The organism is Sphingomonas sp. (assembly GCF_036387595.1).
Taxonomy (GTDB): domain Bacteria; phylum Pseudomonadota; class Alphaproteobacteria; order Sphingomonadales; family Sphingomonadaceae; genus Sphingomonas.
The window spans coordinates 1-44,673 of record NZ_DASVTL010000115.1 but is presented as its reverse complement, the minus strand read 5'-3'; the positions used below and the strand labels follow the sequence as shown (position 1 = coordinate 44,673).

Annotated in this window: 37 protein-coding genes, 1 other RNA gene and 1 pseudogene; 11 read left to right on the top strand and 28 right to left on the bottom strand. The window is 66.5% G+C overall.

All coding sequences use genetic code 11. From position 1 onward, the window contains the following. Positions 1-124, top strand: a pseudogene (locus VF643_RS13700) (IS630 family transposase); the annotation flags it as partial. A 133-nt stretch (positions 125-257) separates the two neighbouring features. Here VF643_RS13700 and VF643_RS13695 read toward each other — a convergent pair. After that, on the bottom strand, positions 258-2,744 hold the full coding sequence (locus VF643_RS13695) for an ABC transporter permease (RefSeq protein WP_331043940.1): 2,487 nt from the start codon (positions 2,742-2,744) through the stop codon (positions 258-260). Continuing rightward, positions 2,741-3,427 (bottom strand): ABC transporter ATP-binding protein, encoded by a 687-nt coding sequence (locus VF643_RS13690; RefSeq protein WP_331043939.1) that lies wholly within the window; start codon positions 3,425-3,427, stop codon positions 2,741-2,743. Before VF643_RS13690 ends, VF643_RS13695 begins: the two co-directional genes overlap by 4 nt. 20 nt (positions 3,428-3,447) lie before the next feature. On the opposite strand from VF643_RS13690, the gene VF643_RS13685 reads away from it, so the two are divergent. Next, complete coding sequence (locus VF643_RS13685) at positions 3,448-4,098, top strand: arylesterase (protein ID WP_331043944.1); 651 nt, start codon at positions 3,448-3,450, stop codon at positions 4,096-4,098. A gap of 25 nt (positions 4,099-4,123) precedes the next feature. On the opposite strand, the gene VF643_RS13680 is transcribed toward VF643_RS13685, so the two are convergent. The 8 genes from VF643_RS13680 to VF643_RS13645 all read right to left on the bottom strand — a co-directional run bounded on the left by VF643_RS13680 (position 4,124) and on the right by VF643_RS13645 (position 12,595). Continuing rightward, entirely contained in the window at positions 4,124-6,940 is a 2,817-nt protein-coding gene (locus VF643_RS13680; RefSeq protein ID WP_331043938.1) for a TonB-dependent receptor, read from the bottom strand. Between the two features lie 88 nt (positions 6,941-7,028). Beyond that, positions 7,029-7,403, bottom strand: coding sequence for a Rieske (2Fe-2S) protein (locus tag VF643_RS13675; RefSeq protein WP_331043937.1), 375 nt, complete (start codon positions 7,401-7,403; stop codon positions 7,029-7,031). Continuing rightward, positions 7,400-8,680, bottom strand: a complete 1,281-nt coding sequence (gene hmgA / locus VF643_RS13670) for a homogentisate 1,2-dioxygenase (RefSeq protein ID WP_331043936.1) — start codon at positions 8,678-8,680, stop codon at positions 7,400-7,402. Before hmgA ends, VF643_RS13675 begins: the two co-directional genes overlap by 4 nt. Before the next feature lie 139 nt (positions 8,681-8,819). Continuing rightward, positions 8,820-9,890, bottom strand: coding sequence for a 4-hydroxyphenylpyruvate dioxygenase (gene hppD, locus VF643_RS13665; RefSeq protein ID WP_331043935.1), 1,071 nt, complete (start codon positions 9,888-9,890; stop codon positions 8,820-8,822). Positions 9,891-9,955: 65 nt separating this feature from the next. After that, positions 9,956-10,480 (bottom strand): NUDIX hydrolase, encoded by a 525-nt coding sequence (locus VF643_RS13660; protein ID WP_331043934.1) that lies wholly within the window; start codon positions 10,478-10,480, stop codon positions 9,956-9,958. After that, a complete protein-coding gene (locus VF643_RS13655) occupies positions 10,477-11,148 on the bottom strand; it encodes a TPM domain-containing protein (protein WP_331043933.1) in 672 nt (223 codons plus the stop codon). The genes VF643_RS13660 and VF643_RS13655 overlap by 4 nt, the downstream gene beginning before the upstream one ends. Continuing rightward, entirely contained in the window at positions 11,148-12,008 is an 861-nt protein-coding gene (locus VF643_RS13650; RefSeq protein WP_331043932.1) for a TPM domain-containing protein, read from the bottom strand. Before VF643_RS13650 ends, VF643_RS13655 begins: the two co-directional genes overlap by 1 nt. Positions 12,009-12,013: 5 nt before the next feature. Further along, a complete protein-coding gene (locus tag VF643_RS13645) occupies positions 12,014-12,595 on the bottom strand; it encodes a LemA family protein (protein ID WP_331043931.1) in 582 nt (193 codons plus the stop codon). A 105-nt stretch (positions 12,596-12,700) separates the two neighbouring features. On the opposite strand from VF643_RS13645, the gene mscL reads away from it, so the two are divergent. Beyond that, complete coding sequence (mscL, locus tag VF643_RS13640; RefSeq protein ID WP_331043943.1) at positions 12,701-13,219, top strand: large conductance mechanosensitive channel protein MscL; 519 nt, start codon at positions 12,701-12,703, stop codon at positions 13,217-13,219. A 103-nt stretch (positions 13,220-13,322) separates the two neighbouring features. On the opposite strand, the gene VF643_RS13635 is transcribed toward mscL, so the two are convergent. Continuing rightward, positions 13,323-13,754 (bottom strand): Rrf2 family transcriptional regulator, encoded by a 432-nt coding sequence (locus VF643_RS13635; RefSeq protein ID WP_331043930.1) that lies wholly within the window; start codon positions 13,752-13,754, stop codon positions 13,323-13,325. A gap of 42 nt (positions 13,755-13,796) precedes the next feature. Between VF643_RS13635 and ssrA the strand changes: the two genes are divergently transcribed. After that, positions 13,797-14,137, top strand: a transfer-messenger RNA (tmRNA) gene (gene ssrA / locus VF643_RS13630). 516 nt (positions 14,138-14,653) lie between these two features. On the opposite strand, the gene VF643_RS13625 is transcribed toward ssrA, so the two are convergent. Further along, positions 14,654-16,714 carry a transglycosylase domain-containing protein gene (locus VF643_RS13625; protein ID WP_414713869.1) on the bottom strand — a complete coding sequence of 687 codons (2,061 nt, stop codon included), beginning with the start codon at positions 16,712-16,714 and terminating at the stop codon, positions 14,654-14,656. Between the two features lie 89 nt (positions 16,715-16,803). Here VF643_RS13625 and VF643_RS13620 point away from each other — a divergent pair, with 89 nt between their 5' ends. After that, positions 16,804-17,796 (top strand): LacI family DNA-binding transcriptional regulator, encoded by a 993-nt coding sequence (locus VF643_RS13620; RefSeq protein ID WP_331043929.1) that lies wholly within the window; start codon positions 16,804-16,806, stop codon positions 17,794-17,796. 20 nt (positions 17,797-17,816) lie between these two features. On the opposite strand, the gene VF643_RS13615 is transcribed toward VF643_RS13620, so the two are convergent. Next, positions 17,817-18,863, bottom strand: a complete 1,047-nt coding sequence (locus VF643_RS13615) for a YeiH family protein (protein WP_414713868.1) — start codon at positions 18,861-18,863, stop codon at positions 17,817-17,819. 84 nt (positions 18,864-18,947) lie between these two features. Here VF643_RS13615 and VF643_RS13610 point away from each other — a divergent pair, with 84 nt between their 5' ends. Then, positions 18,948-20,180 carry an MFS transporter gene (locus tag VF643_RS13610; protein WP_331043928.1) on the top strand — a complete coding sequence of 411 codons (1,233 nt, stop codon included), beginning with the start codon at positions 18,948-18,950 and terminating at the stop codon, positions 20,178-20,180. A gap of 38 nt (positions 20,181-20,218) precedes the next feature. Here the strand turns inward: VF643_RS13610 and VF643_RS13605 are convergent, their stop codons facing one another. Beyond that, complete coding sequence (locus VF643_RS13605) at positions 20,219-22,555, bottom strand: TonB-dependent receptor (protein ID WP_331043927.1); 2,337 nt, start codon at positions 22,553-22,555, stop codon at positions 20,219-20,221. Between the two features lie 99 nt (positions 22,556-22,654). Further along, entirely contained in the window at positions 22,655-23,785 is a 1,131-nt protein-coding gene (locus VF643_RS13600; RefSeq protein ID WP_331043926.1) for a Gfo/Idh/MocA family oxidoreductase, read from the bottom strand. Between VF643_RS13600 and VF643_RS13595 the strand changes: the two genes are divergently transcribed. Both VF643_RS13595 and VF643_RS13590 read left to right on the top strand, forming a co-directional pair. Next, positions 23,772-24,680, top strand: a complete 909-nt coding sequence (locus tag VF643_RS13595; RefSeq protein WP_331043925.1) for an aldo/keto reductase — start codon at positions 23,772-23,774, stop codon at positions 24,678-24,680. The two genes, VF643_RS13600 and VF643_RS13595, sit on opposite strands and share 14 nt — an antisense overlap. Further along, positions 24,677-25,759 (top strand): LLM class flavin-dependent oxidoreductase, encoded by a 1,083-nt coding sequence (locus VF643_RS13590; protein WP_331043924.1) that lies wholly within the window; start codon positions 24,677-24,679, stop codon positions 25,757-25,759. The genes VF643_RS13595 and VF643_RS13590 overlap by 4 nt, the downstream gene beginning before the upstream one ends. Positions 25,760-25,835: 76 nt before the next feature. Here the strand turns inward: VF643_RS13590 and VF643_RS13585 are convergent, their stop codons facing one another. Further along, on the bottom strand, positions 25,836-27,140 hold the full coding sequence (locus tag VF643_RS13585; RefSeq protein WP_331043923.1) for a cytochrome b/b6 domain-containing protein: 1,305 nt from the start codon (positions 27,138-27,140) through the stop codon (positions 25,836-25,838). Between the two features lie 190 nt (positions 27,141-27,330). Here VF643_RS13585 and VF643_RS13580 point away from each other — a divergent pair, with 190 nt between their 5' ends. Next, entirely contained in the window at positions 27,331-29,820 is a 2,490-nt protein-coding gene (locus VF643_RS13580; RefSeq protein WP_331043922.1) for an MGH1-like glycoside hydrolase domain-containing protein, read from the top strand. An 8-nt stretch (positions 29,821-29,828) separates the two neighbouring features. Here the strand turns inward: VF643_RS13580 and phaR are convergent, their stop codons facing one another. Continuing rightward, complete coding sequence (gene phaR / locus VF643_RS13575; RefSeq protein ID WP_331043921.1) at positions 29,829-30,380, bottom strand: polyhydroxyalkanoate synthesis repressor PhaR; 552 nt, start codon at positions 30,378-30,380, stop codon at positions 29,829-29,831. 180 nt (positions 30,381-30,560) lie between these two features. On the opposite strand from phaR, the gene VF643_RS13570 reads away from it, so the two are divergent. Next, complete coding sequence (locus VF643_RS13570; RefSeq protein ID WP_331043920.1) at positions 30,561-31,745, top strand: acetyl-CoA C-acetyltransferase; 1,185 nt, start codon at positions 30,561-30,563, stop codon at positions 31,743-31,745. 24 nt (positions 31,746-31,769) lie between these two features. Here VF643_RS13570 and VF643_RS13565 read toward each other — a convergent pair whose 3' ends face one another. From VF643_RS13565 to VF643_RS13525, 9 genes are all read right to left on the bottom strand, one after another. Further along, positions 31,770-34,868, bottom strand: a complete 3,099-nt coding sequence (locus VF643_RS13565) for a PAS domain S-box protein (protein ID WP_331043919.1) — start codon at positions 34,866-34,868, stop codon at positions 31,770-31,772. 109 nt (positions 34,869-34,977) lie between these two features. Continuing rightward, on the bottom strand, positions 34,978-35,346 hold the full coding sequence (locus VF643_RS13560) for a hypothetical protein (protein ID WP_331043918.1): 369 nt from the start codon (positions 35,344-35,346) through the stop codon (positions 34,978-34,980). A gap of 14 nt (positions 35,347-35,360) precedes the next feature. Next, positions 35,361-36,686, bottom strand: a complete 1,326-nt coding sequence (locus VF643_RS13555; RefSeq protein WP_331043917.1) for a sorbosone dehydrogenase family protein — start codon at positions 36,684-36,686, stop codon at positions 35,361-35,363. Between the two features lie 92 nt (positions 36,687-36,778). Further along, the gene (katG, locus tag VF643_RS13550; protein ID WP_331043916.1) at positions 36,779-39,043 is read right to left on the bottom strand and encodes a catalase/peroxidase HPI; all 2,265 of its coding nucleotides are present in this window, start codon (positions 39,041-39,043) and stop codon (positions 36,779-36,781) included. 172 nt (positions 39,044-39,215) lie between these two features. Further along, positions 39,216-40,124, bottom strand: coding sequence for a hemolysin family protein (locus tag VF643_RS13545; protein ID WP_331043915.1), 909 nt, complete (start codon positions 40,122-40,124; stop codon positions 39,216-39,218). Between the two features lie 9 nt (positions 40,125-40,133). After that, a complete protein-coding gene (ybeY, locus tag VF643_RS13540; protein ID WP_331043914.1) occupies positions 40,134-40,643 on the bottom strand; it encodes an rRNA maturation RNase YbeY in 510 nt (169 codons plus the stop codon). Continuing rightward, a complete protein-coding gene (locus VF643_RS13535; protein ID WP_331043913.1) occupies positions 40,640-41,050 on the bottom strand; it encodes a type II toxin-antitoxin system VapC family toxin in 411 nt (136 codons plus the stop codon). Before VF643_RS13535 ends, ybeY begins: the two co-directional genes overlap by 4 nt. Beyond that, positions 41,047-41,337 carry a type II toxin-antitoxin system VapB family antitoxin gene (locus tag VF643_RS13530; protein ID WP_331043912.1) on the bottom strand — a complete coding sequence of 97 codons (291 nt, stop codon included), beginning with the start codon at positions 41,335-41,337 and terminating at the stop codon, positions 41,047-41,049. Before VF643_RS13530 ends, VF643_RS13535 begins: the two co-directional genes overlap by 4 nt. Position 41,338: 1 nt before the next feature. After that, the gene (locus VF643_RS13525) at positions 41,339-42,331 is read right to left on the bottom strand and encodes a PhoH family protein (RefSeq protein WP_331043911.1); all 993 of its coding nucleotides are present in this window, start codon (positions 42,329-42,331) and stop codon (positions 41,339-41,341) included. 388 nt (positions 42,332-42,719) lie between these two features. Between VF643_RS13525 and VF643_RS13520 the strand changes: the two genes are divergently transcribed. Then, entirely contained in the window at positions 42,720-43,361 is a 642-nt protein-coding gene (locus VF643_RS13520) for a helix-turn-helix domain-containing protein (RefSeq protein WP_331043910.1), read from the top strand. A gap of 95 nt (positions 43,362-43,456) precedes the next feature. On the opposite strand, the gene VF643_RS13515 is transcribed toward VF643_RS13520, so the two are convergent. Both VF643_RS13515 and VF643_RS13510 read right to left on the bottom strand, forming a co-directional pair. Next, entirely contained in the window at positions 43,457-43,993 is a 537-nt protein-coding gene (locus VF643_RS13515; protein WP_331043909.1) for a hypothetical protein, read from the bottom strand. A 19-nt stretch (positions 43,994-44,012) separates the two neighbouring features. Next, the coding region (locus tag VF643_RS13510) for an ATP-binding cassette domain-containing protein (RefSeq protein WP_331043908.1) at positions 44,013-44,673 on the bottom strand (661 nt) is incomplete at its 5' end.

Here is a 44,673-nt window from a genome sequence, read left to right as displayed (position 1 = left end):
GATGCGAAAGGCAGCCGAGCGATCCCACGAGGCGACATGGCGCCGCGTCGGCACACTCCTCGATACATTCTCCGCCTCAGAATGCCGAAAATATCTCGTCAACTCCGGATACGGGTCAGCCTGATGTCATCCGACTCTAGGATCGCGCTGCCATCTTTGCTCATCCGTCATGTCGGACTTGTTCCGGCATCCGTCGAGCAACGGACCGATGCGCTTGCGCATCATGGATGCCGGACCAAGTCCGGCATGACGAAACCCTAACCCGCGCGCAGCGCCTCGGCGGGGCGGACGCGCAGGGTGCCTATGTTGCCGAGCACGCCGACCGCGATCGTCACCGCGACCGATGCGGCGATGGTCGCGGCGATGGTGGCCCAATCGGGTGCCCAGGGCAGCGCGAACACCCGCGTCACGACATACCACGCCGCGCCCGCGCCGACGGCGAGCGCGACGCCGGTCAGGACCGCGGCGAGCAGCGCATATTCGATCGCCTGGACGCCGAGCACCTGCGCGCGGCGGGCGCCGACCAGCTTGAGGATCACCGCGTCGGCGCGGCGTTCGCGCGCGGAGGCCGCGACCGCGCCGACGAGCACCGCGATCCCCGCCGCCACCGTCACCGCGGCGGCGACGCGGACCGCGAGCGCGACCTTGCCGAGCAACTCGCCGATCTGGCCGATGACGTCGCCGACGCGGATCATCGTCACCGAGGGCAGCGCGGTCGCGACCGCGCGCGAGACCGCGCCGTCGCTGGCGGGCGGGGCATAGACCCCGGCGAGCAAGGCATGCGGCGCCTCCTCGATCAGACCGGGCGAGAAGACGATCGCGAAGTTGAGGCCGAGGCCGCTCCAGTCGATCCTGCGCAGCGCCGCGATCCGCGCGCGCACGTCGACGCCCAGCACCGCGACGGTGATCTCGTCGCCGATCTTCAGGCCCAGCGCCTGTGCCGCGCGATCCTCGATCGAGACGAGCGGGGGGCCGCGATAGTCGCGCGGCCACCAGCGGCCGGCGACGATCTCGTTGCGCGGCGGGACTGTGGCGGCCCAGGTGATCGTGCGGTCGCCGCGCAGCACCCAGGCGCCTTCGGGCAGGGTCTTCATGTCCGCGACCCGGCGGTTCCCCAGCGCTACGATCGAACCGCGCAGCGACGGCGTCGTCTCGATCCGCGCGGCCGGGGCAGCGGCGGCGACGGCGCGGCGGAAGGCGGCGGCATCGTCGGGCTGGAGGTCGATCGCGAAGAAGCGCGGCGCCTTGGCGGGGGCGGTGCCGGTCATCGCCGCGCCCAGGCTGGTGTCGATCGCGGCGAGCGCGACGAACAGCGAGAAGCCGAGGCCGAGCGCGACGACCAGCCGGTCGGTCTGCGCGCCGGGGCGGTGGAGGTTGGCGAGCGCCAGGCGCAGCAACGGGCGGCGCGGGCGCGGCAGCGCGGCGAGCGCGCGGCGGATGCCGAGGCCGATCAGCCAGAGCAGCAGCACCAGCACCGCGACCGCACCGACGAAGCCCAGCGCCAGCAGGCGGTCGGCGGCGGTCAGCACCGCGAGCGCGACGAGCGCGGCGAGCAGGGCGAGCATCGCCGCGGCGACGCGCCATGTCGGCACCCGACGCTCGGCCAAGGCGTCGCGCAGCAGCGTGGCGGCGGGGATCGCACGCGCGCGGGCGAGCGCGGGGAGCGCGAACAGCAAGGCCACGAGCAGTCCGAGCGCGGCGGCGGTGGCGAGCGGCACGGGATAGATCGCGAGGCGCGGCATCACCGGCAGCGCGCCGCCCGCGACCCCGGCGACCAGCCACGGCACCGCGACGCCGAGCGCCAGTCCGGCGGCGATCCCGGCGGCTGCGACGAGGCCGAGTTGCGCCAGGAACATCGCCGCGATCGTCGTCGAGCGGGCGCCGAGCACCTTCAGCGTGGCGATGATCCGGGTCTTGCCCGCGAGATAGCCGGCGACGCCGCTGCCGACCCCGACCCCCGCGATCGCCAGCGCGGCGAGGCCGACGAGCAGCAGGAACTGGCCGAGTTGCGCGATGCCGCGGCGCAGGCCGCCCGCGGCGCGATCGGTGGTGCGCGCCGACCAGCCGGCGCTGGGGAAGCGGCGTTCGAGGCGTTCACCGATCGCGGCGGCATCAGACCCGCCGGGCAGCGCGATGCGATAGCGCGCTGCGTAGAGGCTGCCGGGCTGGACGATCCCGGTGGCGTCCAGCCCGGCGAGATCGACGATGGCGCGCGGCCCGAGCGAAAAGCCTTCGCCGAGCGCGTCGGGTTCGTCGGCGATGACCCCCGAGACCGTCAGCCGCGCGCTGCCGACACGCAGGGCATCGCCGACGCGCAAGCCCAGGCGATCGGCGAGCGCGGGGGCGACCGCGACCTGCGCGCCGCGCGGGCGGGCGCCGCGCGCCATCGTCAGCGCGCCGACGAGCGGCCAGCGGGCGTCGACGCCCTTGAGGTCGATCAGGGCGGGGGTGCCGCCGCCGGCCGGCTCGGCCATCGCGCGCATCGTCACCGTCTCCGACACCCTGCCGGTGGCGGCGAAGGCGGCGGTTTCCTCGACGGTGGCGCGGCGTTGCGAGACCCGCATCTCCAGGTCGCCGCCGAGCATCCGGCGGCCCTGCGCATCGAGCGCGGCGATCATGCTGGCCGACAGACTGCCGATCCCGGCGAGCGCGGCGGTGCCGAGGAAGAGGCACAGAGCGAGCAGCAGCAGCCCGCGCCCGCCCCGCCGCAGATCGCGCAGCGCGAGCCGCCAGGCGAGGCTCAAGCGCTGGCCCTGTCGCTGGTTCTGTCGCTCGCGATGCGGCCGTCCGCCAGCGTCACGATGCGGGCGCAGCGTGCGGCCAGGCTGGCGTCGTGGGTGATGACGAACAGGGTGGTGCCCGCACCGGCATGGCGCGCGAAGATCAGGTCCATGATCGCATTGCCGGTGGCGGCGTCGAGATTGCCGGTGGGTTCGTCGGCGAAGATCAGCGCCGGGCGCGGCGCGAGCGCGCGGGCGATCGCCACGCGCTGCTGCTCGCCGCCCGAGAGTTGCGCGGGGTAATGGCCGGTGCGGTGCGACAGCCCGACCACATCGAGTTCGGCGCGGGCACGCGCGAAGGCGTCCGCCTCGCCCGCGAGTTCGAGGGGGACGGCGACGTTCTCCAGCGCGGTCATCGTCGGCAGGAGGTGGAAGGCCTGGAGCACGATGCCGATCCGCGATCGGCGTGCGGTGGCCAGCGCATCCTCGTCGAGCGCGGCGAAATCCAGGCCGGTGACTTCGACCGACCCTGCGCTCGGCCGTTCGAGGCCCGCGAGCACCGCCATCAGCGACGATTTGCCCGACCCCGACGGGCCGAGCAGTGCGACGCTGTCGCCGGCCGTCACGTCCAGGTCGATGCCGTGGAGGATGTCGACGCGGGCGGGCGGCTTGCCGAGCGACAGCCGCACGTTGCGCGCGGCGATCACGGGTCTATGGATTGTGGATGATGGCACGGTCGATGCGATATGGGGCGCTTGCCCTGCTTGTCCACTTGGGAATTTGGCTGGCACCGGCGGGCGCGGCGGCGCCGCCGCGTGCAAAGCTGGTCTGGGCGTTCGGCGACAGCCTGGCGGCGGGCTATGGTCTGCCGCCGGCGCAAGGGTTTAGCGCGCAGTTGCAGGCGGCGTTGCGCGCGCAGGGCGTGGCGGCGGCGGTGCGCAACGGCGGCGTGGCGGGCGACACCGCGGCGCAGGGGCGGGCGCGGCTGCTGTGGGGTCTGCGCGGGCTGGGGCGGGCGCCGGACCTGGTGATCGTGGAACTGGGCGCGAACGACATGCTGCGCGGGTTGCCGCCGGCACAGGCGCGCGCGAATCTGGACCGCATCCTCGGCGAACTGCGGCGGCGGAAGATTCCGGTGCTGCTGGCGGGGATGCGCGCGGCGCCGAACCTCGGCCCGGCCTACGCGCGCGAGTTCGAGGCGATGTACCCGGCGCTTGCCAGGCGCCACGGCGTACCGCTCTATCCGTTTTTCCTGGAGGGCGTGGCGGGCAAGCGCACGATGATCCAGCGCGACGGGCTGCATCCAAATGCGCGCGGGGTAAGGATCATCGTGCGCAACATCCTGCCGGCGGTCCGGCGTGCCCTGGGGCGGCGATAGATCGGCATCGCCGCCCCTCGCGACCTCAGAAGCGCGAGCGCAGCGTCAGGCCGTATGTTCGCGGCTCGGCCAGGAAGGTCGAGAAGATGGTGTTGGCGGTGGCGAAAGCCGGCGCTCCGAAAGCCTGGACCTGAGCCTGGCTGCCCGCGCCCTGGAACGGGGCCGAGAAACCAACCTGCTGGTAGTTGGTGTCGAGGATGTTCTGCCCCCACAGTTCAACTGCCCAGCGCTGGTCGGGGCCGCGGATGCCGATACGCGCGTTCATCAGGAAGAACCCGTCCTGGTTCTTCTCGACGAACAGATCGGACCCGGTGTTGTAGTCGCTGGTCATCCGCCCATCGACATAGAACAGGCCCGTAAGCCCCGATCCCAGATCCGGCGACCAGGTAGCCGATGAGGTGATCGTGTGGCGCGGTGCGTTGGCCATCTGGTTGCCCGAGAGCAGGAACAGCTGCGCATCGAGCGGTTCGCCCGCATCGCTACCCACCAGGTCGCGGGCATATTGGGTGTGCGCATAGGTGTAGCCCATGTTCACGTTGAAGTTGCGCGCCGGATACATGCCGGCCTCAATCTCCACGCCCTGCGTAACGACGCCGCGTTGTACCTTGCCGGTGCAGGCGCCGGTGGTCGAGGAATTGTCGCGATCGGCGCCATTCAGGCTGGTGCTGCATCCCCCGATGTTCTGCACGATGAAGTTCGCGCCGTTGAAGGTGTTCAGCTGGAAATTCGTGAATTCCGAGCGAAAGGCCGCGAGGTTGGCGGTAAATTCGCGGGAGGTGAATTTAACCCCGCCCTCGTAGGATGACACCGTCTCGGCGTCGAAGCGCAGGTTGCTGGCCGCAGCGGCGGTCGGGGTCACGAACACGGTGGTGCTGAGATCCGACCGGTCGAGGTTGAACCCGCCCGCCTTGTACCCGCGCGCGTAGGAGGCATAGAATAACAGCGCCGCGCTTGCTTTCCAGGACACGACGCCGGTGCCCGTGAACTGGCCTTCGTCGATTCCGTCCTTGATCGGCACCCCGGTGAGCGCCGACGTCGAATTGCCGGTGCAGGTCAGCGTGATGACGCCGCCCGCGAGCGCCGCCAGCGCCGGATTGGCCAGCAGCGGGCGCAGAGCTGCCTGCTGAGCGGGGCAGATGGTGTTGTTATTGTCGAACCGAGCGTCCAGTCGCTTGCGCTCGCTGGTGTAGCGCACGCCACCGGTAATGCGCAGGTTCTCTGTCAGCTTGAAGATGTTGTGGGTGAAGAAGGCGAAGTTGCGGCTGGTCTGGTCGTAGATGTCGCGCGTGCTGCCGATGTTGTTGACGGTGCCCAACCGGTCGATTCCGAGGCCCAGCAGGGTAGAATTGCCAACTGCCGCCGTCGGGGCGATGCCGGCAGCGATCTGGGCCTGGGTGAGGCCGCCGAGAACGGCCGCGCGCGCGGTGGTTCCGGGTGCGACCAGGTTCGTGCCGAGGCAACCTGGGCTGGCCGGATTCCGCAGGGCAGCGGCCGGGTTGATCGTCGCGACGATGCGGCATGAGGAGAACGCGCCATATTGGCTGCCGAACTGCAGATTGTCCGAGACCTGCAAATCCTCTTGCGCATAATAGCCGCCGACGAGCCAATCGAAGCGGCTGTCAAACAGCGATCCGCTGAGCCGGGTCTCCTGCGTGAAGGTGCGGAACCGGCGATAGGCTTTGCCGTCGTCGGGCCGGTAGCCAATATCAAGGCTACCATAGTCGATGTCGGCGGCCCCCCCCGCCTTGTATCCGCGATAGGCGGAGATCGAGATCAGCTGCATGTTGCCGATGTTCCATCCTACCCGCGCCGACACGCCATAGTCGGTGGTCAGGTTCGAATAGGCTCGCCCGAGCGTGTGGGCGGTGCGGCGGTTGTAGGGATCGCCATCGCTGGGCAGTACCCCGCCCAGGCTCTTGAAGACCGATACGACGCGGTTCTGGGCGGCGACGGCAAAGTCGCCTGCAACACCCGGCGTCGGATCGGTCTTCTCGCGCGTGTCGATATACACGGCGCCACAGCATTTCTCGTCGCGCCGCGTGTAATCGCCGAGAAACCGGATCGAGAAGTCGGCGGTCGGCTTGAACAGCAGCTGGCCCCGGACGAAATAGCGGTTGCGGTCGTTATAATCGGTATTGTTGACGACGTCGCGGTAGAAGCCGTCGCGCTTGCCGAAGACGCCGTCGATGCGGAAGGCGAGTACGTCGGTGACGATCGGCCCCGTCAGTGCGCCGGCCAGGCGAACCGCATTGTAATTGCCATAGGTCGCCTCACCATAGCCGCCGAAGGTGAAGGACGGATACTTGGTGTAGATGCTGATCGCGCCGGCTGACGAATTGCGACCCGACAGCGTGCCCTGCGGCCCGCGAAGTACCTCGATTCGTTCGACCTCGCCCAGATCGTTCAGCCCCGAGCCGGTGCGGCTGCGATAGACGCCGTCGATGAACACCGCGACCGAACTTTCCAGACCGGGATTGTCGCCCACCGTGCCGATCCCGCGGACGCGCGCGGTGGCATTGGCTTCCGACCCCGTCGAGGAGACGAGAAGCGAAGGCGCCAATTGCGTCATCTGGCGGATGTCGGTGGCGCCCGAATTCTGAAGCGTCGCCGCGCCGAATGCACTCACCGCGATCGGCACGCTGGACAGCCGCTCGGACCGGCGGGTGGCGGTGACGACGATGTCGGCGGTGTTGTTGGACGGCGGTGCCGCCGGCGACTTTGCCGTGGCGGTAGTGCTATCGGGCTTGTCGCGCGACTCTACTCCGCGCAGATCCTGACCATAAGCCGGTGACGCTGCCACGACGACAGCCGCAGCGGACAGCAGGTAATTTCTTTTACGCACGCCTTGCCCCTCAATCTTGACGAGCAAGGCTGATATGCATCAAGCTATGAGGATTGGTTAATGCGCGGGCGCTGACGCTCCTAAGTTATCAACGGGTCACGATCATGCCGTCGATGGTCGCCACCGGCCAGGCGATCAGCTTCTGCCCATGGCAGGGGCCGCCGACACACGCGCCGGTGTCGATTTCGAACAATGCGGCGTGCCAGCTACACGCGATAAGGTCGCCACGCGGGGTGAGATAGCCGTCGAGCACCTGGGCAAGTACAGGCCCCATATGCGGGCAGCGATCGACATAGCCAAATACCGCCGTGCCCCGCCGCACGACGAAACCGTGGAAGCGGCCGGCGCGCAGTTGAAGGACATATCCCCGCGCTGCGCCGTCGGCGATCGCGTCGAGCGGGCCGAGCGTCACGCCTGCGGGGGTGGCGGTCAGGCGTGTATCGCTCGCATTGGCGTCGCTCATCCAGGCAAGTTCGCCTTGGGAAAATCGGACCACACGTCGTCATAGTCGAGTTGGGCGCAGTCGAGCGCGAAGCGGGTCGGCTTGTAGGGCCAGCAACTCTCCAGCATGAACGCCATCGTGCCGTCGATCTTGTGCGGTTTCAATGCCGCGGCGGATGCGCCCTGCCAGCTGGCGAGATCGGGGCCGTGGCCCGCCATGAGGTTGTGCAGCGACAGGCCGCCGGGCTGAAACCCCTCGGCCTTTGCATCATAGGCGCCGGTGATGATGCCCATGGCTTCGGACATGACGTTGCGGTGGAACCAGGGCGGACGGAACGTGTCCTCGGCGACCATCCAGCGGGGCGGGAAGACGACGAAATCAGCGTTGGCGCGGCCGGGAACGTCGCTTGGGGACGTGAGAAGCGTGAAGATCGACGGGTCGGGGTGATCGAAGCTGATGCTGCCGATCGTGTTGAAGCGCGCAAGATCGTAGCGCCAGGGCGCCAGATTGCCGTGCCAGGCGACGACGTCGAGCGGGCTGTGGTCGAGCGTCGTCGTCCAGAGCGTGCCCATGAACTTCTGGATCACCTCGCACGGTTCGTCGCGATCCTCGAACCAGGCAATCGGGGTTTCGAAGTCGCGCGGATTGGCGAGTCCGTTCGCGCCGATAGGCCCGAGATCGGGAAGGCGGAAGAGACTGCCGTGATTCTCGCAGACATAGCCGCGCGCGGCGCCATCGGGGAGGAGGGCGCGAAAACGAATGCCGCGCGGGATCAGCGCGATTTGACCGGGTGCGATCTGGATGCGACCGAGTTCGGTCAGGAGTTCGAGGCGACCCTCCTGGGGCACGAACAGAAGTTCGCCGTCGGCGTCGAAGAACACCCGGTCGATCATGTCGCGGTTCGCCGCATAAAGGTGAAGCGCAACGCCTTCGAGATCGGCGGGATCGCGGTTTGCCAGCATCGTCGTCATGCCGTCGATCAGGTCGGTGCCCGGCGCTGTGTCGGCGATCGGATCCCAGCGCAGGCGGTTGGGGGAAAGCGGTTCGTCGATGGTGCCGGGAGCGAACCGCTTTGCCGCCTCGTAACGAACGAACGGCGGATGCTCGGCCGTAGGGCGCATACGGTAGAGCCACGAGCGGCGGTTCTCGTGTCGGGCTGCGGTAAAGGCGGTGCCGGAGAGTTGCTCGGCGTAGAGGCCGAACGGCGGGCGCTGAGGGGAATTGCGGCCGATCGGGAGGGCACCGGGGACGGCTTCGGTCGAGACGTGGTTGCCGAAGCCGGGAATGTAATGGGTCATCGTTCTCTCCTTCTTCCCTCTCCCTTCGGGAGAGGGGCAAGGCGCTTTAGCGCCGCGGGGTGAGGGCGGCCGGGGGCCGGATCACCCTCACCCTTCCGCCGCTTCGCGGCTCCCTCCCTCTCCCGGAGGGAGAGGGATTTTACGCGTCGACCGTTATCACCCCGCGCCTGATCTGATCCAGCTCGATGCTCTCGTACAGCGCCTGGAAATTGCCGTTGCCGAAGCCTTCGTTGCCCTTGCGCTGGATGATCTCGAAGAAGATCGGACCGAACATCGGCTCGGTGAAGATCTGCAGCAACAAGCCTTCGCTCTCGACGTCGCCGTCGATCAGGATCCGGTTCGCACGTAGGCGCGCGAGGTCTTCGCCGTGGTTCGGCACGCGCTTGTCGACAAGTTCGTAATAGGTCTCGATCGTGTCCTGCAGCTTGACGCCGCGCGCGCGCAGCTTCTCGACCGTGGCGTAGATGTCATCGGTGGTCAGCGCGAGGTGCTGAATGCCTTCGCCGTTATAATCGCGGATGAATTCCTCGATCTGGCTATGCTCGTCCTGGCTTTCGTTCAACGGGATGCGGATCGCCTTATCGGGGGCGATCATCGCCTGGCTGAACAGGCCGGTCGCCTTGCCCTTGATATCGAAATACTTCTGCTCCTCGAAGCCGAAGATCTGGCCGTAAAAGGCCGACCAGGTGCGCATCTGGCCGCGACGGACATTGTGGGTGAGGTGATCGAGCAGGTCGAGGCCGACATTGTTCGCGGCCTCGGCTTCGGCGGCGCCGGGCACCGGCGTCCAGTCGTCGTAGAGCGAATTGCCCTCGCCGTGACGATCGACGAGGTAGAGGAGCGAGCCGCCGATGCCTTCGAGCACATGGGCGCCGTCGCCGAGGCCGCTGGTGGCGGCATCGGCCGGCCTGGCGCCGCGGGCGAGGGCTGCGTCGAAGGCGGCGCGGGCGTCGTGGACGCGGAAGGCCATGCCGTTTGCGGACGGCCCATGTGCTGCGGCAAAGTCGGCCGCCTGGCCGCTCGTCTCGCGATTGAGCAGCAGGTTGATGCGGCCTTGCTTGTAGCGCGTGACCGCCTTCGAAGGATGAGTGGACGCAGCGACGAAGCCGAATTGCTCGAATTGCGCGGCCATGCGGTCGGGATCGGGCGAGGTGAATTCGGCAAATTCGAAGCCGTCGAGGCCCATCGGGTTGACGTCCATATGATCCATCGCGCGCATCCTCGTGAAAGTATCGTCTGATACCAGATGGCGACGGTTCAAACTGGTGTCAATCGTTACCGGTTTGTGAGCAGGGAGGGGCCGAGCAGGAGCAGCACCTTGGCATCCACCGCGATTCCGGCTTCACGCCGCCCCGCGACGAAGGCGGGAACATCGGCCAGGGGAATGCGATAAACCGTGATGTCCTCATCTTCCTCGCCACCGCCTGCGCCCGTCCTGGTCAGCCCGGTGGCACGGACGAGGTCGAACGCCTCGGACGTCATGCCGGGGGAGGAGTGGAAGGTGCCGAGCCGCTCGACATGCGCGGCGCGATAGCCGGTTTCTTCCTCCAACTCGCGGTTTGCGGCGGCTTCGATGCTTTCGTCCGCGTCGGTATCGCCGACCAGGCCGGCGGGAAGTTCCAGGCAGATGCGGCCGAGTGGCGCGCGATATTGTTCGATCAGCAGGACATGGCCCTCGTCGATCGCGACGATCACCGCCGCAGCGATGCCGTGGACGCGCTCGGCATATTCCCAGCGGCCCTGGGTGCGGATCGCCAGCCAGCGACCCTGCCAGGCGGTGGCGGGAGGCGTCCGGCTCACAGAATTATCAGCCGGTCGGGCAGTTCGTTGGTGTCGTCGTGGCTGCGCGGGAAGTGTTCGGCCAGGACCATGCCGATGCGGCTGACCGCGTCCGCCATGCCGTCCCCGGGGCGGCCGTCGCGCACCGCGACGATCAGCGCGGCCATCGCGTCACCCCACACGTCCGGTGAGACCTTCGAATGGATCGCGGCATCGGCGATGATCTCGGCGCGGTGCTCGGCCAAGCTAAGGTAGAGGAGGACGCCGGTGCTGGCGCGGGTGCGCTGTTCGGCGGCTGTACGGAACAGGGTCATCGCCTGACGACGCACCCGGCGCGCTTTCGTCGCATGCGGGGTGAGTGCCAGGCGCAAGGGGCCGAGGGCAAACAGGAGCCGGAACAGCAGGAACGCGACTGCCGCCGCGATCAGCGCGGTCGTCAGCGCGGCGCGAGCCGTGGGGGCTTCACTCCACGGGTCGGCAACGATCGCGTGAAGCGTCTCGACCAAGCCCGGCCAGGTCGCCAGCAGCGCGAGCGCCAGGAGCATGCCCAGCACCGCCCAATGGAGCGCGACGTCGTGATAGGCGTCCGACTGTCCGGCCACCACGGTCACGATCTCTCCGTCGGTCGTGGCCTCGGCCTCGGTAACCGCCGCGGTGACGCGGGCGTGGTCGGCTTGCGTCAACATCATTACCAATCCCCCGAAGCGCCGCCGCCACCGAAATCGCCGCCACCGCCGCCGGAAAAGCCGCCACCGCCCCAACCGCCGGAACTGCCGCCGCCGCCGCCGCCCCAGCTGCTCCCGCTGCCGCCTCCGCGACTCATCTCATTGGCGATCGACCAGAGGACGATCGGCAGGGCACCGCCCATGCCGCCCCCGCCGCCCCGATAGGCGCGGCCACGGGCGCTCTTGCCGCGGAAGAGCATCGGCACGACGACGGATGCCATGATTACACCCCAGAAGATCAGCCCGATCGGCAGGCCCCCGCCCGACGAACGGCGCCGTACATGATCCCGATCGAAGGCGACGACGGCGGCATCGGTGCGCGCCTTGGCTTCGTCGGGCGAGGCGCGCAGCTGTGCGACGATCGCGTCCGTGCCCGCGACGAGCGCGCCGGCGATGTCGTTGTTCGCTTTTAGTCGCGGCAGCATCTGGTCGCGGATGATCTGGCTGCTCAACGCGTCGGTGAGAAAAGGTTCGAGCCCGCGGCCAACCTCGATCCGCGGCCCGCGTTGTCCGGCCGGGTTGTTGGGCGCGACGAACAGGATCGCGCCGTTGTTCACGTCCTTGAGCCCGACTCCCCACGCGCGGCCGAGCCGATAGCCGTAATCCTCCAGCGGATACCCTTGCGTATCGCCGATCGTCGCGACGACGAGCTGGCGGTTGGTATCCTTCTGCAGTGCCTCCAGCTTCGTCGTCAGTTCCGCTTCGACGTCGGGTTGCAGCACGTTCGCGGCATCGACGACAAGGCCGGTGAACTTGGGGAAGGTCTGCGCCTGCGCGGACACGCCCGCGCAGAGCAGGACCAAGGCGGCCAGCCAGCGGAACATCGGCGTCAGCTGCCGTTCCCGAAATTGACCGTCGGCGCGGTGTCGGCCCCCGGGGTGGTCGCCTGGAACGGCACGAGCGGCTTGGCACCGTAGAAGATCTTGGCGCCGACCGCGTCGGGGAAGGTGCGGATGCGGGTGTTATATGCCTGTACCGCGCCGTTATAATCGTTGCGCGCGATGGTGATGCGGTTCTCGGTGCCCTCCAGCTGGCTCATCAGCGTGGTGTAATTGCCCTGGCTCTTCAGCTCGGGATACGCTTCCTGGAGACGCTGGAGCGACATCGTCACGGCGCCCTGCGCGCGCTGGAAATTGGCGACAGCGGCCGGATCGGTCAGCTGTTCGCCGGTCAACTGAACCTGGTTCGCGCCGGCACGCGCCTGGGTCACCTGGACGAGGATGTCCTTCTCCTGCGCCCCCGCCGCACGGACGGTCGAGACGAGATTGGGGATCAGATCGGCGCGGCGCTGATATTGATTCTGGACGTCGGCCCAGCGCGCCTTGGCGTTCTCCTCCGCGGTCGGCACGCTGTTGATCCCGCAGCCTGCAAGCACGATAGCGGGCACGAGAGCGAAAACGGAACGATGCATGGCGACGGGCCTCCTGGTGTCTGTGCTACCCATATAGGACAGCACGGGCGCTTGGCGAAGGGGTAATCGGCGGGTAGTTTTGGCGCGGTAATGAGGAGCGTTGCGTTGTTGAAGGAATTCAGGGCGTTCGTCATGCGCGGCAACGTGCTCGATCTGGCGGTGGCGGTCATCATCGGAGCGGCATTCGGCAAGATCGTCACCTCGCTGACCGACGACGTGCTGATGCCGATCATCGGCAAGATCTTCGGCGGACTCGATTTCTCCAGCTATTTCTGGCGCATGGGGCCGTTGCCGGCGAACTACGCGGGATCGCTGACCGATTATGCGGCGCTGAAGAAGGCGGGGGTGCCGCTGCTGGGCTATGGCGCGTTCGCGACGCAGGTCGTCAATTTCGCGATCGTGGCGTTCATCATCTTCATGCTCATCCGCACCGTGAACCGCACCGCGGCGCTGATCGAGCGCGAAGCGGCGCGGCTGCGGCGCGAGGAAGATTCCGTGGCGGCGCCGGTGGCGCCCGAGCCTGAGCCGGTCGAGATCGCGCTGCTGCGCGAGATTCGCGACGCCGTGCGCGGACGCAGCTTGTCCGATCCTCCCCGGAACGGGGAGGGGGACCGCTCGGCGTAGCCGAGGGGTGGAGGGGGCTCGCCGCACCAGGTTCGCTCGCGGATGGCCCCCTCCACCATGCCTGAGGCATGGTCCCCCTCCCCGCGGAGCGGGGAGGATCGGATTATGCCGCTGCCAGTTCCTCGACCGCGGCATCGGCCAGGCTGGTGCCGTCCAGGATGCGTGCGGTCTCGTCGCGCACGCGCATCATGGCGTGGCGGATCGCGCACGTCGCCTCGTCGTGGCAATCGCCACACGCGCGATATGCGGTGCGGCTCACGCAGGGAACGAGGGCGAGCGGCCCTTCGATCACGCGGATGATTTCGCCCAGCGAGATGAGGTGGGTGGGGCGCGAGAGGCAATAGCCGCCCATCTTGCCGCGGTGGCTGTGCAGGAACCCGGCTTCGCGCAGATCGGCGAGGATCAGTTCCAGGAACTTGCGCGGCACCCTGGCGGCGGCGGCGATGCGGGTCATCGGGATCGGCGGGCCGCCTGCCGGTGCCTCCGCCAGATAAAGCATCGCGCGCAGGGCATAACGGGAACGCTGAGTCAACATGATGCATCAAGCCATGCACGCCAAACGTGGCGAGGGAAAGGCGCTCTTTTCAATGCCTCGGCAAGCGCCTATATCGGTCGTGCCGGGGCAACCCGGCTATGGCGATAAACGTAGGCGTGCAATAGGCGCAGCGGACCCGGGGGCAGTACCCGGCGACTCCACCATCACCTGCCTTTCAGGCCGGTGTTGACGGGGTCGAACCAGGATCGACGTGTGTTGAAAGACGCTCTCTTTCGCTCGGAATGGGACCACCGCAACGGCCCATTACACAAGTGCCAACGATAACGAAGCACTCGCGATTGCGGCGTAACTGAGGGCCTCACGGCCTGAAGTTACTCCAAGATAGCGCGGTTGGACCGAACCGGGCAACAGAATCGGATTCCAGCGGTACGGGGAGCACCGGGCAACAGAAGCTCCCCACCAGCGATAGCAGGGACCAGGTGCACCTTGTCCGGGGGTAAAGCAGCGGGGGGCTTATTTTCAGGCGACTTTCGGCTGTCCGACGTTGCGCAGCCGCCGCGACGTTCCCTTCGCCGCCGTCGTCAATCGCGTTCGCTCAGCCCGAACTTGGTACACGGCACCCGCTCGCGTTGAACTCGGCCGGGTTTGCTCTCCCCTCCTTTTCAGGGGAGGATAATTGCACATGGCCCGGTCCGAGGATGCAAGATCACTGCTTCCCCGGCGGAGGCCGGGGCCCAGGCTGGCATACGTAGATGGCAAGGTTCGTCCTGACGTCGCACGACCTGTGCGACTGGGCCCCGGCCTTCGCCAGGAGGCGTGCGCCAATCATGGCGCATCAACTTCCAACCTCGTCGCGAACGACCCCGATCGGGAATCTGCCGTCCAGTCAATCTTTTGACCCATTTCCCGCTTCTTCACGCCACCGAGGAGGAGAAAGATCAATTCGGTGGTTCGTCCTCGTCCGGGGGCGGCGGGCCGTCCTCCTCTTCGTCACGGCGCGGTTCGTCGCGCTCGCCTGAGGGGCCGATCTGGATGCCGCCATCGGGACCGACCCGCAGATTGATGCCCAGACCTTCCAGTTCGGCGCCGTCGAACGAGCCTTCCTCGTTACCCAGCAGTGCGGGGTCGATCACTTCCTCGACCACCGGCGCGGCGACGGGCGCGATGCCGAGTGCCGACTGCATGAACGCGCGCCAGATGCGCGCGGGTACGGTGCCGCCGTGCAGGCCTGGATTGGGCGAATTGTCGTCGTTGCCGACCCATACGCCGACCACCAGGTCGTCGGCGAAGCCGATGAACCAGCCGTCGCGACTGGCCTGCGACGTGCCGGTCTTGCCGTAAGCCTTCACGCTGAGCACGGCCTCGCGCCCGGTGCCGCGGATCGAGGAATTGAGCAGCGAGAGCATGTTCTCACGAATTTCGTCGGGCATGGTGCGCGTGCCGCCGGTCAGCGAGCGAAGCCAGCTGCCGTCCTCGTCCTGCTTCTCTATACCGCGCGGCTGCACCGGGTAGCGCCCCGCCGCCACGGCCGCATAGGCTGCGGTGAGTTCGAGTAGCGATACCTCCGCGGTGCCGAGGCCGATCGTCGCTTCGTTCGCGATCGGGGTAGAAATGCCAAGGTCGCGCGCCGCCTTGATGACGTTGCGCACGCCCAGTTGCTGCGTCAGCCGCGCGGCGGCGACGTTGGACGAGCGCGCGAAGGCTTGGGCCAGTGTTATCTCGCCCAGATAGCGGCCGTCGTCGTTCTTCGGACTCCACCCTGCGATCTCGACCCGCGAGTCGTCTACGGTGGAGGACGGCGTCATGCCGGCGCGCATCGCGGCGAGATAGACGAACAGCTTGAAGGTCGATCCCGGCTGGCGCCGTGCCTGGGTGGCGCGATTGAACGGGCTTTTGGCATAGTCGCGCCCGCCGACCATCGCGACGATGCGACCGTCCGGACGCATCGCCACGAGCGCGGCCTGTGCCTGGCGCAGGCCCGCCGAGCGGATCGTGCGTTCGGCCGCACGCTGGAGCCGCGGATCGAGCGTGGTTTCGACCGTCGTCTCCGACTGTACCTCGCCCGCATGGTCGCGCGCGGCGGGCAGCACCCAGTCTGCGAAATAGGTGCCGCTCGGCAATTGGCCGGAGCGTGCGGGCAGCACGCGCTGCGGCTGCACGTCCTGCGCCTGCGCATGGGTGAGGAAACCGGCCGCTTCCATAGCCCCGACGACGACCGCCTGACGCGCGCGCGCGCCTTTCAGGTTGACGGTGGGTGCCAGGCGCGACGGCGCCTTGACCAGCCCGGCGAGCATTGCCGCCTGACCGATGTTGAGATTTTGCGGGGTGCGACCGAAATAGTGTTTCGACGCCGCGGTCAGCCCATAGACGTTGTCGCCGAAATAGACGTTCGAGAGATAGCGGGAGAGGATCTCGTCCTTCGTCAGCCACGCCTCCAGCCAGAAGGCGATCATCATCTCCCGGATTTTTCGCGCTGCCGTGCGATCGGAATTGAGGAAAGCGTTCTTGGCGAGCTGCTGCGTGATCGTGCTGCCACCCTGGCTCACCCCGCCGGCGCCGACGTTGGACCAGGCGGCGCGAGCGATGCCGCGCGGGTCGATGCCCCAATGCGAATAGAAGCGCCGATCCTCGATCGCGAGGAACGCCTCTCGGACGTGGCGCGGCAGCTTGGCTGCATCCACGCGCGCGCCGATGATCGCGCCGCGCCGCGCAATGGGCGTGCCGTCATCGGCGGTCAGCGTGATCGACGGCGGGGTAGGGGGCTGGAGCGAGCGCGAGAGTGGCGCGGTGACTGCGAGCCAGCCGATCGCCAGCACCAGCAGGACGATGAGCAAGCCCGTCCCACGCATGATCCAGCGCAGGATGCTGGTGCGGCGGGGCTTCGGCTCATCGCCCTCGACAGGCGCCCATTCGGACCAGTCGTCGGGGGGCGGCATGCCCCCGGTGAGCTCGAAGGGCTTCTCGCCCCCGGCGTAGCGGGGTCCGGACTCGAAATTCATGCGGTGTGTATTATCCTGCTACGACAGTTGCCGCAAGCGCCTGCGCCGTGGCACATGCCTATCATGCCGGAAACCACGGAGCGATAGGGTTGCGCGCCACCATCAAGGACGTCTCGGCAGCCGCGGGGGTGTCGATCAAGACGGTCAGCCGCGTGCTCAACAACGAGCGCTACGTCGGCGCGCAGACCCGCGAGCGGGTGCAGGCGGCCGTCGCGGCGCTGAACTTCCGCCCCAGCATGGCGGCGCGTTCGCTTGCCGGGCGGCGCAGCTTTCAGATCGCGCTGGTCTGCGACAATCCCAGTCCGCATTATCTCTTCGAAATTCAGGCGGGGGTGCGCGAGCGCTGCGAGCCTGAGGGCGTGCGGATGATCGCGCAACCTTATGACCGCGCATCGCCTCGGTTGATCGACGACATATTGGCGTTGGTCGATACCACCCAGGTCGACGGCGTGATCCTGACCCCGCCGATCACCGACCGCGACGACGTTCGCGCGACGCTTAGGCAGCGCGGGGTCCGCACGGTGCTGGTATCGCCCGGCGACGTCGGCGCGACCCCGTCCGCGCGGATCGACAACACGCGCGCCGCGGCGGTGATGACTCACCATCTGCTGGCGCTGGGGCATCGCAGGATCGGCTTCGTCGCGGGGCACCCCGATTATGCGGCGAGTGCGCAGCGTGCGGCGGGGCACCGCATCGCCTTGGCGGCGGCGGGGATCGCGGACGATCCTGCGCTGTTCGCGGAAGGCGCGTATGACTTTCCATCGGGCGCGCGGGCGGGCGGTGTGCTGCTCGAACTCCCCGAACCGCCGACCGCGATCTTTGCGGCTAGCGACGAGATGGCAGCGGGCGTGCTGACCGCGGCCCATGCGCGGGGGCTGCGGCTGCCCGACGATCTGTCGGTGGTGGGCTTCGGCGATGACGCGCTGGCCGGCTATGTCTGGCCGCCGCTGACGACGATTCGCCAGCCTACACGCGACCTCGGATGGCAGGCGGCGGACCTGCTGCTGACCCAGGTCGACGAGCGGCGTGAGATCGCATTCGAACTGGTGGAGCGGGGTTCGACGGTCGGGATCGGCATCTGACTTTCGTTCTTTCGCGCATCCTATCCGATCGCCAGCATCCCCGCGGCCAACGCCAGCGCGAAGGCAACGATCGTAGCCGCCAGGATCACGAGCAGCGGCCTCGGCCCCGCTTCCAGCAATTGCGACAAGGGCGAACGGATCGCGGTGGCCGTGACGGCCGCGGCGAGCAGGCCGGTTGCGATGCGCTCTGCCGACGTAGCGGCCAGCGCGGGCACGAGGCCGAGCGAGTTGACTCCGGCCAGCACGAAGAAGCCGACGACGAACCACGGGATGCCCGGACCCTTCGCGCCCGCCTCGCCGCGCGGCAGGAACAGCGCGACCACCGCAAGTACCGGGGCGAGCAGCGCGACGCGGGTGAGCTTGACGATCGTGGCAATCCCGCCCGCGGTATCGGAATAGGAATAGCCCGCGCCCAGCGCCTGCGCGACATCATGGATGGACGCGCCCAGCAGGAACCCGGCCCGCAGATCCGACAAGGCGAGCGCGTGGGCCGCGATGGGGTATAATACCATCGCAGTCGCGCTCATCGCCGAAATGCCTACGAGGACGAGGGTCAATTGCGCCTGGCTGGCACGCCTTTCGCCCAGCGTCGTCGCGAGCGCCATCGCCGCACTGGCGCCGCAGATCGCCACTGCACCCCCCGCCAGCGTGCCGAAGGCCGAATCAAATCCCAAGCGGCGCGCCACGATTATGCCGGCTCCGATTGTCGCAGCTACGATCGCCAACACACACAACAGCGCCACCGGGCCGAGCGAGGCGATCTGGCCGAAGGTCACGCGTACCCCGACCAGCACGATCCCCCAGCGCAGCAACGAGCGCGATGCAAACGCGAGACCAGGTGTGAGCCGCGTGTCTGCCGAAAGAAAATTGAGGGCCAGCCCGATGAGCAGCGCCATCAGCGTTAGCGGCGCGCCGTAGCGGTCGGAGATGAACCCTGCCGCCAGCGTGCCTGCCGCGACGATAGCCAGACCGGGCAGATAGCCGCGCCACGTCGACTTCGGACTCGGCTCTATATCGCCGTACAGGTCCGCGGCCATCGGCAGAATTCGGGTCTGGGTGACAGCCATGCGACCTCCTGTGTACGGTGACTAGACTAGCCGAAACGAGCCGCTTGTGACAACGCTGTCGCAAAACGAGGCGAGGGAGAGGATATGACTGCCAATCGGGGCCGCTGGGGGATCGTCGCGCTCGTTTTTTTCGCGATCATGCTCAATTATGTCGATCGCCAGATCCTGGCGTTGCTCAAGCCTACGCTCGAGGCCGAATTTCACTGGTCGGACGGCGACTATGCCAACATGCAATCGGCGTTCCAGGTTTCGGCCGCCATCGCTTTTCTCGGCACAGGTTGGTTCCTCGATCGCGTCGGCTTGCGCATCGGCTTCGCACTTGGGGTGGCGGTGTGGAGCCTTGCCGGGATGGCGCATGCCTTTGCCGGCGGGGTAGGGGGCTTCATCGCTTCGCGCATGGTATTGGGTGCCGCCGAGTCGATCGGCACGCCCGCGGTGGTCAAATCCGCCGCGACCTATTTCACGGCCAAGGATCGCTCGATCGCGCTGGGCATCGCGAACACCGCGCCCAATGTCGGTTCGATCGTGACGCCGCTGGCGATCCCGATCATCGCGGTCACCTTCGGCTGGAAGGCTGCGTTCCTGATCGCGGGTGGGCTGGGCCTTGTCTGGGTGGTCGCGTGGCTGGCGCTGAAACCCATGCCGGTGGCCGATAGCGGGGTGACCCCAGCACCAATCGCCTGGACCAGCCTGTTCGCCGAGCGCCGCACCTGGGCGATTGCGATCGCCAAGGTGCTGTCCGATCAGGTGTGGTTCTTCATGCTCGCATGGTTGCCCGACCTGTTCCATCGGATGTTTGGATTGCAGCAGGGCACCGTCGGGCTACCGGTCGCGCTGGTCTATCTGATGGCGGCGGCGGGCGCGTTGACGGGTGGCTGGCTGCCGACCCGCCTGATGGCCAAAGGCTGGAGCGTCAATCGCGCGCGCAAGACGACGCTGCTGATCTACGCCTGCCTCGTGCTGCCGGTGCCGCTCGTGATGGCAGTCGACAGCGCCTGGGCCGCGGCACTGCTGCTGGGGCTGGGGTTGTTCGCGCACCAGGGGTTCTCGACCAACATCTTCGGCCTAGCGACCGACCTGGTGCCCGCGCGCGCGGTCGGTTCGACAATCGGAATTGCTGCGTTCTTCGGCAACATGTGGTCGATCGGGCTGATCCAGCTTGCACCGGTGCTGCTTGCGGCGGGCTGGGGCTATGGGCCGCTGCTGGCAATCTGCTCGGTGTCGTATCTGATCGCGCTGGGGATCGTGCAGGTGCTGATCCCCCGGATCGTGGCGGTGGAGGATGACGGATCGGGCGCGGTGGCAATGGGGCATTGAACGAGGCTCCCCTCCCTTTCAGGGAGGGGAGAAGAAGATCAGAAGTTTACGCGCCCCGTGACGCCGTAATACCGATCGGCCTCGCGCGGGATGATGTAGCGGTAGCTGCCGCCGGGGCCGCCGCTGGTGATTGCAGCCGCAAAGCTCTGATCGAACAGGTTCTTGACCTGGAAGGTCAGTCGCGCGCGATCATTAGCTTCGACGATGCTCGCCGACAGATCGACCAACCCGTATCCGCGGATCGTCGCCGCGTCGCGAATCGCGGCGCTCACGTCGAGTTGCGAGATCTGCTTGGACTGGTACGAGCCCTGCGCCCCCAGCGCGAAGTCGACCCTACCGCCGGTGCGGATGCGGTAATCGGCGCCGAGCGATCCCTTCCACTTCGGCGCATAGCCAAGCGTCGTGCCCGGCGGGATTACCCCGGTCGTCACGCCGTTGGTGGGCACGCGGAACTGGTCGATATGCGCGTCGGTATAGGCGACGCCCCCCGAAAAGCTGAGATCGCGCACCGGCTGGAACAGCAGGTCCAGTTCGCCGCCACGTGTCGAGATGGTGCCCGCGTTGGTAAACCGCGTGACCAGCACGCCGGCCACGATGTCCGGGTTGTTTGCCTGGAAATTGTTGTACTTGGCATAATAGCCAGCGAGGTTGATGACCAATTTGCCGTCGAACAGCGTGTTCTTGAGGCCGACTTCATAGCTGTCGGCGGTCTCCGGCTCGATGACGTTGGTGCCGGTGGCGGTGAGATTGAAGAAGACGTTGAACGCCGGTCCCTTATAGCCGCGCGAATAGGTGGCGTAGGCGGTGGATTGCGGCACGACGTCGAACTGAAGCCCCGCCTTGCCCGACCAATTGTCGTTCGTCGTCTTCCCCGTGAACGGCCCGAAGCTGGGGTTGATGCCCGGCCCGGCGAGCGCGGTGACGCGCTGGTGGAACACGTTCAGCTGGTCGCTGGTGTAGCGTATGCCCGCGATGCCGCGGAAACGATCGGTGAAGTTCAAAGTGCTCTGCCCGAAAAAGGCGAGGTTCTTGAACACCGAACCGAAATTCGCGGTTCCCGTTGGGCGGGAGGCGAGCAGGATCGGGTTCGAGCACGGGGTGAGCGCCGGCACCGCGCCGGATGTGCAGGTGATGTCGTTGCGGGTGAACGTCCGCTCCGTCTCGGCGCGCGAGTAGAAGGCCCCGACGACGTAGCTGAAGAACTGGTCGGCGGGCGAGGTGATCCGCACTTCCTGGGTCAGCGTATTGCTGGTCTGCGGACCGATGTCGTGCAGTTCGTTGAACCCGGCATACGCCTGCGGCAGGAAATCGCCGTCGCGGATTTCGGTGTTGTCGTATTCGCGATAGGCCCCGATGTAGGTCAGCGTGTTGGCGCCGAGCGTCCAATCCGCCTGCGCCGAGACGCCCCAGCTCTTTTCCTCGGTCGCGGTGATGAGGTTCTGCGACACCTGGCGCGTCTCGTCGCCACGCGGCGTCGGCAGCACGGTGGCGGTGACGTTGTTGGGGAGCGTACCGATCGCCTCTGCACAGCAATCGTCCTTGCTCTCGCGATAGTCGGCGATCAGCGTCAGCACGAGATCGGGCGTCGGATCGGCGACGATCATCCCGCGCACACCGTAATGTTCGTAGCCGTTCACGCGCGTGTTGCTGCGCGCGACGTTGCGGATGTTGCCGTCATAGGTGCCGTAGAAGCCGGTGACGCGGCTCTTCACATGCTCGCCCAGCGGCAGGTCGATGGCGCCGCGGACGCGATATTCCTCGCCGTTGCCGAAGAAATAGCCGCCCTCAAGGTAGCCGCCGAGTTTATCGCCGGGGCGCCTGGTGACGATGTTGATGACGCCGGCAGACGTGTTCTTGCCGAACAGCGTGCCCTGTGGTCCACGCAGCACCTCCAGCCGGTCTATATCGACCAGGTCGCTGAACGCTTCGCCCGCGCGGCTGTAGACGACGCCGTCGACGACGGTGGAGATCGACGGCTCACCCGCGATCGAGAAGGTCGAGGTGCCGACGCCCCGCAGGAACAGCGACTGGTTGATCGCGGTGCCAGATTTGCGGAAGTTCAGCGTCGGCACCAGGTATTGCGCGCTCTCGATATTCTGCCCGCCTTTGGCGGCGATCGCGTCGCCCGAGATGACCGAGACGGCGACCGGCACGTCCTGAAGCCGTTCGGAGCGTTTCTGCGCGGTGACGACGATGTCGCCCGGAACATAGGCGCCCGGTGCATCGGCGGCCTGGGTGTCGGCGGGCTGGGTGTCGCCCTGGATGCCCGGCGCCTGGGTCGCCGCGCCGGTCGTGCCGGCGTCTTGAGCAAAAGCCGGGCTTGCGAGCATGCACGCGGCGGCGGCGGCGGTTCCCGCCAGTAGAAGCGCTTTCATCCTGTTCCTCCCTAAAATCCCATCTTGATGATGGGTTATGGATAGTGTCCCGCGTTGTCATCCGCGGTTTGCCTTTAGGGGCATGAAGCCCCGGTGTTCTCAAAAACCCAGTTCGGCCATCTCGACCACGCGCTTCTCGCGCGCGCTTATTTCTGCTGCGGTGCCGATCGCGACCGCCATCAAGCCGTCGCGCGCGGTGACCTCGACCGCGCCTCTACCGCGCACCGCGGCATTGAAGCGCTGGTGTTCGTAGAAGGTCGAACCGTGGTGGCTGCCAGCGGCGAGCGCGACCGCGTCGGTTTCGACCACGCGGCGCGTGACCTGCCGGGGTGCCATCAGCGCGCGGCGGGGCGAACGGACGATCGCGCCTTCGGGGATCAGCACGTCGAGCCGGGCCTTGTCGCCGACCGCGGTGATCTCCTCCTGGTTCGTGGCGCCCTCGGCGAACATCGACAGGTCCAGCATCGCACGCACTCCGTTCGCAAAGTCGACGGTGGTGTAGCTGTTGTCGATGATGTCGGGGCGCTTTCCGGCATAATCCTCATCGAGGTGGTTCACGTCCATCGCACCCGAGCAATAGACGCGCACCGCCTCCGACTGCGTGATGAGCCGCATGAGATCGAAGAAGTGGCAGCATTTCTCGACCATCGTACCGCCGGTATTGTGTGCGAAGCGGTTCCAGTTGCCGACCTTTTGCAGGAACGGGAAGCGGTGCTCGCGGATCGAGAGCATGCGAAGCGTGCCGATATCGCCGCCGTGCACCTGTTCGATGAACGCGGCGGCGGGGGGCATGTAGCGATATTCCATCGCGGTCCAGAATACGCGATCGCTGGCGTCCGCCTGCTCGACGATCCAACGCGCATCGGCGATGGTCGTGGCCAGCGGCTTTTCGCAGAGGATGTGCAGCCCTTCGCCGAACAGCGGCGTGAGCACGTCGCGGTGGGTGTGATTGGGGGAGGCGACGATCACCGCATCGACCAGCCCGCTGCGCGCGAGTTCGGCCGCATCGGCAAAGGCCCGGACGCCTTCGGCCCGCGCCTCGCCCAGCGCCTTGCGTGCCCAACCCAGCGAATTCTCCACCGGATCGGAGATCGCGGTGACGACCGCGCCGGGGGTGACTGCGAGATTGTTCAGATGTTCGACGCCCATCATCCCGGTGCCGACCAGACCATATCGGACTTGCTCTTCCAACGCTTCCGCCCCTAATATGACAACGATGTCTGAAATCATGCTTACACCCGATCCGCGGCCCTTGGGCAAGAGCGGAATCATGGCCTCGCCGATCGCATGGGGGATGTGGCGCTTCGCCGGCCGCCCGGTCGCCGAGGCGCGCGCGCTGGTCGAGGCGGCGTTCGCCGCCGGTGTCACCTTGTTCGATACCGCCGATATCTACGGCTTCGATGGCAAGGGAGGATTTGGCGATGCCGAGTCGCTGCTGGGGGAGGTTTTCGGCCAATCGCCCGGCCTGCGCGATGGCATGGTGCTCGCCACCAAGGGCGGGATCACCCCGCCGGTGCCGTATGATTCGAGCGCGACCTATCTGACGGAGGCGCTGGACGCCTCGCTGCGGCGGATGCGTGTCGAGCGGGTCGAGCTGTACCAGATCCACCGTCCCGACATATTGACCCACCCGCAGGAGGTGGCGCGCGCGCTCGACGACATGGTGTCGAGCGGCAAGGTCGCCGTGGTCGGCGTGTCGAACTATACCGTCGATCAGACGCGGACGCTGGCGTCGTTCCTCTCGGTGCCGCTGGCGACGACGCAGCCCGAATTCTCGCCGCTCGCGATTGATCCGCTGGCGGCCGGCACGTTGGATCAGGCGATGCAGCACGACCTTGCGGTCCTCGCCTGGTCGCCGCTGGGCGGCGGGCGGATCACGGCGCCGGTGACGGCACGCGAGCGTGCGGTGGCAGCCGCCCTGGCGCGCAAGGCGCTGGCGAGCGGTGTGGACGTGGCGGCGGCGGCCTATGCCTGGATCATGGCGCATCCGGCGCGGGCGATCCCGATCGTGGGAACGCAGAACGCCGGCCGGATCGCCGCCTTGGCCGATGTCTACAAGGTGCACTGGACCCGCGCCGAATGGTATGAGGTGCTGGTCGCCGCACGAGGGGAGAAACTGCCGTGAGCGCCCAGAATTCCAAGTATGCCCCATGCGAGATCAGCTGGTTCTCGGCGCTGTGCGACGATGATTACGAATTCCTGGGGCTAAGCGATGCCAAGCTGAAATCCAGTTGGGAGCATTGCCGCGATATCGTGATGCAGGCCGAGAGCGGCGGCTTCGACAACATCCTGCTGCCGTCGGGCTATGCGCTGGGGATCGACACCACCGCGTTCGCCGCGGCGATCGCGCCGATGCTGCGGCGCATGGCGCTGTTGATGGCGGTGCGCATCGGCGAGACGTGGCCGCCGCAGCTCGCCCGCCAGATCGCGACGATCGACCGGCTGCTGGGCGGGCGGTTGACGGTGAACATCATCTCCTCCGACATGCCCGGCGAGACGCTCGGCTCGGCGCCGCGCTATGCGCGCACGGTCGAGGCGATGGCGATCCTCAAGACGCTGCTGAACGGCGAGCCGCTCGACCATGACGGCGAATTCTGGAAGCTGAAGCTCGATCCCCCGCGCATCGGCACGGTCAGCGGCAAGGCGCCGCTCCTCTATTTCGGCGGGCTCAGCCCGGACGCGCGCGAGGCCGCGGCCAAGGGCTGCGACGTGTTCCTGATGTGGCCCGACGTGAAGGAGAATGTCGCGAGCATCATCGCCGACATGAAGCAGCGCGCGGCGAACCACGGCCGCACGTTGCGCTTCGGCTACCGCGCGCATGTAATAGTGCGCGACACAGAATCCGAGGCGCGAGCCTATGCCGACCGGCTGTTGTCCAAGCTGGATGTGCAGGCGGGCGCGGCAATTCGCGCCAAATCGCTCGATTCGACCTCCGCCGGGGTCGCGGCGCAGGCGGCGCTACGGGAGAATGCGGCGGACGACGGCTATGCCGAGGACAATCTATGGACCGGCGTTGGGCGCGCACGTTCGGGATGTGGTGCGGCGATCGTCGGCGATCCCGATCAGGTGCTCGCCAAGTTGCAGATGTACCGCGACATGGGCATCGACGCCTTCATTCTGTCGGGATATCCGCACGCCGCCGAAGCCGATCTGTTCGCGCGTCACGTCTTGCCGCGGATCGAGCACGCGCCGCTGCCACGTTAGGATTCGCCCTTAGGCGATCCGATCCGAAGGTGCGTCACGTGACGTTTTCCACCGGCATCTGGCGGCTTCAATCAGCCTAACGCGGCATGCGCCTTGCATTAACCGCGATGATGACCGCCACGTCTGCGGGAATGTCGGACGTGCTGGCATAATCGCCCTCGCCGATTCTGTAGGCGCTGCGGTTCACGCTGGCGGTGCCGCGCATCGTCGCCTTGTCGCCCGCGATAGTCAGGGTGAAGCGCACCGATGCGGGTAGCGTCATCCCCTTCAAGGCCAATGTGCCCTGGGCGAGATAGCGATCGCCGCCCAGATTGCTGAACCGGTTCGCCTTGAAGGTGGCGGTGCCGTGCGCGGCGACCGCGAACCAGTCGCCGCTCTTGAGCGTCTCGTCACGCTGCGCATCCCCGCTGAAGACGGACGCCGTGTCGATGCGGATTGCCACGCGCGAACGCGCCAGATCGTCTGAGCTGAACGCGATGTCGCCATCGAACCGCGTAAACCCGCCCACAATCGGCTCGCCCGACCAAGCCGTCCGGAAGCCCAATGTCGATCCCGGCGCGATCCGCCAGGATGCCAGCGGCTCCTTTGCGACCGCCGCGGCGGCGGCAGGCGTCGCCATCGCGCGGGGCGTGGCCGTCGGTGTCGGCGTCGGCAGAGGAGTCGAGGATGCAGCGGCCGCGGGCGCGGCAGCCACCACCGGTGCAGCGACCTTGGGCGAACCCAGCGGCAACCAGCGCAGGCCAAGACCGGCCGCGAGCACCGCCCCGGTCAGGATCACGATCAACCGCCAATCGGCGCCCGGCCTGGCGCCCGGTGCCATCCGCGCGATGCCGCCTTCGCGATCGAGCAACTGGTGCTTCAGCGCGCCCCCGACGTGCAGCACGAACAAGGCGTAGATCACGAGCACCAGATTGACGTGAACCAACGCCGCCGCTGCGTTCGCGGTCGTGCGCGCCGTCCCCGCCAACGTGGCGAACCCCGGCAGATCGGGCCAGGGAACCCCGCCGTACAGCAGGGTAGGGACCACGATCCGGCTGGTCGAAACGATGGCCCAGCCGCTGATCGGCATCGCCAGCAGCAGCCCGTAGAAGAGGAGGTGGACACCATGTGCCAGCACCCGTTCCCAGGGTTTGGCCACGATCGGCGGCGGGGTGCGGTAGAAGCGCCAGACGAGCCGCAGCGCGACCAGCAGCAGGATCGTGATACCCACCGACTTGTGGAGCTGGAACACCACGAATTTGGCCGAGCCGCTTACCGCGCCCATGCGCAGGCCAAGCCCGACTTCGAATAGCAGCAATATCGCAATTGCCCAGTGCAGCAGGATCGCGACCGTCGAATAGCGGGACGCGTGGCGTCGCGGGGGCATGATATGGGTGGTCACAATGGCTCCCGGCGGATCGCGTGGCCGCAACCATAGCCGTCGAACCCGTCGCGTCCATGGCGCTTCCATTCGCCACCGGAAACGCAGTCTTTCCTAGTCGAGCCGGTTTGCCCCGCCGAGCGGCCGGCTCTAGGATAGGACGAGGAGATGTGCCGATGAACACCTGCCCCCTCGCTGTGCACCCGTTTCGATGATGCCGACGCGGATGCTCACCGCCGGCCTCCTTGCGGTAAGTCCCTCTGCCGCGGCCGCCCAGCAGGCGACGACCACCTATGCGCCTTATCCTGGCACGCCTGAGGCTCGACCGGATACCGTGGCGGTGGCCGTCACCGGCAATCCCGGCGCCCGCCGCTTCGATCTATCCACCTCTGCGCCCCAGCGCGATGCCGCGCCTTCGCGCCGCACGATCCAGGAAAGTGGCCCGTTCACGGACACCGGCAGCGTCCACTTCGACGCGCTGTTCGCGATGGCCGCGGACGACGCGCGCCGGGCCAGCGTCGATCGCATCGGGGACGACGCGTATAACGAAGGCAAGCCAATCCCGTGCCGCTGTTTCGAAACGGGTGAGAAGTGGCATTACGTCTGGACGCGCGATCTGTCCTACGCGCTCGACCTGGGTCTTGCCGACTTCGACCCTGGGCGCGCCGTCGCCAGCCTGAGCTTCAAGACCAGTGCGTTGCGCATGCCCGCTCCCGCCGGCGTGCCCGCAGACGCCCTCCAGATCGTGCAGGACACCGGCTCGGGCGGCAGCTGGCCGATCAGCACCGATCGCACGGCGTGGGCGCTCGGCGCCGGGCGCACGCTGGCCAATCTGCACGGCGCGGAGCGTGCGGCATTCGCGCGCACCGCTCTGTCGGCGCTTCGTGGTACGCTCGAGGCGGATCGCATCGCTGCGTTCGACCCGCGCGACGGCCTGTACGGCGGCGAACACAGCTTCCTGGACTGGCGCGAACAGACCTATCCCGCATGGATCGTCGATGATCTTGCGGCGATGGCACAGATGAAGGCGCTTTCGACCAACGTGCTGCAATATCGCGCGCTGCAACTTGCGGCTGTGCTTGCTCGTGGCGCTGCCGACGATGGCACCGCGCGCCGCTATGATGGCTGGGCACGGGCGCTGCGCCTTGCGATCCGCTCCGCCTTCTGGAACGCGCGTGCCGGCCTGTTCGTCACCTATCTCACTGCCGATGCCCACCCGGCACAGGTTGCCAAATACGACCTGCTGGGCAACGATCTTGCGATCGTATCCGGCATCGCGGACGAGAAGCAGGCAAAAACGATCCTGTCGACTTATCCCTTCGCTCCCTTCGGCCCGCCGGTCGTGTGGCCGCAGGCGCCGGACACCTTCGTCTATCACAACCGTGCGCAATGGCCGTTCGTATCCGCCTACACCCTGCGCGCCGCCGCGCAGGTCGCCCATGTGGCGGCGGCGGATCGCGCGACCGATGCGCTGATGCGGGGCGCGGCGCTGCATCTGTCGAACATGGAAAATCTGGAGTGGCTGACCGGCCGTTCGCGGTTCGACGACGGGCCGGAGATCAATTCGGCGCGGCAATTGTGGTCGGTCGGCGGCTATCTGGGTGCGGTGACCGGCGCCATCTTCGGCTGGCATCCCGAACTGGACGGCATCCGACTTGCGCCCTTCCTCACCGCCCACATGCGAGCGCTGCTCGGCGATCGGCCGACCGCAACGCTCTCCGGCCTGCGCTTTGCCGGTCGTACAGTCGACATCAGGCTCATTCTTCCGCCCAGGGCACCCGAGGGCTGGTGGTATCCGGTTGCCGGCATCCGTCTGAACGGCGCCCCCGCGCCGGGCCGCTTGATGCCTGACATGCTGCTCGCGGGCGGCAACCTTATCGAAGTAACCTTTGCCCCTGCGCGTCGCGCCAAGGCGCAAGTGACCGAAGCACCTGCGGTTTCGCCGCTCAGCCACGACGATCCGCGTGTGTTCATGTCCGCGACCCCGCAAACCCCGATCGTCGAGCAAGGGAAGAGCGGACCCATGTTGCGCCTTGCTGCGGGCGGTCGCCACATGGTCTATCGCGACGGCAGCATCGCTGCGCGCGAAGTGACCGCGGTACGCTGGATTGATCCCCGCCCCGCCGACCCGGCCGCCACCGTCTGCTACACTGTCGTCGCCGTGACCGGTCTGGCTTCGCAGCCGTCGTCGCCGGCATGCGTGCGCGGATCGGCCGCCCAGACGATTGCGGTGGGCGACCCGCAGATGCGCAGCGACGCGCCGATGGTCGGAGCAGGCGAAGGCGTGGCGCTACCCACGCTCGCGCTCGGACTCGGCAAGGCTGCGACGATCGCGGGGGTGACGATCGCGGGGGCAGGTACTTATGCGGTAACGCTGCGCTACGACAATCATGTTTATGCGCTCAATACCGGCATCACCAATGCCGTAAAGCGCCTGACCATAACCTCCGCTGCAGGTGGCGCACGAACCGCGATCGTCCAGATGCCGCACATCCGCAGCAGCGGCGCTAAGCACCCGCTGCATCTCTCGAGCCGTGTGTATTTTCGGCTGGCGCCGGGCACCTACACGCTGACGCTTTCCGACTTTCTCAACATGAGCGCGTTGCAATCCAACGCTTCGTACGGCGGCCCGGGCGGAGCAGGGGGCGTCGTCAACGAAGCGCGCATAGCAGAGGTGCTGATCGACCGCATGGCGCCATAGGTCGGCGATCACCGCACCAGTTTTTCGACCTTGTCCTGCAACCGCGCCAACTCGGCCTTCAGCGCGGCGATTTCCTCGTCCTTCGATCCGGCGGCCGGTGGGGCCACAGTACCGGACGGCGGCTTGAACGCCTTGGCCGCGGTCTCGAACATCTGCAGGTTGCGCTTGGCAATCTCCGCGAAGGGGGTGTGCGCGAAGGCGCCTTCTACCGCGGTCTTGAACTGTTCCTGATTTCGTCGGAAGCTGTCCATCGACGCCTCCAGATAGCCCGGCACGACCGCCTGCATCGAATCGCCATACATCGCGATCAACTGGCGCAGGAAATTCACCGGCAACATCGTCTGGCCGCGGCTTTCCTCCTCCATGATGATCTGGGTCAGGACGTTGTGGGTGATGTCCTCCTCGGTCTTGGCGTCGATCACCTTGAAGTCGCGCCCGCCGCGCGTCATCGCGGCCAGATGCTCCAGCGTGATGTAGGAACTGGTCTCGGTGTTGTAGAGGCGGCGGTTGGCGTATTTCTTGACGACGACGACGCCGTCCTCCGGATGCTGCTTCTTCATTGCCCGCTCCCCTTGTTTCGCATGACCTTACGCCCGCGCCTTCTGCACCGCAACATCGCCGCCGCGCCGGATGAGCCCTGGGTCGTGCAGCGCCAAGTCGGTTAAGGGGTTCACACTAGCCGACACTATGGATCGGCTGGCGATAGAAGCGTAGATGGCTTCATCCAAGAGGAGTCCGTCATGAATACCCAGCCCAGCGACATCGTCATCACCGCAGCCAAGCGCACGCCGGTCGGCAGTTTCCTCGGCGCCTTTGCGACCACGCCGGCACATGAACTCGGGCGAGTGGCGATCGAGGCGGCAATGGCACAGGCAGGGGTGACGGGCGCGGAAGTTTCCGAAGTGATTATTGGTCAGGTGCTAACCGCCGCACAAGGCCAGAACCCCGCGCGCCAGGCGTCGATGGCAGCGGGCGTTCCGAAGGAAATCCCCGCCTGGGGCGTCAACCAGGTCTGCGGCTCCGGGCTGCGCGCCGTCGCTTTGGCGGCACAGGCAATTGCGACCGGCGACGCCACGATCGTCGTCGCGGGCGGCCAGGAATCGATGTCGCAGAGCGCCCATGCCCAGTCGATCCGCGCCGGCCAGAAGATGGGCGACCTCAGCCTGGTCGATACGATGGTCAAAGATGGGCTGACCGATGCCTTCAACGGCTATCATATGGGCATCACCGCCGAAAATCTGGCGGAGCAATATCAGGTGACCCGTGCCGACCAGGATGCCTTTTCGGTCCGTTCGCAGAACAATGCCGAAGCCGCGCGCGACAGCGGCCGATTCAAGGACGAGATCGCCCCGGTCACGATCAAGGGCCGCAAGGGCGACACCATCGTGGCGGATGACGAATATATCCGCACCGGCGCGACGCTGGACAGCGTTTCGGGCGTCCGCGCAGCCTTCAAGAAGGACGGCACCGTCACCGCCGCCAACGCCAGCGGTCTGAACGACGGCGCTGCCGCCATCGTGGTGATGCGTCGCGACGAGGCTGAGCGTCGCGGCTCGCCCATCCTGGCGACGATCCGCAGCTGGGCGAGCGCCGGGGTCGATCCCGCATTCATGGGGATCGGCCCAGTCCCTGCTACGAAGCGCGCTCTGGAGAAGGCGGGCTGGACGATCGCCGACCTCGACCTGATCGAAGCCAATGAAGCATTTGCGGCCCAAGCCTTGTCGGTCGGCAAGGAACTCGGCTGGGACGCCGAAAAGGTCAACGTCAACGGCGGCGCCATCGCCCTCGGCCACCCGATCGGTGCCAGCGGCGCGCGCGTGCTGACCACGCTGATCTACGAAATGGGCAAGCGCGACGCCAAGAAGGGTCTGGCAACGCTGTGCATCGGTGGCGGGATGGGGATTGCCATGTGCCTGGAGCGTTGATGTCGTTTGACTGACCAACCGTGTCTACGCTGCCTTGCGGAGCACGCGAGACAGTTGCGCGATCGAATAAGGCTTTTGGAGCAGCTCGAAGCCGTGCGTGCCGTCGCGGGCCAGGACGTCGGAATAGCCGCTCGTGAGGATCACCGGCAGGTTCGGATAACGCCGGCGGATTTCTTCTCCGAGCTCCACCCCGGTCATACCGGGCATCATGACGTCGGAAAAGACGATGTGAAAGGCGTCCGGGGCCGCCGCCAGTTCGGCGAGCGCGGACGGGCCGTCTGCGGTGAGGGCGCTGCGGTAGCCCAGTTCGTCCAGCGCCTGGACGGCGAACTCGCCGACATGCGTATTGTCCTCGACCACCAGCACGCATACGCCGGTGCCCGGTGCGGGGCCTGCTGCCTCGGCCGGCGCCGCCTGTGCGGATGTCGGCGCGGTTGCACGGGGCAAGTAGAGAACGAAGGTCGTACCCGCGCCTTCGACGCTTTCCACCCTGACGTCGCCGCCCGATTGCTTAGCGAAGCCTATGACCTGGCTGAGGCCCAGGCCGGTGCCGTGGCCGACGCTTTTGGTGGTGAAGAACGGCTCGAAGATGCGATGCAGGATGTCCGGCGCGATGCCATGGCCGGTATCGCGGACGGAGATCGCCACGAAGTCTCCCGCTACCGCGGGCTGGGCATGGTTTTGCGGGATGCCGGTCACCGGCGCCGCACCGATCGTCAACGTACCGCGCCCGCGCATCGCGTCGCGCGCGTTGACGCCCAGGTTGACGATCGCGGTGTCGAATTGGCTGCGGTCGGCCATGATGGCGCAGGCATCGCCGGGCAGGTTCATCTCGACCACGATTCGGTCTCCCGCTAAGGTTTCGACCATGTCGGCTAGCTCGCCCAGGCTGTCGCGCGCGTCGAAGAGCGCGGGGTTGAGCGTCTGGCGGCGGGCGAAGGCGAGGAGCTGGCCGGTGAGCTTTGCGGCACGCTCCGCGGTATCGCGTATTGCATCGACATAGCGCGCGCGGCGCTCAGCGGTCAGATCGGGGCGGCCGAGCAGGTCGACCGATCCGCGGATTACGGTGAGCAGGTTGTTGAAATCGTGGGCTACGCCCCCCGTAAGCTGGCCGAATGCCTCCATCTTCTGCACCTGCCGCAGCTGGTCCTGCGCCGCCTCCAGCGCGGCAGCTGCTTCCTTTTCCGCGGTGATGTGGCGACCGCTGGCGTATACGAGCCCCTCGTCCGGTGCGGCGACCCAGGACACCCAGCGCCAGCTGCCGTCGACGTGAAGCATGCGGTTTTCGAAGGCGGGAAGATCGCTGCTTAATGCGTGGTCCAGCGCACGCATGCTGCCGTCGCGGTCTTCGGGGTGAACGAAGTCGAGGTGGAGCCGTCCGACGACGCGCGCTGGATCATGGCCAAGGATCGTCGCCCAGGCTCGATTGGCCGCACGCAGTCGCCCGCTGGCATCCACGACGACCTGCAGATCCTGCGAACTCGCCCAGGCGCGGTCGCGCTCGCGGGTGCGCTGCTCGACGCGTTCCTCCAGCGTGGCGTTGAGTTCGGCGAGTTGGCGGCGCGCGACGCGTTCGTCGTCGATGTCGGTATTGGTGCCGATCCAGCGAACGATCGCGCCCTTGTGGTCGTGCAGGGGCACCGCCCGCGCAAGGTGCCAGCGATATGCGCCGTCTGCGCGTGTCAGCCGAAATTCGGTTTCGTAAGGCTCGCCGCTCGTCACCGCGGCCCGCCACGCGGCTACTGCCTGATCGAGATCGTCGGGATGCAATCGCCCTTCCCAGCCGCGTTGCAGCAGCTGCTCCGCGGTATATCCACCGTACCGATAAGTGCGTTGGTTGGCCCAATCCAGACGGCCTTGCGGCGTCGCCGACCAGACGTGGTTGGGCACCGCCTCAGTAAAGGCGCGGAAACGCTGCTCGCTGGCCTGAATGGCTGCCTGGGCGGCGCGCTGTTCGGTGACATCCTGAACGACGCCGACCATGCGAACGCATGCGCCTGTTTCATCATATTCAAATTCGGCACGGCGAGCGATGGTGCGAACCGCGCCATCGTTGGCGCGACGTATGCGATATTCTGTGGCGAGTGCAACGTCGCCCGTCGCGCGCGCGGCCGCGCCGGAGATCGACGCCGCATCCTCGGGAAGCACCAAGGCTTCGATTTCAGAGGCCGGATAGTTCGCGGCGACGGGCAAGCCGAACATCCGGCACAATTCGGGAGAAGGCTCGAGTTGATCACTTGCGACCTCGATCGCGAAGACGCCGACCCCGCCCGCCTCTTGCGCCGCGCGAAGCCGCGCGTCGGACGCACGCAGCGCTTCTGCGACTCGGTGTTCGTCGGTACGGTCGCGCAACACCTTGACGAAGCCGGTCCCAGCGCCGCTATTGTCGCGGATCGGCGTCATCTCGCCACTTGCCCAGAAGCGCTCGCCCGAGCGGCGCAGGCGCCAGCCTTCATCGCGGCTGCGGCCGGTATCGAGCGCTTGGCGGAACTCGATAGCCGGGTAGCCCAGGGCACGATCCTCGGGCGTGAAGATGCGATCGATCGGCTGGTCGAGCATCTCCGCCTCGCGCCAGCCGAGCGTTCTCTCGGCGCCTACATTCCAGCGCGTAACCCGGCCCGCCAGGTCTGTGGCGATGATTGCATAGTCGATCGCGCTGTCGAGGATTTGGCGGTGGCGCGCTTCGGACGCACGCAACGCCTCGGTCGCGACATGACGTTCGGTAACGTCGGTGCCCTCGATGAAGATCGCGACGACCTTGCCACCCTCTCCCCGGATCGGCTGATAGACGAAATCCAGCCGGCGCTCCTCCGAAGTGCCCCCGCCCGGCGACACGAGCGCGATCGGCATCGCGGTGCCGACGTACGCCTCGCCATCCGCGAACACCCGATCCAGGAGCTCAACGAAGCCTTGGTCGATGAGTTCGGGGAGCGTTTCCGCGACGGTGAGGCCGAGCACCGTGCGGTTACCCACAAGGCGGCGGAAGGCAGGGTTCGCCAGAAGGAAACGATGCTCCCGACCGACGAGAACCGCGGCGAAGCTCGGCGTCTGGGCGAACAGCAGGCGAAAGCGCGCCAGTTCCTCGGTACGGCGTGCGTCTTCTGGCGCCGGATGGTCCGTCACGGTCACCCCTTCCCCTGTACCGCGATCGTTGCGGCTTCGACCGTGTTATCGCCCATCGCGCGCGAAGACGCCATGACGTTTTGCCGAGGAGAAGGAAGGTGAGTAATGCTCAGCCCGGATGGTCCTCGACGCGAATGTCCGTATAACCCGCGTTGCGGCTCACAACCGCTCGTGCCTTGCCGCCAGCGCATATTCGTTCGACCGCAACGACGGTAGCGGCATCGCCGGGTTGTTCGATCACCGGCTCCCGGCCGGGCAGGACGCCGAAGCGGCGTAGGCCACCGCCGTCCTGCCCATCCACCTTGCCGCACACGGCCTTCGAATCGAACAGGCGAACATCCGCGAAGCGCGCGAGCGCGCCGCCCGGCGCCGCCTGGATTGCATACAGGCCGGCACGCGCCGCGCGGGCGCGATCGTGGCGGACCGTCTCCGCTGCACCATCTCCCCCGCACGCCGCGCAGCCAAGCGCGAGGATCAAGGCAGCACCGCGCGTCACTTGCCCGCGCTCACGCGCCAAATGACGTTGCCGACGTCATCGGCCACCAGCATCGCGCCGCTCCGGTCGCCGATCACGCCGACCGGACGACCGCGCGCACGGCCTTCGCTGTCAAGAAAGCCGGTCAGCACATCGACGGGCTTTGCCCCCGCCACCGGAAAGCCGCGCGATGCAAAGGGGACGTAGACCACCTTGTAACCCGACACCGGCTTGCGATTCCACGAGCCGTGTTCGCCGATGAAGGCCCCGTCGGCAAAGCTGCCTCCCAGCCGGACGTCATCGGAGAAGGTCAGGCCTAGCGCGGCGACGTGCGGACCCATCGCATAGTCCGGCCGCTTGGAATATTCCTGAAGCGCAGGGTTCTTGGGCGATACACGCGGGTCGGGATAACCTCCCCAATAATACCACGGCCAGCCGAATTGATCGCCGAATTCCACCTGGGTTAGGTAATCGGGTGCCAGATCGGAGCCGAGCATGTCGCGCTCGTTGACGACGGTCCACAATTGTTTGGTGACCGGGTTGATCGCCATGCCGTTGGGGTTGCGCAAGCCCGCGGCGTAGATCCGCCAGTTCTTGTCCTCGGGCCAGACCTGCAGGATGTTGGCGCGGTATTTCTCGGCTTCCATGCCGTTCTCGGCGATGTTCGACGCCGAACCGACCGAGACGAACAGGGTGCGGCCATCGGGCGCGGCGATGACGTTGCGCGCCCAGTGATTGCCGCCGCCATTCAGCTTGACGACGAGTTCCGGCTTGGCGGTGATCTTCGTCTGCCCATCCGCATAAGGCACGCGGACGAGCGCATCGGTGTTGCCGATGTAGAGCTGACCCTTGAACAGCGTCATACCGAACGGCGAGTTCAGCCCGGTCATGAAGACGCTGCGCCGCTCCGCTATCCCGTTGCCATCGGCATCGCGCAACAGGGTGATGCGGTTCGCGGACGGAACGCCCGCCCCCGCGCGGCCCATCAATAGTCCCATGACCATGCCGGTGATGCCGCCGCCTTTGCGCGGTGGCGAGTTGCTTTCGGCGACCAGCACGTCACCGTTGGGCAGGCGATAGAGCCAGCGAGGATGATCGAGCCCGCTGGCGAACGGCTGGACACGCAGCCCCGGCGCTGCGGTCGGCGCGCCACCCTGCCAGCCGACGACCTCGGCGACCTTAACGGTGGGCAGCGTCTGGACACGCGGCGCGCCGATCTCGGGACGCGCTCCGGCGACGCGATCCAAAGGCAGCTTCGCCTCGTCGGGCCAGGCGAGACAGGCGACGATGGCGATAGCAGCGAGGAGAACCAGGCCGATGACGATCAATATGTGTCTGCGCATGGTCGCAACGTAAGGCGACGCACGCGCAAACGAAAGGGGCCGCCGGCATCGCTGCCGACGGCCCGCTTTTAAACGATACGTCTCGTCGGGGCTTAGTCGATCCGCGGTGCGTCCGGATCGTTGTCGCCCGCGGTATAGGCACCGTCCCGGATGTCGTAGCGGTCGGCATCCATCACCTTGGCCCAAGCGCTGACGAAGTCGGCGACGAACTTGTCACCCGAATCCGCGCACGCATAGACCTCCGCCACTGCACGTAGCTGGGAATTCGATCCGAACACCAGATCGGTGCGCGACGCGGTCCAGCGTGCTTCATGGGTGTGGCGATCGGTGCCGACGAACTCCTGATCGCTTTCGTCGCTCACCTGCTTCCATGCAGTCGCCATGTCGAGCAGATGCACGAAGAAGTCGTTGGTCAGTTGCCCCGGCCGGTCGGTGAACACGCCATGCTTTTCGGCTTTGGGATGGTTGGCGCCAAGGACGCGCAGGCCACCGACCAGCACCGTCATCTCCGGCGCGGACAGACCCAATAGCTGCGCCCGATCGACCAGCAGTTCCTCCGTCGGCACGTTGAACTGCACCTGGAGGTAGTTGCGGAAGCCGTCAGCCTTGGGTTCGAGCACGTCGAAGCTCTCGGCATCGGTATGTTCGTCCGTCGCGTCGGTGCGGCCGGGGGTGAAGGGCACCTCGACGGAATGACCCGCCGCCTTGGCTGCAGCCTCGACACCTACTGCGCCGCCGAGCACGATCAGATCGGCGATCGAGACCTTCTTGCTTCCCTGCCCATCGAAATCAGCCTTGATGCCTTCATAGACGCCAAGCACCTTGGCAAGCTGCTCCGGGCGATTGACCTCCCAATCCTTCTGCGGCGCCAGACGGATACGTGCGCCATTGGCGCCGCCGCGATGATCGGACCCCCGATACGTCGATGCCGATGCCCATGCGGTCGTCACCAGTTCGGCGATCGAGAGCCCCGAATCGGCGATGGCCCTTTTCAGGCCGGGCACGTCGCCAGCATCAATCTGCGGATAATCGGCCTTGGGGATCGGATCCTGCCAGATCAGATCCTGCGCGGGCACCTCCGGTCCGAGATACCGGACCTTCGGACCCATGTCGCGATGGCAAAGCTTGAACCAGGCGCGCGCCCAGGCATCGGCGAAATAGGCGGGGTCGGCCCGGAACTTCTCCATGATCGCGCGGTAAGTCGGGTCGACCTTCAGCGCCATGTCGGCCGATGTCATCATCGTCGGCACACGCTTGCCGGGCGTGTGTGCAGCCGGCGCCAGCGTATCCTCGGGATTGCCGACGGGCTGGAACTGATGCGCGCCGGCGGGACTCTTCACGATCTCATATTCGTGATCGAGCAGCATGTCGAAGTAGGTCATGTCCCATTCGATCGGCGTCGGGGTCCACGAACCCTCGATTCCCGACGTAATGGTGTCGTCACCAAGTCCGGTGCCGTGCGTCGAGGTCCAGCCCAGACCCTGGCTTGCGATATCGGCGCCTTCCGGCTCCTTGCCGACCTTGGAAGCGTCACCGTTGCCATGCGCCTTGCCGAAGGTATGACCGCCCGCGGTCAGCGCAGCGGTCTCCTCGTCGTTCATGCCCATGCGCGCGAAGGTCTCGCGCATGTCGCGGGCCGAGCCCATCGGGTTGGGGCAGCCACCGGGGCCTTCGGGGTTCACGTAGATCAGGCCGTGTTGGATTGCCGCGAGCGGGCTTTCCAGCGCCAGGCCGGCTTCCTCGTCGATGCGGGTCTGGCCGAGCCACTCTTCCTCGGTGCCCCAATAGATGTCGCGCTCTGCCTCGAAGATGTCCTTGCGGCCGCCGCCGAAGCCGAACGTGGGTCCGCCCATCGATTCGATCGCGACGTTGCCCGCCAGGATGAACAGGTCCGCCCAGGAGAGCTTGCGGCCATATTTCTGCTTGATCGGCCACAGAAGGCGGCGCGCCTTGTCGAGATTGCCGTTGTCCGGCCACGAATTGAGCGGTGCGAAGCGCTGCGATCCCGACGATGAACCACCACGGCCGTCGCCAGTGCGATAGGTGCCGGCCGAGTGCCACGCCATGCGGATGAAGAAGGGACCGTAATGCCCGTAATCCGCCGGCCACCAGGGCTGGCTATCGGTCATCAACGCGGTCAGATCCTGTTTCACGCCTGCGTAATCGAGGGTCCGGAACTCGGCCGCATAGTCGAAGTCCGCGCCCATCGGATCGGGCGACACGCCATTCTGCGTCAGGATCTGAAGTGACAATTGCTCGGGCCACCAATCGCGGCTGGTACGGCCCAGCAGCGTGCGCAACGCGGTCGGCTGCTTTCCAGGATCGTTGAGCGGGCTGCCTGTGGTGATTGCGTCCATGCGTTTTCTCCTCGTTCTCGTCTAGATGCCAAGCCCGCGAACGGGATTGTCGATCGTGCGATGATGGTGCCGATTGGAAATTGGGTTCGACCTAAGCCGCAGTGTGCACGCGCAGGACAGATTTAGAAAGTCAGTTGAAACGATCGTATATATCGAATTCACCGATCATACTTCAGGAATCGCGATCCTCCGGCTCCGGCTTGGGCGGATGCAGGCGCAGGCGCCCGATGCGGCGTTCATCGGCCGCGATCACTTCGATCCGCCAGCCGCTGGGGTGATCCACGCATTCGCCGGCTTCGGGAACGCGGCCGGCGAGCACGGCGGTCAAACCGCCCAGCGTGTCGACGTCACTGTCGGTCTCACCCAGGCGCGCATCGACCGTTTCGGCGACATCCTCCAGTTCAACGCGCGCATCGGCTTCCCAAGCACCGCCGTCGAGCGGTACGAGCAGCGCGGTCGGCTCCTCGTCATGTTCGTCCTCGATCTCGCCGACGATCTCCTCGACCAAATCCTCGATCGTCACGAGTCCTTCGGTGCCGGAATATTCGTCGAGCACAATCGCGAGATGGACGTGGCGTGTCCGCATGTCGGCCAGCAGGTCCAGCGCGCCGCGGCTCATCGGAACGTAGAGCGGCTCGCGGATCAGATCCGTGATCGTTGCCGGATGTTCGGCGCCGGTCGCCAGGATCGCGAACACGTCCTTGATGTGGACCATGCCGACGATCGTATCGAGTTCGTCGCGATAGACCGGCAGGCGGCTGTGCCCGGCGTCGGCGAAGGTGCGCACGAGATCGGCGAAGCTGATATTCTCCTCGACCGCGATGATATCGGCACGCGGCACGCCGACGTCGGACGCGTCGCGCTCGCCGAAATGGAGCAGGTTGCGGACCATCTGGCGTTCGAGCGGCGAGAGGTCTCCCGGCTCGTCGGGGGCGGGATCGCCCTCATGCCGGTCGATCGCATCCTCCAGCTGGTCGCGCAGCCGGTCCTCGCCCTGGTCGCCGAAGATCAGCGCCTTCAGCCCGCGCCAGATGCCGGATTCGCTACTGTCGCCGTTCCCGGCGGAAGGGCCATCGGCCATGATCGGTCTTTAGTCCTCGCGCACCAGGTAGGGATCGGCGATGCCGAGGTCGCCGAGCGCTTCGCGTTCGATCGCCTCCATGTCCTCCGCCTCGCCGTCATCCATATGGTCATAGCCTAGCAGGTGGAGCGTCCCGTGCACCAGCAAATGGGTGGCATGGGTTTCGACCGCGATGCCGCGCTCTCCCGCTTCGGCCGCGCAGACTCCGTGGGCGAGGACGATGTCGCCTAGCAGCAGCTCGCCGTCGTCCGAATTCTGGCTGACGGTGTCGAGCAGGTCGCGCTGGACCATCGGGAAGGACAGGACGTTGGTGGGCCTGTCCTTCTGGCGATATTGGTGGTTGAGCGACCGGACCTCGTCGTCGGACGTCAGGCGCACCGACACCTCGACCGCGGCGCTGGTATCGAGCAGCGAGCCGTAAGGCGTGCGCGCGATCGCGGCGCGGATCGCGGTGGCGGCGAGCGCGTCCCAATCGGCTTGCGGCCAGGGGTCTTCGCGGGAGAGTTCGACGGCGATCATGACAGTGTCGCGTCCTTGAGATCGGTGTGGATGAAATCGTCGCCCTTGAAGAGAATCATGTCGGCGTGCCGTGTGGTGCAGGCATAGGCGAAGCAATCGCCCATGTTCAATCGGGCAGGATGCCGCCCCTTGCCGAAGCGCTGATGCGCGTCGAGCGCCGCTTCCGCTTCATCCGCGCCGATGGCGATCAGGCGGACGGCGAAGTCCGCAACATACCGTGATACCGCTGCGCGTGCTTCCTCGAACGCTATTCCACGGGCCACGGCGAGGCCGCGTGAGGCTTTCCAGATCGCTATGGCCGAGGTGAGAAGATCGGCTTCCACCGTTATACGTTCGTCGAAGGAATAGGCTTCGGGTTCACGCGCGAGGATCGCGACGATCGCCGAGGCATCCAAGAAGATGCTCACAGTTCGTCGTTGAGCGAGTCGTAGAAGCGCTTGTCGGCTTTCAGGCCAGTGGGCAGCGGCATCGGATGCTCGTCCCAGATTTTCTGCAGTTTCTCGGAAGCCTTCCCGCGCAATTCGTGGCGCCTAAGATAGTCGTCGACCGCGAGCTGCACGATCTCGTGCATCGGCGTCCCGCGTTCGTCCGCCAATCGGGCGATCTTTCGGACGACCTCCTGATCCTCGATCACGAACGGGGCGGACAGCGCCTGGCTCTCGGCGCGGGTCAACGGTTTGGCAGGGGCGTTCATGTCAGCCGCCCTCATACGCCTCGACGATCCGTCCGACAATCGGATGGCGGACCACGTCGCCCGCGGTGAAGCGCGCCATCGCAATTCCCTCCAGCCCCTCCAGCCGGCCGACCGCGTCCGCCAGTCCCGACCCGGCAATGCCGCCGGGGATGTCGACCTGGTTGGGATCGCCGCAGATCACCATGCGGCTGTTCTGGCCGAAGCGCGTGAGGAACATCTTCATCTGCGCCGGCGTGGTGTTCTGCGCCTCGTCGAGGATCACGAAGGCGTCGGCGAGCGTTCGACCGCGCATGAAGGCGATCGGCGCGACCTCGATCTCGCCGCTCGCGATGCGGCGCTCAACCTGCTCGGCGGGCAGACAGTCGTGGAGCGCATCGTAAAGTGGTCGGAGGTAGGGATCGACCTTCTCCTTCATGTCGCCGGGCAGGAAACCTAATTTCTCTCCCGCTTCCACCGCGGGCCGCGACAGGATCAGCCGCTGGACGCTGCCGGTGATGAGCTGCGCCACCGCCTGCGCCACCGCGATGTAGGTCTTGCCGGTGCCCGCCGGCCCGAGCGCAAAGATCATGTCGTTCGCGGTCAGCACGCGCATATAGTGCGCCTGCGCGGGCGTGCGTGGGACGATCGTCTTCTTGCGGGTGCGGATCATCACCGGCGGCTGGCCACCGCCGTCGGCGCGAATGATGCCGTCCAGCACCGGCTGGTCGGCCATCGCGATCGACGCATCGACAAGGCCCGCATCCACCTCCTCGCCGCGGCCAAGACGAATGTAGAGGTCATTGAGCACGTCGCGCGCGAGCGCCACCTGCTCGGCGGTGCCTTCCAGCCCGACGCGATTGCCGCGCGCGGTGATGTACACCCCCAGCCTGTTCTCCAGCGCGACCAGGTTGCGGTCGTATTGACCGAACAGCTGCGCCAGCGCCTGAGGCTTGTCGAACGTCAGTTCGACGCGGCTGCGATCACCATGCTGAGCGGGAACGGGCTTGCGACTCATGCGGTCCTTTCTCGAGAAGAGTGATCCCAAGCGTGGGGACTGCAAGCGCCGAGCGCAACCACCCAGAGCATAGCCAGCGCCCTCCCTCAAACGGGGGATGCGCCAGTGCGACGGGAGCGGCTAGCGCGTTCAGCGAAGGATGCTGAAGATGTTCAACGCACAAACGGCGGAACCGCTCCAGATCAGGGGTGCAGCCCCGTCGAGGGCTCGCAATTGGCGTGTTTCGGGGTGGGCGTCATGCCGTGCGCCGCGCACGAGCGTCGAGCCGCCTGACGAGAGCATCGCCCATCTGCTTAACCGCTACGAGACTTGGACTCCGGCCACTCCAGCGGAGGTTGCGGACGAGCAGCAGCGTGCCCTGTGGGTGCTTCCTGGCGAAGCACGCCTTGTGATCGTGACGGGAGAGGCATCGGCGCTGATCGGCAACCGCCGGTATGACGGTCTGGCACCGGTCGTGCTCTTCGGCCCGACCAGTCGTGCGACTCGGCTGGTATGCACCGGTCCGCAGGTGGTGACGATCTGCCTTTCGGCGCTCGGCTGGGCGACGCTCGTCGGGCGCTCCGCGGCCGCGCTCGCGGATCGGGCGGTCGCGGCCGGGGACGTGCTCGACCCCCGACTGGTCGCCGCGCTGCACGAGGCCGCGCAGTTCGACGATCGAAGCTGCATCGCCGAGCGGCTCGATCCGCTGCTGGCGAAGGCGCGGTGCGTGACGCCGGCCGACGAGTCGCTCGTGCGCGGGTTGGAGTCGATCATCAACGAGGGCTTGGTCTGCGTTGCGGAGGCGGCGGGCGTGGAACTGGGCGTCGCCAGCCATGTCGTCCGGCGCAGCGCGCTGCGGCATTTCGGCTACCCGCCCAAGGTGTTGCTCAACCGCCGCCGTTTCGTCCATGCCATGGAACGCATGATCCTGAGCGACCGCGGTTATAGCGAGGCTGCCCGGCACGGCTATTTCGACGCGTCGCACTTCATCCGCGACGCGAAACGGTTCCTGGGAATGACTCCACGGCGGTTCCTGGCACTCGCGGGCTAAGGAGGTCACTCCCAAGAAGAACCCATCGACAAACCGGATCGCAAGGCTGATGCGCCGATCTACTTATGTCATATGAGAAGCGCCACGGAAGCAGCCTACGCCACGACGTTCAGGATCGGCGTCCGGTTTCGATCTGCTGTCTCGATGCTGATGTCGGCGCGTACCCTGCGAGTCACGGCTCTGTTCTGCTTGACATAGGAAACGGTAAAAAGAACGCCCGTCAGCGCCAGCGCCGCACATCCGAATGCACTATGCTGAACCCAGGCGGGGGGCATCGTCATGCTGAGGACATACGCCATCAGGCCCATCATGCAGGCGCTCGTCATGGTTCGGTAGGTGTTGCTCGTCTCAAGTAGAACCGGAACCTTGTCGTCGACAGCTGCTGCGCGGACATAGCCGGTGAATCTAGACCGCGGGATTAGGCCTGCCCGCTTTAGCATCGGGTCGATCAACAAGGAGCCGGCTCGGCTTATCGCCATTCCGGAGACATAAAAAACCACCAGACGGGCTGCGACGTCGAGGTGGTCCAGGTCGATCAGGCCGAGTTCGTCGATTAGCAGACATAAAGCGGCACCGGGAACGAGATAATTGAAGATGTTGTACAACGAAAATTTCGACATCACTTCATTCATGCCACTCCTCCGCTGCTCTTCATGATCCCCGCTTCAACAAAGGCGCGAGATACCGCCCCGTGAAACTCCCCGCTGCCGCGGCCACAACCTCGGGCGTACCCTGCGCAACGATCTCGCCGCCCTTCACGCCACCTTCCGGCCCCAGGTCCAGCACCCAGTCAGCGGTTTTGATAACGTCGAGATTGTGCTCGATCACCACGACGGTGTTGCCCTGTTCGACGAGCGCGTGAAGTACCTCCAGCAATTTGCGGACGTCCTCGAAATGCAGGCCCGTGGTCGGTTCATCCAGGATATACAGCGTGTTGCCGGTCGCGCGGCGTGACAGTTCCTTGGCGAGCTTGACGCGCTGCGCCTCGCCGCCCGAGAGCGTCGTCGCCTGCTGGCCGACCTTTACGTAGCCTAAGCCCACCTCGACCAGCATCGCCATCTTGTCCCGGATCGGGGGAACCGCCTTGAAGAACTCGGCGGCGTCCTCAACGGTCATGTCGAGCACGTCCGCGATGCTGTGGCCCTTGAACTTCACCTCCAGCGTCTCGCGATTGTAGCGGGCGCCGTGGCAGACGTCGCACTGCACGTAGACGTCGGGGAGAAAGTGCATCTCGATCTTGAGCACGCCGTCGCCCTGGCACGCTTCGCAGCGGCCACCCTTCACGTTGAAGCTGAAGCGGCCGGGCTTGTAG

Coding starts and splice junctions, on each gene's coding strand:
- VF643_RS13685 (WP_331043944.1), top strand. CDS start 3,448: ATGGCACGGTCGATGCGATATGGGGCGCTTGCCCTGCTTGTCCACTTG.
- VF643_RS13675 (WP_331043937.1), bottom strand. CDS start 7,403: ATGAGCGACGCCAATGCGAGCGATACACGCCTGACCGCCACCCCCGCA.
- hmgA (WP_331043936.1), bottom strand. CDS start 8,680: ATGACCCATTACATTCCCGGCTTCGGCAACCACGTCTCGACCGAAGCC.
- hppD (WP_331043935.1), bottom strand. CDS start 9,890: ATGGATCATATGGACGTCAACCCGATGGGCCTCGACGGCTTCGAATTT.
- VF643_RS13655 (WP_331043933.1), bottom strand. CDS start 11,148: ATGATGTTGACGCAAGCCGACCACGCCCGCGTCACCGCGGCGGTTACC.
- VF643_RS13650 (WP_331043932.1), bottom strand. CDS start 12,008: ATGTTCCGCTGGCTGGCCGCCTTGGTCCTGCTCTGCGCGGGCGTGTCC.
- VF643_RS13645 (WP_331043931.1), bottom strand. CDS start 12,595: ATGCATCGTTCCGTTTTCGCTCTCGTGCCCGCTATCGTGCTTGCAGGC.
- VF643_RS13635 (WP_331043930.1), bottom strand. CDS start 13,754: ATGTTGACTCAGCGTTCCCGTTATGCCCTGCGCGCGATGCTTTATCTG.
- VF643_RS13625 (WP_414713869.1), bottom strand. CDS start 16,714: ATGAATTTCGAGTCCGGACCCCGCTACGCCGGGGGCGAGAAGCCCTTC.
- VF643_RS13615 (WP_414713868.1), bottom strand. CDS start 18,863: ATGGCTGTCACCCAGACCCGAATTCTGCCGATGGCCGCGGACCTGTAC.
- VF643_RS13610 (WP_331043928.1), top strand. CDS start 18,948: ATGACTGCCAATCGGGGCCGCTGGGGGATCGTCGCGCTCGTTTTTTTC.
- VF643_RS13605 (WP_331043927.1), bottom strand. CDS start 22,555: ATGAAAGCGCTTCTACTGGCGGGAACCGCCGCCGCCGCCGCGTGCATG.
- VF643_RS13595 (WP_331043925.1), top strand. CDS start 23,772: ATGTCTGAAATCATGCTTACACCCGATCCGCGGCCCTTGGGCAAGAGC.
- VF643_RS13600 (WP_331043926.1), bottom strand. CDS start 23,785: ATGATTTCAGACATCGTTGTCATATTAGGGGCGGAAGCGTTGGAAGAG.
- VF643_RS13580 (WP_331043922.1), top strand. CDS start 27,331: ATGATGCCGACGCGGATGCTCACCGCCGGCCTCCTTGCGGTAAGTCCC.
- phaR (WP_331043921.1), bottom strand. CDS start 30,380: ATGAAGAAGCAGCATCCGGAGGACGGCGTCGTCGTCGTCAAGAAATAC.
- VF643_RS13570 (WP_331043920.1), top strand. CDS start 30,561: ATGAATACCCAGCCCAGCGACATCGTCATCACCGCAGCCAAGCGCACG.
- VF643_RS13555 (WP_331043917.1), bottom strand. CDS start 36,686: ATGCGCAGACACATATTGATCGTCATCGGCCTGGTTCTCCTCGCTGCT.
- katG (WP_331043916.1), bottom strand. CDS start 39,043: ATGGACGCAATCACCACAGGCAGCCCGCTCAACGATCCTGGAAAGCAG.
- VF643_RS13545 (WP_331043915.1), bottom strand. CDS start 40,124: ATGGCCGATGGCCCTTCCGCCGGGAACGGCGACAGTAGCGAATCCGGC.
- ybeY (WP_331043914.1), bottom strand. CDS start 40,643: ATGATCGCCGTCGAACTCTCCCGCGAAGACCCCTGGCCGCAAGCCGAT.
- VF643_RS13530 (WP_331043912.1), bottom strand. CDS start 41,337: ATGAACGCCCCTGCCAAACCGTTGACCCGCGCCGAGAGCCAGGCGCTG.
- VF643_RS13525 (WP_331043911.1), bottom strand. CDS start 42,331: ATGAGTCGCAAGCCCGTTCCCGCTCAGCATGGTGATCGCAGCCGCGTC.
- VF643_RS13515 (WP_331043909.1), bottom strand. CDS start 43,993: ATGAATGAAGTGATGTCGAAATTTTCGTTGTACAACATCTTCAATTAT.